50 protein-coding genes and 1 riboswitch (1 of these 51 only partly in view) are annotated in these 57,139 nt (G+C 72.9%); of the genes, 14 read left to right on the top strand and 36 right to left on the bottom strand.

Annotated elements, in window-relative coordinates:
- Nucleotides 1-164 carry the 5' end (the start) of a TIGR00730 family Rossman fold protein gene (locus tag ACFZA0_RS21660; RefSeq protein WP_391019323.1) on the bottom strand. Its footprint begins 376 nt before the window's first position, so the window shows 164 of its 540 coding nt (coding positions 1-164); it begins with the start codon at nt 162-164; its stop codon lies beyond the left edge, outside the window.
- Between the two features lie 52 nt (nt 165-216).
- On the opposite strand from ACFZA0_RS21660, the gene ACFZA0_RS21665 reads away from it, so the two are divergent.
- Nucleotides 217-540: a DUF427 domain-containing protein gene (locus ACFZA0_RS21665; RefSeq protein ID WP_391019326.1), complete on the top strand. Its 324-nt coding sequence runs from the start codon at nt 217-219 to the stop codon at nt 538-540.
- A 44-nt stretch (nt 541-584) separates the two neighbouring features.
- Here the strand turns inward: ACFZA0_RS21665 and mnmA are convergent, their stop codons facing one another.
- Nucleotides 585-1,709: a tRNA 2-thiouridine(34) synthase MnmA gene (mnmA, locus tag ACFZA0_RS21670; protein WP_391019486.1), complete on the bottom strand. Its 1,125-nt coding sequence runs from the start codon at nt 1,707-1,709 to the stop codon at nt 585-587.
- An 86-nt stretch (nt 1,710-1,795) separates the two neighbouring features.
- Here mnmA and ACFZA0_RS21675 point away from each other — a divergent pair, with 86 nt between their 5' ends.
- On the top strand, nt 1,796-2,581 hold the full coding sequence (locus ACFZA0_RS21675; RefSeq protein ID WP_391019328.1) for an N-acetylmuramoyl-L-alanine amidase: 786 nt from the start codon (nt 1,796-1,798) through the stop codon (nt 2,579-2,581).
- Nucleotides 2,582-2,614: 33 nt separating this feature from the next.
- Here ACFZA0_RS21675 and ACFZA0_RS21680 read toward each other — a convergent pair whose 3' ends face one another.
- The 3 genes from ACFZA0_RS21680 to ACFZA0_RS21690 all read right to left on the bottom strand — a co-directional run bounded on the left by ACFZA0_RS21680 (nt 2,615) and on the right by ACFZA0_RS21690 (nt 4,383).
- Nucleotides 2,615-3,778, bottom strand: a complete 1,164-nt coding sequence (locus tag ACFZA0_RS21680; protein ID WP_391019331.1) for an aminotransferase class V-fold PLP-dependent enzyme — start codon at nt 3,776-3,778, stop codon at nt 2,615-2,617.
- A gap of 93 nt (nt 3,779-3,871) precedes the next feature.
- Nucleotides 3,872-4,138 (bottom strand): DUF4190 domain-containing protein, encoded by a 267-nt coding sequence (locus tag ACFZA0_RS21685; RefSeq protein ID WP_391019333.1) that lies wholly within the window; start codon nt 4,136-4,138, stop codon nt 3,872-3,874.
- A gap of 77 nt (nt 4,139-4,215) precedes the next feature.
- A complete protein-coding gene (locus ACFZA0_RS21690) occupies nt 4,216-4,383 on the bottom strand; it encodes a hypothetical protein (protein WP_391019336.1) in 168 nt (55 codons plus the stop codon).
- 104 nt (nt 4,384-4,487) lie between these two features.
- Between ACFZA0_RS21690 and ACFZA0_RS21695 the strand changes: the two genes are divergently transcribed.
- The gene (locus ACFZA0_RS21695; RefSeq protein ID WP_391019339.1) at nt 4,488-5,135 is read left to right on the top strand and encodes a TetR family transcriptional regulator; all 648 of its coding nucleotides are present in this window, start codon (nt 4,488-4,490) and stop codon (nt 5,133-5,135) included.
- Nucleotides 5,136-5,230: 95 nt separating this feature from the next.
- On the opposite strand, the gene ACFZA0_RS21700 is transcribed toward ACFZA0_RS21695, so the two are convergent.
- The 12 genes from ACFZA0_RS21700 to ACFZA0_RS21755 all read right to left on the bottom strand — a co-directional run bounded on the left by ACFZA0_RS21700 (nt 5,231) and on the right by ACFZA0_RS21755 (nt 18,642).
- Nucleotides 5,231-5,563, bottom strand: coding sequence for a hypothetical protein (locus tag ACFZA0_RS21700; RefSeq protein WP_391019342.1), 333 nt, complete (start codon nt 5,561-5,563; stop codon nt 5,231-5,233).
- A gap of 148 nt (nt 5,564-5,711) precedes the next feature.
- Complete coding sequence (locus ACFZA0_RS21705; RefSeq protein WP_391019344.1) at nt 5,712-6,581, bottom strand: acyl-CoA thioesterase domain-containing protein; 870 nt, start codon at nt 6,579-6,581, stop codon at nt 5,712-5,714.
- 120 nt (nt 6,582-6,701) lie between these two features.
- Nucleotides 6,702-7,358, bottom strand: a complete 657-nt coding sequence (locus ACFZA0_RS21710; protein ID WP_391019347.1) for a TRIC cation channel family protein — start codon at nt 7,356-7,358, stop codon at nt 6,702-6,704.
- Between the two features lie 82 nt (nt 7,359-7,440).
- The gene (locus tag ACFZA0_RS21715) at nt 7,441-8,841 is read right to left on the bottom strand and encodes a M1 family aminopeptidase (protein ID WP_391019350.1); all 1,401 of its coding nucleotides are present in this window, start codon (nt 8,839-8,841) and stop codon (nt 7,441-7,443) included.
- A 310-nt stretch (nt 8,842-9,151) separates the two neighbouring features.
- Nucleotides 9,152-10,405, bottom strand: coding sequence for a dipeptide ABC transporter ATP-binding protein (locus tag ACFZA0_RS21720; RefSeq protein ID WP_391019489.1), 1,254 nt, complete (start codon nt 10,403-10,405; stop codon nt 9,152-9,154).
- Nucleotides 10,406-10,440: 35 nt separating this feature from the next.
- A complete protein-coding gene (locus ACFZA0_RS21725) occupies nt 10,441-11,538 on the bottom strand; it encodes an oligopeptide/dipeptide ABC transporter ATP-binding protein (protein WP_391019352.1) in 1,098 nt (365 codons plus the stop codon).
- The gene (locus ACFZA0_RS21730) at nt 11,535-12,542 is read right to left on the bottom strand and encodes an ABC transporter permease subunit (protein WP_391019354.1); all 1,008 of its coding nucleotides are present in this window, start codon (nt 12,540-12,542) and stop codon (nt 11,535-11,537) included. The genes ACFZA0_RS21725 and ACFZA0_RS21730 overlap by 4 nt, the downstream gene beginning before the upstream one ends.
- A gap of 71 nt (nt 12,543-12,613) precedes the next feature.
- Nucleotides 12,614-14,386, bottom strand: coding sequence for an ABC transporter substrate-binding protein (locus tag ACFZA0_RS21735; RefSeq protein WP_391019357.1), 1,773 nt, complete (start codon nt 14,384-14,386; stop codon nt 12,614-12,616).
- Nucleotides 14,387-14,424: 38 nt separating this feature from the next.
- On the bottom strand, nt 14,425-15,423 hold the full coding sequence (locus ACFZA0_RS21740) for an ABC transporter permease subunit (RefSeq protein ID WP_391019360.1): 999 nt from the start codon (nt 15,421-15,423) through the stop codon (nt 14,425-14,427).
- 527 nt (nt 15,424-15,950) lie between these two features.
- The gene (locus tag ACFZA0_RS21745; RefSeq protein WP_391019362.1) at nt 15,951-16,739 is read right to left on the bottom strand and encodes an enhanced serine sensitivity protein SseB C-terminal domain-containing protein; all 789 of its coding nucleotides are present in this window, start codon (nt 16,737-16,739) and stop codon (nt 15,951-15,953) included.
- 319 nt (nt 16,740-17,058) lie between these two features.
- Complete coding sequence (locus ACFZA0_RS21750; protein ID WP_391019365.1) at nt 17,059-17,853, bottom strand: enhanced serine sensitivity protein SseB C-terminal domain-containing protein; 795 nt, start codon at nt 17,851-17,853, stop codon at nt 17,059-17,061.
- Nucleotides 17,854-18,018: 165 nt separating this feature from the next.
- Entirely contained in the window at nt 18,019-18,642 is a 624-nt protein-coding gene (locus ACFZA0_RS21755) for an AAA family ATPase (protein WP_391019491.1), read from the bottom strand.
- Between the two features lie 394 nt (nt 18,643-19,036).
- A riboswitch (glycine riboswitch) is annotated at nt 19,037-19,138 on the top strand.
- A 192-nt stretch (nt 19,139-19,330) separates the two neighbouring features.
- Between ACFZA0_RS21755 and gcvT the strand changes: the two genes are divergently transcribed.
- The 6 genes from gcvT to ACFZA0_RS21785 all read left to right on the top strand — a co-directional run bounded on the left by gcvT (nt 19,331) and on the right by ACFZA0_RS21785 (nt 26,075).
- Entirely contained in the window at nt 19,331-20,449 is a 1,119-nt protein-coding gene (gcvT, locus tag ACFZA0_RS21760) for a glycine cleavage system aminomethyltransferase GcvT (protein ID WP_391019368.1), read from the top strand.
- Nucleotides 20,450-20,592: 143 nt separating this feature from the next.
- The gene (gcvH, locus tag ACFZA0_RS21765; protein ID WP_391019370.1) at nt 20,593-20,970 is read left to right on the top strand and encodes a glycine cleavage system protein GcvH; all 378 of its coding nucleotides are present in this window, start codon (nt 20,593-20,595) and stop codon (nt 20,968-20,970) included.
- Nucleotides 20,971-20,979: 9 nt separating this feature from the next.
- Nucleotides 20,980-22,254, top strand: coding sequence for a serine hydroxymethyltransferase (gene glyA / locus ACFZA0_RS21770; protein WP_391019372.1), 1,275 nt, complete (start codon nt 20,980-20,982; stop codon nt 22,252-22,254).
- Between the two features lie 208 nt (nt 22,255-22,462).
- Entirely contained in the window at nt 22,463-23,830 is a 1,368-nt protein-coding gene (locus tag ACFZA0_RS21775) for an L-serine ammonia-lyase (RefSeq protein ID WP_391019374.1), read from the top strand.
- 295 nt (nt 23,831-24,125) lie between these two features.
- Nucleotides 24,126-25,214: a Ca2+-dependent phosphoinositide-specific phospholipase C gene (locus ACFZA0_RS21780; RefSeq protein ID WP_391019377.1), complete on the top strand. Its 1,089-nt coding sequence runs from the start codon at nt 24,126-24,128 to the stop codon at nt 25,212-25,214.
- A gap of 162 nt (nt 25,215-25,376) precedes the next feature.
- Entirely contained in the window at nt 25,377-26,075 is a 699-nt protein-coding gene (locus ACFZA0_RS21785; protein WP_391019379.1) for a helix-turn-helix domain-containing protein, read from the top strand.
- A 39-nt stretch (nt 26,076-26,114) separates the two neighbouring features.
- Here ACFZA0_RS21785 and ACFZA0_RS21790 read toward each other — a convergent pair whose 3' ends face one another.
- The 6 genes from ACFZA0_RS21790 to ACFZA0_RS21815 form a co-directional block, all read right to left on the bottom strand.
- A complete protein-coding gene (locus ACFZA0_RS21790; RefSeq protein WP_391019381.1) occupies nt 26,115-27,785 on the bottom strand; it encodes a lipopolysaccharide kinase InaA family protein in 1,671 nt (556 codons plus the stop codon).
- Nucleotides 27,782-28,705, bottom strand: a complete 924-nt coding sequence (locus ACFZA0_RS21795) for a protein phosphatase 2C domain-containing protein (protein ID WP_391019385.1) — start codon at nt 28,703-28,705, stop codon at nt 27,782-27,784. Before ACFZA0_RS21795 ends, ACFZA0_RS21790 begins: the two co-directional genes overlap by 4 nt.
- 277 nt (nt 28,706-28,982) lie before the next feature.
- Nucleotides 28,983-29,663, bottom strand: a complete 681-nt coding sequence (locus ACFZA0_RS21800) for a hypothetical protein (RefSeq protein WP_391019387.1) — start codon at nt 29,661-29,663, stop codon at nt 28,983-28,985.
- A 136-nt stretch (nt 29,664-29,799) separates the two neighbouring features.
- A complete protein-coding gene (locus ACFZA0_RS21805) occupies nt 29,800-31,662 on the bottom strand; it encodes a hypothetical protein (protein WP_391019390.1) in 1,863 nt (620 codons plus the stop codon).
- Nucleotides 31,659-34,004 (bottom strand): hypothetical protein, encoded by a 2,346-nt coding sequence (locus ACFZA0_RS21810; protein WP_391019392.1) that lies wholly within the window; start codon nt 34,002-34,004, stop codon nt 31,659-31,661. Before ACFZA0_RS21810 ends, ACFZA0_RS21805 begins: the two co-directional genes overlap by 4 nt.
- On the bottom strand, nt 34,001-34,939 hold the full coding sequence (locus ACFZA0_RS21815) for a hypothetical protein (protein WP_391019395.1): 939 nt from the start codon (nt 34,937-34,939) through the stop codon (nt 34,001-34,003). The genes ACFZA0_RS21810 and ACFZA0_RS21815 overlap by 4 nt, the downstream gene beginning before the upstream one ends.
- A 265-nt stretch (nt 34,940-35,204) precedes the next feature.
- Here ACFZA0_RS21815 and ACFZA0_RS21820 point away from each other — a divergent pair, with 265 nt between their 5' ends.
- Nucleotides 35,205-37,178 carry a beta-N-acetylglucosaminidase domain-containing protein gene (locus ACFZA0_RS21820; protein WP_391019494.1) on the top strand — a complete coding sequence of 658 codons (1,974 nt, stop codon included), beginning with the start codon at nt 35,205-35,207 and terminating at the stop codon, nt 37,176-37,178.
- 55 nt (nt 37,179-37,233) lie between these two features.
- Here ACFZA0_RS21820 and ACFZA0_RS21825 read toward each other — a convergent pair whose 3' ends face one another.
- The 3 genes from ACFZA0_RS21825 to ACFZA0_RS21835 all read right to left on the bottom strand — a co-directional run bounded on the left by ACFZA0_RS21825 (nt 37,234) and on the right by ACFZA0_RS21835 (nt 39,364).
- A complete protein-coding gene (locus ACFZA0_RS21825; protein ID WP_391019398.1) occupies nt 37,234-38,055 on the bottom strand; it encodes an NAD(P)-binding domain-containing protein in 822 nt (273 codons plus the stop codon).
- 115 nt (nt 38,056-38,170) lie between these two features.
- Complete coding sequence (locus tag ACFZA0_RS21830; RefSeq protein ID WP_391019401.1) at nt 38,171-38,383, bottom strand: EF-hand domain-containing protein; 213 nt, start codon at nt 38,381-38,383, stop codon at nt 38,171-38,173.
- Between the two features lie 60 nt (nt 38,384-38,443).
- Nucleotides 38,444-39,364, bottom strand: coding sequence for a MerR family transcriptional regulator (locus ACFZA0_RS21835; protein WP_391019404.1), 921 nt, complete (start codon nt 39,362-39,364; stop codon nt 38,444-38,446).
- Nucleotides 39,365-39,447: 83 nt separating this feature from the next.
- Here ACFZA0_RS21835 and ACFZA0_RS21840 point away from each other — a divergent pair, with 83 nt between their 5' ends.
- Nucleotides 39,448-40,101, top strand: coding sequence for a GNAT family N-acetyltransferase (locus tag ACFZA0_RS21840; protein WP_391019407.1), 654 nt, complete (start codon nt 39,448-39,450; stop codon nt 40,099-40,101).
- Between the two features lie 3 nt (nt 40,102-40,104).
- Here the strand turns inward: ACFZA0_RS21840 and ACFZA0_RS21845 are convergent, their stop codons facing one another.
- The 6 genes from ACFZA0_RS21845 to ACFZA0_RS21870 form a co-directional block, all read right to left on the bottom strand.
- Nucleotides 40,105-41,289: a hypothetical protein gene (locus ACFZA0_RS21845; RefSeq protein ID WP_391019410.1), complete on the bottom strand. Its 1,185-nt coding sequence runs from the start codon at nt 41,287-41,289 to the stop codon at nt 40,105-40,107.
- A complete protein-coding gene (locus ACFZA0_RS21850; RefSeq protein WP_391019412.1) occupies nt 41,289-42,083 on the bottom strand; it encodes a polysaccharide deacetylase family protein in 795 nt (264 codons plus the stop codon). The genes ACFZA0_RS21845 and ACFZA0_RS21850 overlap by 1 nt, the downstream gene beginning before the upstream one ends.
- A gap of 109 nt (nt 42,084-42,192) precedes the next feature.
- Nucleotides 42,193-42,699 carry an ATP-binding protein gene (locus ACFZA0_RS21855; protein WP_391019415.1) on the bottom strand — a complete coding sequence of 169 codons (507 nt, stop codon included), beginning with the start codon at nt 42,697-42,699 and terminating at the stop codon, nt 42,193-42,195.
- Nucleotides 42,700-43,031: 332 nt separating this feature from the next.
- Complete coding sequence (locus ACFZA0_RS21860; protein ID WP_391019417.1) at nt 43,032-43,799, bottom strand: enoyl-CoA hydratase-related protein; 768 nt, start codon at nt 43,797-43,799, stop codon at nt 43,032-43,034.
- Between the two features lie 104 nt (nt 43,800-43,903).
- Entirely contained in the window at nt 43,904-45,151 is a 1,248-nt protein-coding gene (locus ACFZA0_RS21865) for an Ig-like domain-containing protein (RefSeq protein WP_391019419.1), read from the bottom strand.
- A 261-nt stretch (nt 45,152-45,412) separates the two neighbouring features.
- Nucleotides 45,413-46,639: an Ig-like domain-containing protein gene (locus tag ACFZA0_RS21870; protein ID WP_391019422.1), complete on the bottom strand. Its 1,227-nt coding sequence runs from the start codon at nt 46,637-46,639 to the stop codon at nt 45,413-45,415.
- Between the two features lie 152 nt (nt 46,640-46,791).
- Between ACFZA0_RS21870 and glgX the strand changes: the two genes are divergently transcribed.
- On the top strand, nt 46,792-49,047 hold the full coding sequence (glgX, locus tag ACFZA0_RS21875) for a glycogen debranching protein GlgX (protein WP_391019424.1): 2,256 nt from the start codon (nt 46,792-46,794) through the stop codon (nt 49,045-49,047).
- A gap of 36 nt (nt 49,048-49,083) precedes the next feature.
- Here the strand turns inward: glgX and ACFZA0_RS21880 are convergent, their stop codons facing one another.
- From ACFZA0_RS21880 to ACFZA0_RS21895, 4 genes are read right to left on the bottom strand one after another with little or no spacing between them, the layout of a single operon-like run.
- Entirely contained in the window at nt 49,084-49,737 is a 654-nt protein-coding gene (locus ACFZA0_RS21880; protein WP_391019426.1) for a response regulator, read from the bottom strand.
- On the bottom strand, nt 49,727-50,989 hold the full coding sequence (locus ACFZA0_RS21885) for an ATP-binding protein (RefSeq protein ID WP_391019428.1): 1,263 nt from the start codon (nt 50,987-50,989) through the stop codon (nt 49,727-49,729). The genes ACFZA0_RS21880 and ACFZA0_RS21885 overlap by 11 nt, the downstream gene beginning before the upstream one ends.
- A 38-nt stretch (nt 50,990-51,027) precedes the next feature.
- The gene (locus ACFZA0_RS21890) at nt 51,028-51,837 is read right to left on the bottom strand and encodes an ABC transporter permease (protein WP_391019431.1); all 810 of its coding nucleotides are present in this window, start codon (nt 51,835-51,837) and stop codon (nt 51,028-51,030) included.
- The gene (locus ACFZA0_RS21895; RefSeq protein ID WP_391019434.1) at nt 51,834-52,745 is read right to left on the bottom strand and encodes an ATP-binding cassette domain-containing protein; all 912 of its coding nucleotides are present in this window, start codon (nt 52,743-52,745) and stop codon (nt 51,834-51,836) included. The genes ACFZA0_RS21890 and ACFZA0_RS21895 overlap by 4 nt, the downstream gene beginning before the upstream one ends.
- Nucleotides 52,746-52,997: 252 nt before the next feature.
- Here ACFZA0_RS21895 and ACFZA0_RS21900 point away from each other — a divergent pair, with 252 nt between their 5' ends.
- Complete coding sequence (locus ACFZA0_RS21900; protein ID WP_391019437.1) at nt 52,998-54,794, top strand: ABC transporter transmembrane domain-containing protein; 1,797 nt, start codon at nt 52,998-53,000, stop codon at nt 54,792-54,794.
- Entirely contained in the window at nt 54,791-56,728 is a 1,938-nt protein-coding gene (locus ACFZA0_RS21905; RefSeq protein ID WP_391019439.1) for an ABC transporter transmembrane domain-containing protein, read from the top strand. Before ACFZA0_RS21900 ends, ACFZA0_RS21905 begins: the two co-directional genes overlap by 4 nt.
- The last annotated feature ends 411 nt before the right edge of the window (nt 56,729-57,139 follow it).

The raw sequence follows: 57,139 nt of genomic DNA on the forward strand, positions 1-57,139 counted from the left end.
CCGGTGCTCTGCGTCCCGTCCGCGACGACCTTCATGAGACCCGTGTCCGAGCCGCCCCAGACGAGCGTGTGCCCGGCCCTGCCGAGCAGCGCGCCGAACTCGTGCGCGGGGCGGGTGTAGCGGTCGTCGAGGTCGGCGGCGGAGAGGAAGACGCAGATGTTCATGGCGCCCACGGTACGCGGGAAGAACCGGCGCCCCGCGCGCGCTGTTCCCCGTATGACCCAAGGACACACGATCACGATCGAGCACGGCAGCCGGCCCGTACGCGTCGTCCACGGCGGCCAGGTCCTCGCGGAGAGCGACCGCCCCCTGGTCCTGCGCGAGACGGGCTGCCCGCCGCGCTACTACCTGCCCGCCGAGGACGTCCGCCTGGACCTGCTGACGCCCTCCGACACGCACACGCACTGCCCGTTCAAGGGCGACGCGTCCTACTGGTCCCTGCCGGAGGCCCCGGACCTGGTGTGGTCCTACCCCGAGCCGCTGCCCGGGGTCGCCGAGATCAAGGACCACCTGTGCTTCTACGAGGTGGAGGAGGTCTGACGCGCGCCGCCCCGCGCGCGTGCGGCGCGCGGGGCGGGCGTCGTTCAGACGGTCGCGGTCCTCGCGCGCGTGGTGGACGCGATCGTCGCGGAGCCGACCACGCGCGTGCCGTCGTACAGCACGATCGCCTGGCCGGGCGCGACGCCCCGCACCGGCTCGTCGAACGTGACGTGCAGGGTGCCGTCGACGTTCTCCGCCCGTACCTCGGTCTCGCCGCCGTGCGCGCGGAGCTGGGCGGTGTACGTGCCCGGTCCCGCGGGGGCGGTGCCGCACCAGCGGGGCTTGACGGCGGTCAGCGCCGTGACGTCGAGGGCGGCGGCCGGGCCGACGGTGACGGTGTTGGTGACCGGCGAGATGTCCAGGACGTAGCGCGGCTTGCCGTCGGGCGCCGGGGTGCCGATGCGCAGGCCCTTGCGCTGTCCGACCGTGTAGCCGAACGCGCCCTCGTGCGTGCCGACCTTCGCGCCGGACTCGTCGACGATGTCGCCCTCGGAGCGGCCCAGGCGCGAGGCGAGGAAGCCCTGGGTGTCGCCGTCGGCGATGAAGCAGATGTCGTGCGAGTCGGGCTTCTTCGCGACGGCGAGACCGCGCCGCTCGGCCTCCGCGCGGATCTCGTCCTTGGTGGTCAGCGTGTCCCCGAGCGGGAACATGGCGTGCGCGAGCTGCCGCTCGTCGAGCACCCCGAGCACGTACGACTGGTCCTTCGCCATGTCCGAGGCGCGGTGCAGTTCGCGGGTGCCGTCGGTGTTCAGCACGACGGTCGCGTAGTGGCCGGTGCAGACCGCGTCGAAGCCGAGCGCGAGTGCCTTGTCGAGCAGCGCGGCGAACTTGATCTTCTCGTTGCAGCGCAGACAGGGGTTCGGGGTGCGCCCGGCCTCGTACTCCGCGACGAAGTCCTCGACGACGTCCTCGCGGAAGCGCTCGGCGAGGTCCCACACGTAGAACGGGATGCCGATGACGTCGGCGGCACGGCGCGCGTCGCGGGAGTCCTCGATCGTGCAACAGCCCCGCGCTCCGGTGCGGAACGACTGCGGGTTGGCGGAGAGCGCGAGGTGGACGCCGGTCACGTCGTGGCCCGCCTCGGCCGCGCGGGCGGCCGCGACGGCGGAGTCGACGCCGCCCGACATGGCGGCGAGGACACGGAGGGGGCGCTGCGGGGTCTCAGTCATAGCGGTCATAGCTCTTCAAGAGTAAGGGGCCGGTGGGAACCGGGGCCCCCGAGTATCCGTTCTCGATCTACATGGGGGAGACGGACATGAGCGCAGAGACCGAGCGGGAGAACGGGAAGCAGCCGCGGGACGGGACGGAGCCGGCGGACGCGAAGCCCGCGGACGCGGGGTCCGGGCGGGCGGACGGACCGGGGCCGGTCCCTGACGGGGACGGCGACGCCCGGCGGCGGATCGGGCGCCGCGCGCTGATCGCGGGCGGCGCGGCGGTGGCGGCCGGCGGCCTGTTCGCGGTGACCCGCCAGGAGCTGGGGCGGCTGTGGTGGCAGCTGCCGGGGGTGGAGAAGCCGCGCGAGGCCGGCGCGGTGGACTTCCGCGGCGCGCGCTGGGTGGCCGCCTCCCCCGCCAACTACCGTGTCGCGGACCGCCCTTCGGACTACCGGGTGGACCGGATAGTCGTGCACGTCACACAGGGCAGCTTCGCGAGCGCGGTGAAGGTCTTCCAGGACCCGGACCACCGGGCGGCGGCGCACTACATCGTCGCGAAGGACGGCGGGATCACGCAGATGGTCCGCGAACTGGACGTGGCCTTCCACGCGGGCAACCGCTCGTACAACGAGCGCAGCGTCGGCATCGAGCACGCCGGCTTCGTCGACGACCCGGACGCCTTCACGGACGCGATGTACGCGGCGTCCGCGCGCCTGTCGGCCCGGGTGTGCGAGCGGTACGGCATCGACGTCGACCGGGAGCACATCGTCGGCCACGTGGAGGTGCCGGGCACCGACCACACCGACCCCGGCCGGTACTGGGACTGGGACAGGTACCTGGTCCTGGTCCGCCGGGAACGCGCGGCGCTGCGGTCCGCGGCCGGCTGAGCGGCGGCGCGGGCACCGCCCGCGCCGGGGGTGTCAGACGAGACCGGCCGCGCGGGCCCGTTCGACGGCCGGGCCGATGGCCTTGGCCACCGCCTCGACGTCGTCGCGCGTGGAGGTGTGCCCCAGCGAGAACCGCAGGGTGCCGCGCGCCAGGTCCGGGTCGGTCCCGGTGGCGAGCAGGACGTGGCTGGGCTGGGCGACCCCGGCGGTGCAGGCGGAGCCGGTGGAGCACTCGATGCCCTGGGCGTCCAGGAGCAGCAGCAGGGAGTCGCCCTCGCAGCCGGGGAAGGTGAAGTGGGCGTTGGCGGGCAGCCGTTCGACCGGGTCGCCGCCGAGGATCGCGTCGGGCACGGCGGCCCGGACGGCGGCGATCAGCTCGTCGCGCAGCCCCCCGACCTCCCGGGCGAACCGCTCGCGCCGTTCGGCGGCCAGCCGTCCCGCCACCGCGAACGACGCGATGGCCGGCACGTCCAGCGTCCCGGAGCGCACGTGCCGCTCCTGGCCGCCGCCGTGCAGCACCGGCACGGGGGTGTACTCGCGGCCCAGCAGCAGTGCGCCGATGCCGTACGGGCCGCCGACCTTGTGGCCGGAGAGCGCCGCGGACGCGAGGCCCGAAGCGCCGAAGTCGACCGGTACCTGGCCGAACGCCTGGACCGCGTCGGAGTGCAGCGGGACACCGAACTCGGCTGCCGCGTCCGCGAGTTCACGGACCGGCGAGACGGTGCCGATCTCGTTGTTGGCCCACATGACGGTGGCGAGGGCCACGTCGTCGGGGTTGCGGGCGATCGCGTCGCGCAGGGTGCCGGGGTGGACCCGGCCGTGCGCGTCGACGGGCAGGTACTCGACGGTGGCGCCCTCGTGCTCGGCGAGCCAGTGCACGGCGTCGAGGACGGCGTGGTGCTCGACGGGGCTGCACAGGACGCGGGTGCGGGCCGGGTCGGCGTCGCGGCGGGCCCAGTACAGGCCCTTCACGGCGAGGTTGTCGGCCTCGGTGCCGCCGGAGGTGAAGACGACCTCGCTGGGCCGCGCGCCGAGCGCCTCGGCGAGGGTCTCGCGGGCCTCCTCGACCGTGCGGCGGGCCCTGCGGCCGGACGCGTGCAGGGAGGAGGCGTTGCCGGTGACGCCGATCCGGGCGGTCAGCGCCTCTGCCGCCTCCGGAAGCATCGGGGTGGTCGCGGCGTGGTCGAGGTATGCCATGGTGGCGACGATTCTACGGGGCCCCGGCGGCACGTCCTCGGTCGGCGGTGCCCCCGCGGCCCGCGCCGGGCCGGACGGCCCGCCGGGCCCCGGTCAGAAGCTCCAGGAGACGGTGCTGTCGGCGTGCATGAACGCGATCAGCACCAGCAGGTCGGCGACGCCGAGCGCGAGCCCGAGGTACGCCCTGCCGCGGCGGGCGGTGGAGCGCCACAGCGCGGTGGCCGCCAGCGCGACGGCGATCGGGCCGAGGAAGACGTTGAGGACGAGAAGTCCCACGAGTCCGAGGACGAAGGACGCGACGGCCATGCCGTCGGCGTCACGGGCACCGGTGCGGCTGCTCGCCGGAGCGGTGAGATGCATGGTGATCGACTCCCGAGGTCTCGGGGCGGACGAACGGACGGTCGTGCGGGCGTACGGACCGGGCGCGGGCCCGGCGGTCAGCCCGCCGCGGTGTGCCGACGGCGGCCGTGGCGCTCGCGGAGCGCGAACACACCGAGCCAGACGGCGATGACGACGGCCGCGGTGGCGCTGAACGCGAGCGGCGCGTGGGCGACGGCGCCCATGACGACGCCCATCAGGAGCAGTGCGGCAACGAGGAACAGCACGGGCGGGATCCCCCTCCGATTCCGAGAACAACTGTTCACTGACTGACGAGTCTAGCGCGCACGAGCACTTCCCCCGCCCGGAGAACAGTTGTTAACTGCATGGCATGAGTCACACTCTCGGCGTCCGGCAGGCACAGAAGCAGAAGACGCGGCAGGCACTGCTGAGCGCGGCGCTCGGACTGCTGGAGGAGCAGAGCCTGAGCAGCCTGGGCCTGCGCGAGGTCACCCGCGCGGTCGGCGTCGCGCCGACCGCCTTCTACCGGCACTTCCGCTCCATCGCGGACCTCGGCGTGGCCCTCGTCGACGAGGCGCTCGGCAGCCTGCACCCGATGATCAGGACGACGGTGTCCACGGCGGCCGACAGTGCCGACCAGGCCGCACGGGCGGACCAACGCATCGAGCGGGCCGTCGAGTTGATCGCCCGTCACGTGGACGCGCACCCGGCCCACGTCCGCTTCCTCGCCCGGGAGCGGCACGGCGGGGTGCAGCCGGTGCGCGAGGCGATCCGCGGCCAACTGGCCCGGTTCGCCGGGGAGGTGAAGACCGAGCTGGCCAAGGACCCCGAGTCGGCCGGCTGGAGCGACGCGGACCTGGAGGCCCTCGCCGCCCTCTACGTGGACCAGATGCTGATCACGGCGTCCCTTTTCCTGGAGGCGCAGGACGCCCCGCACGAAGAACGCGAACGCGTCGCCGAGGTGGCGGCGAGCCGGCTGCGCCTGATCAGCATCGGCCGCCGCCACTGGCTGGACTGAGGAGGCGGGCGCCCACCCCGGAACCCGCCGCGCCGGGCGGCCCGCGCGGTCAGCCCCGCCGGGCCGCGCCCCGCCGCCCTGCCCCGACCGCGCGGTCAGCCCTGCTGCCCCGGGCCCCCGCAGCCGCCGCCCTGTCCGCCGCCCCCGCCGAGACCGCCGGACGGCATGCCCGAGGGGCCGCCGGACGGCATCCCGGACGGCCGGTTCGAGGGGTTGCCCGAGGGCATCCCGGACGGCATGCCGGTGGGCATCCCGCTCGGACGGCCCGCCGCCCCGGACGGCATGCCGGACGGGGCCCGACAGCCCTGCTGCTGACCGGAGTTGCCGCTGCCGGAGGAGGACGACGAGTCGTCCGAGCCGCACGCGGCGAGCGCGAGGAGCGCCGGCGCCAGCAGGGCAACGACGGGGACGAGACGGGCACGCTTCATGAGTGAACAACTCCCGGGAGTGCTGCCTGAGACGGACGTGAGGTCCGCGGGCGGCACTCAACCAAGCCCGTATAGGGCCTGGTTGGGGTCGCACTGTGCCCGGTCTGTGGATCCGGCAAAGCCGTGCCCAAGCGAAGGGGGCGCGGAATCAGCCCAGTCGGACGCGGGCGAGCTGCCGGGACTGGGCGACGAGCCGGTCCGCGCTGTCCCAGACCTCGGCGTCCTCCTCCAGGAATCCCCCGGCGAGGTTGCGCGTGGTGATCGACACCCGCAGCGGGCCGGCGGCGGGCCGGGCCCTTACGTGCACGGTGAGTTCGACGGTCGGCACCCATCCGGAGAGGCCGAGGTCGAACGCGGTGGGCGGCAGCGCGTCCACCGCCAGCAGCAGGGAGAGCGGGTCGGCGTCGCGGCCGTCGGACAGCCCGAACCAGGAGCGCACCTCGCCCCTGCCGGAGGGCTCCCCGGTGGCCCAGCCGAGGGTGGCGGGGTCGAGCCGGAGCCACAGCCGTCCGGCGATGCCGGGGCCGTCGGAACCGCCGGGGACCGCGGCCGGGCCGTCCTCGGGACCGAAGCAGCGGTCGGGCGGCGGTATCACGGGCGGCTTCGCGGAGGTGCGGACGTCGTCCGGCAGGGCGTCCAGGTCGCCGTAGGAGGCGAGCACCCGGATGCGTTCGACCTCGCGGCCCTCGTCGTCGTACTGGAAGAGCGATGCCTGTCCGGTGGAGAGGGTGCGGCCGGAGCGGACGGTCTCGGTGCGCACCACGGCCGGGCCGGGGCGGGACGCGGTCAGGTAGTGCGCGGAGACCGTGAAGGGGTCGGGGTGCGGCAGCGCGTCCGCGAGGGCGCGGGCCACCACGGCCAGCAGGTAACCGCCGTTGACGGCGCCGAGGATCGTCCAGCCGGCGGAGAGGTCGATGCCGTAGACACCGGGCTCGCGCCGGACGACCGCGGTGTCGCGGTCGAACTCGCTGTCGCCGATCGCGGCGGGGGCTGTGGACACGGGGGCTGCTTCTGCCATGGACGAACGGTACAACAGCAGCTTACTAAGCGGTAGCTTTCCTCGCTCGCCCCCTCCGCCCCTCCGCCCCCGCACCCTCCGCCCTCTCCGGCCCTGCGGTCCCTCCCCCGCCCTGCCCGGCTACTCCTCGGCCACCGCCGACCGCCGGTTCCAGGCCCGGGGCGCGCGCCAGTGGTAGCGCATCGCGAGCAGCCGCAGGACGAAGGCGATGGTCACGGCGATACCGCTGGTCAGCGGCGTCAGGGCGTCGTAGCGGATGCAGAACGCGACCATGGTGGCGCCGACGATCGCGGGCACGGCGTACAGGTCGCGGTCCCAGCGCAGCAGCGACGGCACCTCGTTGGCGAGCACGTCGCGCAGCACTCCCCCGCCCACGGCCGTGGCGAGGCCCAGCGCCGCCGAGGCGGTGAGGCCGAGTCCGTAGTCGTACGCCTTCGTGGTGCCGGAGACGCAGAACAGGCCGAGGCCCGCCGCGTCGAAGACGTTCACGCCGACCTGGATGCGTTCCACGTGCGGGTGCAGGAAGAAGACCAGGAGGGCCGCGAGCAGGGGCGTGCTGAAGTACCCCAGGTCCGTGAAGGCGGCCGGCGGCACGGCGCCGATGATCAGGTCACGGAACAGCCCCCCGCCCAGCGCGGTGACCTCGGCGAGGACGGCGATGCCGAAGACGTCGAAGTTCTTGCGGACGGCGAGCAGGGCGCCGGAGATGGCGAAGACGAAGATGCCGATCAGGTCGAGCCAGTGCTGGACGGAAGGGGTGAAGAGATGCTCGAACACCGGGACATTCTTACCTGTCCGTGATCGCGGGCCCGACAGGCGCCGAGCCCGCGACCGTGGGCGGGCGCCTTCCCGCGCGGCCCTACGCGGTGGGCAGCGCGGGCTTCCCCGCCGTGAACAGCCAGGTGTCGAACAGGTCGTCGAGCTGCTGCCCGGACACCTTCTCCGCGAGCCGCACGAAGTCGGCGGTGTCGGCGTTGCCGTAGCGGTGCAGCTTCGTCCAGGCGGGCAGCAGGCGGAAGAACGCGTCGTCGCCGATCCGCTCGCGCAGCACCTGGAGGGTCATCGCGCCGCGCTGGTAGACGGCCGAGGCGAACATGGTGTCGCGCTGCGGGTCGCCCGGCAGGGTCTGCCAGAAGGTGCTGTCGGCGGGCCGGGAGTCGTACCCGGCGAGGAAGGAGTCGTGGGCGGAACGGGTGCCGCGGTGCTCGGCCCAGAGCCACTGGGCGTACGTGGCGAAGCCCTCGTTGAGCCAGATGTCCTTCCACTGCTCGACCGAGACGGAGTCGCCGAACCACTGGTGCGCCAGTTCGTGCACGATCGTCGACTCGCTGCGCACCGCGGAGTACGCGGGCTTCGACTGGACCTCCAGGGAGAACCCGGCCTCCGGCATGTCGTCGACTATCGCGCCGGTCTCCTCGAACGGGTACGGGCCGAAGAGGCTCGCCCAGTAGTCGGTCGCCTCGGCGGTGACGGCGTACACGTCGACGGCGTTCTGGTCCTGGAGCACCGGGTCGATCGCGACGTAGACGGGGATGCCGGAGGGGGTGCGGCCGGTGCGGACGTCGAACTTCCCGATGGTGGCGGTGGCGAGGTAGGTCGCCATCGGCTTCGACTCGCGCCAGTGCGTGTACGTGGAACCGCCCCGGGTGGTGGTCGAGACGAGCCGCCCGTTGGAGACGCCGGTGAGTCCCGTCGGCGCCTTGATCCGGATGTCGTACGTGGCCTTGTCGGAGGGGTGGTCGCTGGACGGGAACCAGGTGGAGGCGGCGTTGGGCTCGCAGGCCACGAAGACGCCGTCGTCGGTCTTCATCCAGCCGTACTCGGAGCCGAACACGATGGGCCCGCTGAGGGGTTCGGGCACGCCGCCGTAGGTGACGGAGACGGTGAAGTCGCGCCCCTTGGAGAGCGGGCCGCGCGGGGTGACGCGCAGTTCGTCCTCGTCGCGGGTGAACTCGGCGCGGCGGCCGTTCACCTGGACCCCGGTGACCGTGAGCTGCTGGAGGTCGAGGTCGAAGGACGACAGGGCGCGGGTGGCACGCGCGGTGACGGTGGTGGTGCCGTCGAGGCGGTCGGTGGCCGGGTCGTAGGCGATGCCCAGGTCGTAGTGGAGGGCGTCGTAGCCGCCGTTGCCGAGCTGCGGGAAGTACGGGTCGCCGATGCCGGGTGCGCCGGGTGCGGGGGCCGGGGAGGCGGCGATCAGGCAGAAGGAGGCCGCCGCGGTGGCGAGGGCCGCCAGTCGTGCCGGACGGGAGAGTGCCATGAAGTCGTCCCTTCGAGCGTGCGCCGGTCGGTGGACCGGAACGGTCGCGCCCGACTCTGCCGCCCCTTTAACGCCCATGTACATGACACTTCACGCCGACTGTCGTCCGGCGCCGGACAATTCCACGCGGACGAAGCCCGGTTCGGCACGGGCGGGCCCGGATCCGGGCGGCCGGAGCCGAGTTCGGCACGGGCGGGCCCGAATCCGGGCGCGCGGAGCCGAGTTCGGCAGGGCGGTCCGGCAACGCGTCGGGCCCCGCGGTCCGTTGCCGGTCCGCGGGGCCCGCAGTGCGTCAAGTACCGCTCCGCGCCTACTCCTTGGGAGCACCCGGCTCCGTGGCCGAGCCGGCGCCCGCATCCGGCTCGGGCGCCGTCTCCGGCTCCGTCTCCGGCTCCGGCTCCGGCTCCGGGGTGGCGGTGGACGTGGCCGGCTCGGCGGCCGGAACGGTGGACTTGGCCGCCTCCGGCACCAGTTCCACCGCCTCCCGCGCGTCCGCGATCAGCACCGTGTCCTGGGGTGCCTGGTCCGCGAAGTTCTCCGGGTGGTGGCACGCGACCTGCTGGCCCGGCAGCAGTTCGAGCAGCGGGGGCTCCTGGGTCCGGCAGATCTCCGTCGCCTTCCAGCACCGGGTGTGGAACCGGCAGCCGCTCGGCGGCGAGATCGGCGAGGGGACGTCGCCCTTGAGCAGGATGCGCTCGCTCTTGGCGCCCCGGCGCTTCGGGTCGGGGATCGGCACCGCCGACATCAGCGCCTTGGTGTACGGATGCATCGGCGCCCGGTACAGCGCCTCGCGGTCCGCCAGTTCGACGATCTTGCCGAGGTACATGACCGCGATGCGGTCGGAGACGTGCCGGACCACCGACAGGTCGTGGGCGATGATCACGTAGGTGAGGCCCAGCTCCTGCTGGAGGTCGTCCAGCAGGTTCACCACCTGCGCCTGGATCGACACGTCGAGCGCGGAGACCGGCTCGTCCGCCACGACGAGCTTCGGCTTGAGCGCGAGCGCACGGGCGATGCCGATGCGCTGGCGCTGGCCGCCGGAGAACTCGTGCGGGTAGCGGTTGAAGTGCTCGGGGCTGAGGCCCACCAGTTCGAGGAGCCGCTGCACCTCCTTCTTCACGCCGCCCTCGGGCTCGACGCCCTGGAGCCGGAAGGGGGCGCCGACGATGCCGCCGACGGTGTGCCGCGGGTTCAGCGAGCCGTACGGGTCCTGGAAGATCATCTGGATGTCCCGCCGCAGCGGGCGCATCCCCCCGGTGCTCAGCTTCGTGATGTCCTGGCCCTCGAAGTGGATCGAGCCGCCCGTCGGGTCCTGGAGTCGGGTGACGACCCGGCCCATCGTCGACTTGCCGCAGCCCGACTCCCCGACGACGCCCAGGGTTTCACCCCTGCGCACCTCGAAGCTGACCCCGTCGACGGCCTTCACCGCGGCGACCTGGCGCTGGAGGATGCCCTTCTTCACGGGGAAGTGCTTGACCAGGCCCTCGACCTTCAGCAGCACGTCGCCCTGCGCCGGACCGCCCGCGGCCGTGTCCTCACGGGGCGCCGACTGCTGCGGCGGGATCACGGCGCCGGCGGCGTCCGTCTCGTTCGTATCGGTCACAGCTTCGGCGCAATCTCTTCGGTCCAGATCCGCGTACGGTCCTCGGGCGCGAGGTGACAGGCGGACCAGTGGCCGCCGTCCGCCTGACGCAGTTCGGGGCGCACCGTGCGGGTCAGGTTGTCCTTGGGCACGTCCGCGTACGGGCAGCGGGGGTGGAAGGCACAGCCCGACGGCACGTTGATGAGGCTCGGCGGCTGGCCCGTGACCGGCACCAGCCGGTCGGAGGTCTCCCGGTCGATACGCGGCATCGAGCCCAGCAGGCCCCAGGTGTAGGGGTGTTGGGGCTTTTCGAAGACCTGCTCCGCCGGGCCGCGCTCCACGCAGCGACCGCCGTACATCACCAGCACGTCGTCCGCGATCTCGGCGACCACGCCGAGGTCGTGCGTGATGAGGATGACCGCGGAGCCGAACTCCTTCTGCAGGTCCCGGATGAGGTCCAGGATCTGCGCCTGGACGGTGACGTCCAGGGCGGTCGTGGGCTCGTCGGCGATGAGCAGTTCGGGGTTGTTGACCAGCGCCATCGCGATCATCGCGCGCTGGCGCATACCGCCGGAGAACTCGTGCGGGTAGCCGTCGGCGCGCTTGTCGGGCTCCGGGATGCCGACGCGGTCGAGCATCTCGACGGCACGCTTGCGGGCGACCTTGCGGCTGACGTCGTGGTGCACCCGGTACGCCTCGACGATCTGGTCGCCGATCTTGTAGTAGGGGTGCATGGCCGACAGCGGATCCTGGAAGATCATCGCCATCTCCCGGCCGCGGAGCTTGCGCACCTCGTCCGGTGAGGCGGAGATCAGTTCCTTGCCGTCGAGCCAGATCTCGCCCGACATGCGGACGTTCTTGCCGGCGGCGCCGAGCCGGTGCAGGCCCATCAGGGCGAGAGAGGTGACCGACTTACCGGAGCCGGACTCGCCGACGATGCTGAGGGTGCGCCCGCGCTCCAGCTGGAAGCTGAGCCCGTCGACGCTCTTGACCACGCCGTCGTCGGTGGGGAAGTGCACCTTCAGGTCGCGGACGTCGAGGAACGCGCCGGGCGCCTTCGACGGGGAACCGGTGGGCTCGCCCAGGGCGGCGCCCGTGCTGGACTGTTCGGTCACGAGAGCCTCACCCGCGGGTCGGCGGCGGCGTACAACAGGTCCACCACCAGGTTTGCGATCACGACGAAGAAGGCGGCGAGCAGGGTCACGCCGAGAATGGGGGGCAGGTCGTTGCTCTCGATGGCCTGCACCGCGTACTGCCCGATGCCGTGCAGGGAGAACACCGACTCGGTGATGAGGGCGCCGCCCAGAAGCAGGCCCAGGTCCATGCCGAACACCGTGATGATCGGCGTGAGGGCGGCCCGCAGACCGTGCTTGACGACGACGTTGCGTTCCCGCAGGCCCTTGGCGCGGGCGGTGCGGATGAAGTCCTCGTTCATCGTCTCCAGCATCCCCGAGCGGGTCAGCCGCGCGTAGATGGCGGAGTACAGCAGCGCGAGTGAACACCAGGCGGGGAACAGGGTGTTGGCCCACTGCGCGGGATTCTGGGTGAGCGGTACGTACGTGCGGCCGAAGATCGGCCACTGGTACGTGAAGAGCAGGATGGCCAGGTTGCCCGTGAAGAACATGGGCAGCGAGACACCGGCGAGCGCGACGCCCATGAAGGTGCGGTCGAAGACCGACCGCGGCTTGAGCGCGGAGACCACGCCGACCGCCACGCCCGACACGAGCCAGAGCACGGCCGCGCCGGCCGCCAGGGACAGGGTGACCGGAAGGCGGGAGGTGAGCGCGGGCCAGACCTCGACGTGGTCCTTGAAGGAGTAGCCGAAGCAGGGCGCGCCGCAGTGCACGGTGGTGGGGCCGAGGTTGTACGTGGCACCCGCCACGACACCCTTGATGAAGTGCCAGTACTGGAGGTAGACCGGCTGGTCCAGACCGAGGTTGTGCTTGACGGCGGCGATGTCGGCCGGCGTCGGGCTCTTCCCGATGTACTGCTGGGCGAGCTGGTCGGCGGTCTGGCCCGCCAGCCGTGGCAGCAGGAAGAAGATGCCGAAGGTGACCGCGGAGACGACCAGCAGCAGGATCACTGCCGCCACCGTCCGGCGGAGGATGTACGAGATCACGGTTATCGGCGCTGGTGCCCGCGGGCCGCGAGACCCGCGGGCACCAAGCCTTCACCTGCCTTCCGGGGCTGCTACTTCTTCGTGGTGCCGATGTTGAGGTAGTCGTACTGACCGCTGAACGCCGCCGTGGAGACCAGGTTGGTGGCGTACTTCGGACGGGCCAGCAGAACCTTGAAGTAGGTCAGCGGAACGAGGACCGCGTCGTCCATGGCCTGCTTGTCGATCTGGGTGTAGATCGTGTTGCGCTCGGTGGTGTCCTCGGTACCGATCGCCTTCGCCAGCAGGTCGTTCACGGTCTTGCTGTCGTACTGCGACAGGTTGGTGTTGCCCGAGTCGCCGATCGCCGCACCGTTCAGGATCTGCTGCAGGAAGCCGTAGCCGGAGGGCCAGTCGGCACCCCACTGCATCATGATCAGGCCGACGTTCTGCTTCTCCGTGAACTTCGGGACGCCCGCGTAGTCCGTGAAGTACTTGCCCGAGGGGTACTGCTTGAGGGTCGCGTTGATGCCGACCTTCTTCAGCGAGGCGATGATCGCCGTCGCGGCGTCGATCTCCTGCGGACGGTCGCTGCGGGCCGTGATGTTGGTGTTGATCGCGGTCTTGCCGCAGGCCTTGAGCTGGTCCTTCGACTTCGCCGCGTCGCCCTTGTTGCCGGCGGTCGCGTAGACGTCCGACTTGGCGTAGCCCGGGATGTCCGGAGGCAGCACGGTGGAGGCGATGTCACCGCGGATCGGGCCGCCCTCGGCGGTCTGCACCGAGACCTTGTCGATCGCGTACTGCACTGCCTTGCGGCAGGCGATGTTGTCGAACGGCTTCACCTTGGTGTTGATCGCCATGTAGACGAGACGGCCACCGTAGGTGTTGTCCGTGTTGGCCTTCTTGGCCGTGTCGGTGAGCACCTGGGCCTGCGTGGAGGCCTGGACACCCGTACCGCCGAGGTCGATCGCGTCGCCCGCGATGACGTCCTTGTCGATCGTCTCCGGGTTGACCTTCAGGTTGACCACGATCTTGTCCGGGTACTGCTTGCGCAGCGGGTCGGTCTTCGGGTCCCAGTTCTTGTTGCGGACGAGGACGGCCTGCTTGCCGTCCTCGTAGCTCTGGAACTGGTAGGAGCCGGAGGACACGATGGACTTGACGTAGTCGACGCCGGTGTCCTTCGCCTGCGGCACCGGAGCCGTCTGCGGCGCCGCGACCAGGTAGTCGAACTCCTGGAAGGCCGTGTTCAGGTGGAAGACGACGGTGGTGTCGTCGGGGGTCTCGATCGACTTCAGACCCTCGGCGCTCTTGTCCTTGTACGGGCCCTTGTACTTGTCGCCGCCGTCCAGGAACTGCTGGAAGTAGTTCGGGCCGAGGGACAGCACGTCACGCGCGAAGTTGGAACGCTCCACGGCGTACTTCACGTCCTTGGACGTGATGGCCGTGCCGTCCTGGTACTTCAGGCCCGAACGCAGCTTGTACGTCCAGGTCTTGCCGCCGTCGCTGGAGACACCCTTGCTCGCGGCGAGGTCCGGGACCAGGGTGTTGCCCTTGGAACCGGCGGCCGGGGTGAACGTCATCAGCGGACGCGCGTACAGGCGGCTGAAGTTGTACATGTACGCGTAGTACGTGTTGCCCGGGTCGAAGGAGTCCGGAACGTCCGACAGGTCGTACGTGACGGTGCCCCCCTTCGTCGTGGAGGCGTTGACGACGTCCTTGGTCGCGGCGTTGGCGCCTGCCGACTTGGTGTCGTCGCTGTTCTTGTTGTCATCGGCCTTGCTGCAGCCTGCAAGGAGCAGACTCACACTGCCGATGGCCGCAACGGCGGCCAGCGCTGACCTTCGCATGATGGGCGGGTTCTCCTCCATTGTCGGAAACTTGGGGTGCTCGCGGGGTGCGGGCTGCCTCAGCGGCTGCGCGGGTCGAGAGCGTCACGCAGACCGTCGCCGAGCAGGTTGAACGCCAGCACGGTCACGAAGATGGCGAGGCCGGGCACGATCATGAACTCGGGGTCGACCTGGTAGTAGTCGACCGCCTGCTTCAACATGCCGCCCCAGGAAGCCTGCGGGGGCTGGATGCCGACGCCCAGGAAGCTGAGCGACGCCTCGAAGATGATGTTGGTCGGGATGAGCAGCGTCGAGTAGACGATGATCGGGCCGACCAGGTTGGGCAGCAGTTCCCGGAACAGGATGTACGGGCCGCGCGCGCCCATTCCCCGGGAGGCGTCTACGAACTCGCGCTCACGCAGCGCGAGGGTCTGGCCCCGCACGATGCGCCCGAGATAGGGCCAGTTGAAGAAGCCGATGACGAAGACGAGCACGCTCAGGTGCAGCGGCAGGCCGGTCAGCCCGAAGGCGCCGCCCTGGAGGGTGGCGGAGATGGCGATGGCGAACAGCAGCAGCGGGAAGGCCAGGAAGGTGTCCATCAGGCGGCTGATGACGGTGTCGACCCGGCCGCCGTAGTAGCCGGCCACGACACCGAGCACCGCGCCGATCACGTTCGACAGGACGGTCGCCCCGAAGGCCACGACGAGCGACACCCACGAGCCTTCGAGGATGCGGGTGGCGATGTCCCGACCGAACTTCGGGTCCACGCCCAGCGGGTGGTCCCAGCTCATGCCGCCCCAAGCGCCCTTGGGGAGGGAGGTGTTGGGGTCGATCAGATCCTGGTGGAAGGCGTTCGGATCGAGTCCGAAGGCGGCCTGGATCGGCCGCGCGAGCACCGCGAGGAGCACGAGCAGGACGACGACGACACCGCCGGCGACGGCCACCCGGTCCTTCTTGAAGCGGGACCATGCGATCTGTCCGAGAGAACGGCCCTCGATCTGCCCCTTGCCGACGCCTGCGAGCACAGCCTCCGGCTGTGCCTCGGCTGTCGCTGCGGTGGTCTCGATCGGTGCGGTCACGGTGGCCCGACCCCTCTCGCCGGTGGTGACCGGCCTAACCCTGCCGCTGTGGGCGGCGTACTTGCTGACGAACAGGTCCGGACGGCGACGATGGTGCGGTGCGGACGCGTGGGGGCTTTCTCGACTTCTCGACTCGGCGCTGAGCAGAGGCCGGGGCTCCGAGCGGTGCCCTGGCTGTGAGTGGCGAGTCTTCAGCGAATCGGCGATCACATGCCAGATCTCCCGGCGAAAGTATGCGCAACCGTGATACGCCTCGGCGCATTCCGTTATCCGAACGCCGGGTAACTCACTTCGGACGTGCACCAGTTGGGGCAGATGGGGCGAGGAGGGGATCAACTGCCCGCGGTTACGCGCGAAGACAGGGCCCGGGAGACCGTCCCGGCGGGAGCGCGCAGGCATCGGGGAAGGGCGCGGGAACGCTCACCGCGCCGTCGTGTCCGTCCGCTTCACCCCGGTGTGCGCCGACACCCGCGGCCCCGTACCGAAAGGTCAACTCCCCTTCGTCGGGCACCGGTTGAACCGCGCCGTCAGTACCGCCCCGGCCCCGGGTACCCGTACCCCGACGCCTGGGCCGGGGCCGCGTGGGCGTCCCGGTCGTAGAAGGGGCGGGAGTTGGCCCGCATCCAGAGGGTGACCGGGTCGTAGTCGTCGGACATGGCGACGGTCGACACCGGCAGGCCCTCCGGGACCGCGCCGACGGACTGCTGCATCATCGCGCGCACGGCGTCCACCGCGGGCGGCGACGTGTCGTAGAGGTCGAGGCCGATCGCGAGGTAGGGGGCGCCGAGCGACGGCTGCACCCAGGCGCGGCGCAACGAGCGCACGGCGGGGGTGCGGTGGGCGTTCTGCGTGAGCAGGGCGTAGAACTGCGGTACCTCGATGCCCGGTTCGGACAGCCGCAGGGGCCCGGCGGGACGCCGGTCGAGGCCCGTCGCGATGCGGCGCAGGTCGAGCCAGGGGATGCCGACGCCGCCGCCGGGGGCGTGCGGGTTGAGCCAGAGGCCGAAGTGGTCGGGGTAGAGGGTGCGGGCCACGTCGAGGCCGTCGACCACCTCGTACGAGCGGTTCCAGCCGCTGGCGGACAGCTCCTGGGCGGAGGTGACGCAGGGCGCGTAGCCGTAGCCCTCGACCTCCATGTTCCCGTACTGGGCGTCCGGGGAGCCGGACTGGCCGTGCCACAGCAGCATCCAGACCTGGCCGGAGGAGGGGGCCGCGAGCGCTCCCAGCAGCGCCTCGTAGGCGTCGTAACGCCCCGGCGTCACCTGGCGCAGCATCTGCTCGACCTGACCGGCCGCGGCCGTGCCCGACGCGCTCACCTTCTACCGCCCCTTCGCGAAACAACTCACGACCAACTCACGAGCACCAACGACAACGTCTGCAACACCGGCGGAGCGGACACCTTCACCTTGTGCCCGGCCCGGCCGGAACGATCCCGCGCGATCCGCCCGCCGCGGCCCGTCACCGCCTCGACCGAGCCATGAAACCAGCTTAAGCGTCGATGCAGACAGCGACTTGACGCAGCGCCCGCCGGGGGTGTCCGCCGCGCCGCACCGGGGACACCGTCCGGAACGCGCGGGCCGCGCGGCGGCGGTGCGCCGGTGTCCGCGCGGACGGCACCGCCCTCCGGGCGCGGTCTCAGCCGGCCCGCTGGTAGAACGGCCGGACGCGGGCGCGCATCCAGTCGCCGACCGGGTCCTGGGTCACGTCGAGCAGCACCAGGTTGACCGGCCACGGCGCCGCGACGCGGCCAAGTGCCCGTCCCAGGGCGTCCATCGGCAGGCCGAGCGCGAGCTCCTCCCACTGCGACAGCTCGACCCCGACGAACAGCACCGGGTCCGCCGTCTCGATGGCGGCGAGGCAGCGGCGGGCGGTGAGCACCACGCCGGTCGCCTCGAACTCGGCGGAGGCGGCGGCCAGGAAGTCCACCGGGTCGTCCTGCCAGTCGGGCTCGAAGAGCTGCACGCGGCCGCCGCCCGCCGGTCCGTCGAGCGCGGTGCGCGTGCCGCCCCTGCACAACTCGGCCACCGCGGCCGGCGGGAGCGGAACGCCCACCACGCCCTGCGGGTTGACGGCGATGCCCACCTGCGGGGGCAGGCCGCGCGCGAACTCGACGGCGGGCGCGACGGTGAACGCCATGTGGCTGCCGCAGACCAGGCGGAACTGCTCCTCGGAGCTGAACACCGGTACGTAGCCCTGGCCCTCGATCTCCATGCCGGGCAGGTCGAGGGGGCCGCTGTGCGGGCCGCCGCCGGACGGCAGCGGGACCCAGAGGAAGCTGCGGCCGAGGACCTCGACGATCCTGCCGCCCGCGCCGGGGACGCCGAGCGAGGCCGAGAGCACCTCCTCCAGCTCGTTGCCGGGCCACCCGCCGTGCGGATGGTGGTGCGCCTGCCCTGGCAGGTCTGCGGAGAACTCCGCCGGGATGTCCATGTCGTCTACCGCCTGTGGGAACCGCTGTTGTGGCTGAAAGGCTGCTGAAAGGCTAATGGTCCCGCACGGGTGCCCGCGTCCGGCGGGCGGCCGGGCCCCGCGGGCGTCCGGACCGCGCGGGCGTCCGGGCCGTCCGCGCACTGTGGCGGCGCCGCGGCGCGGTTCTCACTCCGCGAACCCGATCCGCCGCAGGGTGTCCGCCGCCGCCCGGTCCAGCAGGACCGCCGAGCCGCAGCCGGCGGGGAGTTCGCCGCGGCCGACGGCGCGCAGCAGCCGCGCCGCCGACCTGCGGTGACGCCGGAAGGCGTAGCGGGAGACGCCCCGGCCGCGCCTGCGCTGGCCGTCGAGCGCGGTGCCGGGGCCGACGTCGAGCAGCAGCAGGTGCAGGGTGCCGCCGCGGCGCCGGGCGGCGCGGGCCAGCCAGCCGCGCACCCAGGGCTGGGTGCCGCAGTCGTGCACGACGACGCCCTCGCGGCGGCCGAGCGCGCGGCGCAGCGCGGCGTAGTGGGCGAGTCTGACCAGTGGCCGGTACACGGCGTACGGCAGCAGCCGGGGCGCGCGGGCGTCCCAACGGTCCCTGGTGTCCTGGGAGTCGACGCGGATTCCGCGCACCGCGCGCCGGATGAGAGTCGACTTGCCGCTGCCGGGCAGCCCGGTGACCACGACGACGTCGCGGGGTCCGAAGCGCAGGCCGTGCGGGCTGTGCCCGGCGCGTCCGCGCAGGTCGCGCACCACGCCCGGCGTCCGCTCCGCGCGCCCCCGCGGCACCGCGTCCGCCCGTCCCGGCAGGGCGACGGCCTGCCCCGGCAGGGCGAGCGCGCGGGCCGCCGTGTGCGGCACCGCCGCGCGCTCCCCCGCCGTACGTCCCGCCCTCCTACGTCCCGTCTTCCCGTCCACCCGACTGTCCACCCGACTGTCCGTCCGACTGTCCGCCCGACCGTCCACCCGCGTCCTCCCCGTACCGGCCACCGGTTGCCCTCCCGCCGATCGTAAAGAGAAGGTAATGCGACGTCTTCCCCGTTTCGGTGATTCCGCGCAACAGGGCTGTCACAAGGGGGCGCGGCGGTGGGCGCGCGCGGCGGCGCCGACCGGGCCGGATGTGACGTGTCCCCCTGCCGCACCGCCTGCCGGACCCGGGCGGGAGCGTGCGATGATGTGCGCGCCTAACTGCATACCGGCCGCTTGAATCCGCGCGGGAGAGTTCCGGTCGCCCCTCGGGTGCCCGGACGCCGAAGGAGCAAGTACCTCCCTTGAATCTCTCAGGCCCCGTTACCGCGCGGGCGAGGCACATCTGAAAAGCGGACCGCCCTCGTAGCGGTCCCACCCACGGTGCAAGTCACTGTCCGGCGACGTCGTGTCGTGCGGTCAGGGCGAACCTCTCAGGTTCCGATGACAGATGGGGAGGAACGACCTCTGCTCCCTCACGCCCGGCTTCGTTCGCGCGGGAGGGGCCCCCGTCGCCCTGGGAGACCGACCGATGAGCAGTAACGCCCCCCGTCACACCGCGCTCGACGCGCTGCACCGTTCGCTCGGCGCCACGATGACCGACTTCGCCGGCTGGGACATGCCGCTGCGGTACGGCTCGGAGCGCGACGAGCACCTGGCCGTGCGCACCCGGGCCGGTCTGTTCGACCTGTCGCACATGGGCGAGATCGCGGTCACCGGCCCGCAGGCCGCGGCCCTGCTGAACTTCGCGCTCGTCGGCAACATCGCCTCCGTGGGCGTCGGCCGCGCCCGCTACACGATGATCTGCCGCGCCGACGGCGGCATCCTGGACGACCTGATCGTCTACCGGCTCGCCGAGACCGAGTACATGGTGGTCGCCAACGCCTCGAACGCCCAGGTGGTCCTCGACGCGCTGACCGAGCGGGCCGCCGGCTTCGACGCCGAGGTGCGCGACGACCGCGACGCCTACGCGCTGATCGCCGTGCAGGGCCCCGAGTCCCCCGGCATCCTGGCCGCCGTCACCGACGCCGACCTCGACGGGCTCAAGTACTACGCGGGGCTGCCCGGCACGGTCGCCGGCGTCCCGGCGCTGATCGCGCGCACCGGCTACACCGGCGAGGACGGCTTCGAACTGTTCGTGGCGCCCGGCGACGCGGAGAAGGTCTGGCAGGCGCTGACCGAGGCGGGCGCGCCGGCCGGGCTGGTGCCGTGCGGGCTGTCCTGCCGCGACACGCTGCGCCTGGAGGCCGGCATGCCGCTGTACGGACACGAGCTGTCGACGTCGCTCACCCCGTTCGACGCCGGCCTCGGCCGGGTCGTGAAGTTCGAGAAGGACGGCGACTTCGTGGGCCGCGAGGCCCTGCGCGCCGCGGCCGACCGCGCCGCCGAGCAGCCGCCGCGGGTCCTGGTCGGCCTGGTCGCCGAGGGCCGCCGGGTGCCGCGGGCGGGCTACCCCGTGGTCGCGGACGGACGGGTGATCGGCGAGGTCACCTCGGGCGCCCCCTCCCCCACGCTGGGCAGGCCGGTCGCGATGGCGTACGTCGACGCCGCGCACGCCGCGCCGGGCAGCACGGGTGTCGGCGTGGACATCCGGGGCAGCCACGAACCGTACGAGGTCGTGGCGCTGCCGTTCTACAAGCGCCAGAAGTAGCCAGACTGGACCCGGGCGGCACCGGGACGACGGCACCGGGCGGCACCGCCGCGCCCGTTCCGTACCGTTCCGCCCGTCCCATCCCCTCCCCCCTCTGCCTCTCCCCCTTCCTCACCTTCACCGCGTACAGGAGAACCCAGCCCATGAGCAACCCCCAGACGCTGCGCTACAGCAAGGAGCACGAGTGGCTGTCGGGCGCCGAGGACGGCGTCGCGACGGTCGGCATCACGGAGTACGCCGCGAGCGCGCTCGGTGACGTGGTCTACGCGCAGCTCCCCGAGGTCGGTTCGACCGTGACCGCGGGCGAGACCTGCGGCGAGCTGGAGTCGACCAAGTCCGTCAGCGACCTGTACTCCCCGGTCACCGGCGAGGTCACCGAGGCCAACGAGGACGTCGTCAACGACCCGTCGCTGGTCAACTCGGAACCCTTCGAGGGCGGCTGGCTGTTCAAGGTGCGCGTCGCCGAGGAGCCGGCCGACCTGCTGTCCGCCGACGAGTACGACGCGTTCTCCGCCGGCTGAGGAGCCCCCATGTCCGTTCTGAACACTCCCCTGCACGAGCTCGACCCGGACGTCGCCGCCGCGGTCGACGCCGAGCTGCACCGCCAGCAGTCCACGCTGGAGATGATCGCCTCCGAGAACTTCGCCCCCGTGGCGGTCATGGAGGCGCAGGGCTCGGTCCTCACCAACAAGTACGCCGAGGGCTACCCGGGCCGCCGCTACTACGGCGGCTGCGAGCACGTCGACGTGATCGAGCAGATCGCGATCGACCGGGTCAAGGAACTCTTCGGCGCCGAGCACGCCAACGTGCAGCCGCACTCCGGCGCGCAGGCCAACGCCGCCGCGATGTTCGCGCTGCTCCAGCCGGGCGACACGATCATGGGGCTGAACCTCGCGCACGGCGGGCACCTGACCCACGGCATGAAGATCAACTTCTCCGGCAAGCTCTACGACGTCGTCGCCTACCACGTGGGCGACGACGGCGAGGTCGACATGGCGGAGGTGGAGCGGCTCGCGAAGGAGTCCCGCCCGAAGCTGATCGTGGCCGGCTGGTCCGCCTACCCGCGGCAGCTCGACTTCGCGGCGTTCCGCCGGATCGCCGACGAGGTCGGCGCCTACCTCATGGTCGACATGGCCCACTTCGCGGGCCTGGTCGCGGCCGGGCTGCACCCCAACCCGGTGCCGCACGCCCACGTCGTCACCACGACCACGCACAAGACCCTGGGCGGTCCGCGCGGCGGCGTGATCCTCTCCACCGCCGAACTGGCGAAGAAGATCAACTCCGCGGTGTTCCCCGGCCAGCAGGGCGGTCCGCTGGAGCACGTGGTCGCGGCGAAGGCCGTCGCCTTCAAGGTCGCCGCCGGTGACGAGTTCAAGGAGCGCCAGCGGCGCACCCTGGACGGGGCGAAGATCCTCGCGGACCGGCTGGTGCGCCCGGACGTGGCCGAGCACGGCGTCTCGGTGCTGTCCGGCGGCACGGACGTCCACCTCGTCCTCGTCGACCTGCGGAACTCGGAGCTGGACGGCCGGCAGGCCGAGGACCGGCTCCACGAGATCGGCATCACGGTCAACCGCAACGCCGTCCCGAACGACCCGCGCCCGCCGATGGTCACCTCCGGACTGCGCATCGGCACGCCCGCGCTGGCCACCCGCGGCTTCTCGGCGGAGGACTTCGCCGAGGTCGCGGACGTCATCGCGGAGGCGCTGAAGGCACCGGCGCCCTTCGAGGCGGCCGACGCCGAGGCGCTGAAGGCACGGGTGACCGCCCTCGCGGACCGGCACCCGCTGTACCCGGGCCTGCGGTAGCGGGAGCCGGGCCGAGCGATTTCGCAAGGATGAACTAGTTTCGTACGCTTTCCAGGTACGGACGTTCCGGGGGCACCGCGCACACGGCAGCATCGAGCGCGGTGCCCCCGCCCGTGCGCCCCGCGCACCAGCCACCCCACACCCAGACACCCCACACGCACCGCATCCGGCGGACAACGGCGTCCGCCGAAACCCTAGGAGTCCCCCCGTGGCCATCTCGGTCTTCGACCTGTTCTCGATCGGCATCGGCCCGTCCAGTTCCCACACCGTCGGCCCGATGCGCGCCGCCCGCATGTTCGCCCGGCGCCTGCGCAACGAGGGCGTACTGGACTCCGTGGCGTCCGTGCGGGCCGAGCTGTACGGCTCCCTCGGCGCCACCGGCCACGGGCACGGCACGCCCAAGGCGGTGCTGCTGGGGCTCGAGGGCTCCTCGCCCCGCACGGTGGACGTGGAGGGCGCGGACGCGCGCGTGCAGGAGATAAGGGACGCCGGGCGGCTGCGGCTGCTCGGCGACCACGAGATCGCGTTCTCCTTCGACGACGACCTGCTGCTGCACCGCCGCAAGACCCTGCCCTACCACGCGAACGGCATGACGCTGTGGGCGCACGACGCCGCGGGCGCCGAGGTGCTGACCAAGACGTACTACTCGGTGGGCGGCGGCTTCGTCGTCGACGAGGACGCGGTGGGCGAGGACCGCATCAAGCTCGACGACACGGTCCTCAAGTACCCGTTCCGCACCGGCGACGAGCTGCTGCGGCTGGCCCGCGAGACCGGGCTGTCCATCTCGTCGCTGATGCTGGAGAACGAGCGCGCGTGGCGCACCGAGGAGGAGATCCGCGCCGGGCTGCTGGAGATCTGGCACGTCATGCGGGCGTGCGTGGCGCGCGGCATGACCCGCGAGGGCATCCTGCCCGGCGGCCTGAAGGTGCGCAGGCGGGCCGCGATGACCGCCCGCCAGCTCCGCGCCGAGGGCGATCCGGCGGCCCTCGCGATGGAGTGGATCACCTTGTTCGCGATGGCGGTGAACGAGGAGAACGCGGCCGGCGGCCGGGTCGTGACCGCGCCGACGAACGGCGCCGCCGGCATCATCCCGGCCGTCCTGCACTACTGCGTGGACTTCGTGCCCGGCGTCGACGACGACAGCATCGTGCGGTTCCTGCTGGCGGCCGGCGCGATCGGCATGCTGTTCAAGGAGAACGCGTCGATCTCCGGTGCCGAGGTCGGCTGCCAGGGCGAGGTCGGCTCGGCCTGCTCGATGGCGGCGGGCGCGCTCGCCGAGGTACTGGGCGGCAGTCCCGAGCAGGTGGAGAACGCGGCCGAGATCGGCATGGAGCACAACCTGGGTCTGACCTGCGACCCGGTGGGCGGTCTCGTCCAGATCCCGTGCATCGAGCGCAACGGCATGGCCGCGGTGAAGGCGGTCACGGCGGCCCGCATGGCGATGCGCGGCGACGGCTCGCACATGGTGTCCCTCGACAAGGTCATCAAGACGATGAAGGAGACGGGCGCGGACATGTCCGTCAAGTACAAGGAGACGGCCCGGGGCGGGCTCGCGGTGAACATCATCGAGTGCTGAGCGGCCCGGCCGCGGGGCGGTGAGCGCGGGCGGGGCGGGTGACGGGAGCCGGGCGTCCCGTCCACCGCTCCGTCCACAGAATCCACGCGGTTATCCACAGAACTTCCGGTCAAATCGCCCCCGCCTGTGGACAGTTGGCCGCACCGCGGGTCCGAGACAGGGCCCGCGAACCGGAACCGGCACCGCCGCCCACACCCTCCGCACAGGTTCCGTTCGTCCCGGGGCTGCCGCCCGGCCACCGGGCACTCCTACGCTTCCGCTGACCAATTGGCTTGCGGGACAAGGGAGTTGACCGGTGCGCACGATTCGTTCTGTTCATGCGGTTCCTACGGTTCACGCGACACGTACGGCGAGACGGCTCCGGGCCCTGCTGCGGGCGGCCCTGCTGGGCGCCGCCCTGCTGCTCGTCCTGCCCGGCAGCGCGCAGGCCGCGACGGCGAAGCTCTCCGGGACCACGTCGATCGGCACGCACAACGCGTACGACAAGGCCAAGTACACCTATCTGGCACAGGCGTTGGACTCCGGCGCCTCGCTCCTGGAACTCGACGTCTACACCGACAGCCTCACCAGGCGGTGGCGGGTCAGCCACAGCAACCCGTTCGGCAACGACAACAACTGCGAGGCCGCCGACGCCCCCGGCGAGCTGTACGGACAGGTGCGCAACCAGGACCTCGGCGGCTGCCTGGACAACATCGCCGCCTGGCACCAACTGCACCCCGACAGCCGCCCGATCGTCTTCAAGGTGGAGATGAAGAACGGCTTCAACAACAACGCGGGCCTCGGACCGGACGAGTTCGACGCCCTCGTCGCGTCCAAGCTGGGCGACATCGTCTACAAGCCGTCCGACCTGCTCGGCTCCGGCTACTCCACGCTGGACGCGGCGGCCCGCGCGGACGCCTGGCCCACCCGGGACGCCCTGCGCGGCAAGGTGCTCTTCGAGCTGATCCCCGGCACGGTCGAGCAGGCCAACCCCTTCGACACGTACTGGACGGACGAGGAGTACGGCGACCACCTGCGCGACAGCTACGCCGCCGGCACCATCGCCGCCGCCCAGGCCTTCCCCGCGGTGCTCGGGGCGAGCGCGGGCGACCCGCGCACCGGCCGCTACGACGCCTCGATCCGGCCCTGGTTCGTCGCCTTCGACGGCGACGCGGCGACGTACGTCGACAACGGCTACGCCACGTCGTTCTACTCGACGAACCACTACCTGCTGATCATGACGGACGCGGCCGACGTGTCCCCGGCGATCTCCTCGACCGCGCCGACGGACGCCGAGGTGGCCGCCCGGCTTTCGCTGCTGGCCGCGGACCACGCGAGTATCGTCACCTCGGACTGGTCGACCAAGTCGGCGGCCGTACTCGGCTCGGTGACCGCCCGGGGCTGACGCAGACAGGCCCGGGGGCCGGGCGGACGGCGTGACGACGGTTTCTCCGTTTTCACCCCTCGCATCCCCATCGCCACCGCAATACTGGTCGCGGAGCACGTTTATCACGTCCGCCCCGGGCCACACCCACGCCGTCCCGGTGCGGAAGCAACGGGGGCAGACATGACAGACACACGTCGAGCCGTGGCCGGACACCCCTCCTCCTTCTGGGAGGCGGTCGATCCGGCGGACCGTGCGGTTCTGACCGAAGCGTCGACCCGGGTACCGATCCCGGCCGACCGCCAGTTCGTGACCCAGGGCGACGACTCGGACCATCTGGTCGTGCTGCTGCGCGGCTGGGTCAAGGTCGTCTGCGAGTCCCCGGCCGGGTACCGCGCGGTTCTCGGGCTGCGCGGTCCCGGTGAACTCCTCGGCGACCAGGCGGCGGTGGAGCGCCGGCGGCGTTCGGCGTCGCTCCTCACCGCCACCAGCGCCGAGTTGCTGGAGATACCCGCCGCACGGTTCCATGCCCTGGCACGCAGCCATCCCGGTATCGCCGCGGCACTGGAGCAGACGCTCTCGCAGCGCCTGCGCGAGGCCGACCTCCAGCGGACGGGTCTCACGGAGCCGGTCCCGGTCCGGCTCGCGGCCCTCCTGCTCGAACTCGTCGAACGCTGCGGAGTGCCCGAGCCGGACGGCACGGGCCGCCGCATCGCGATACCCCTCTCCCAGGACGACCTCGCCGGGCTCCTGCTCACCTCCCGACGCACGGTGAGCCGTGCGGTCGTCCAGTGGCGGGAGCAGGGCTGGCTGGTCACCGGCCGCCAGTCCCTCGTGATCCGTTCCCTGGACAGACTGAAGGCGGAGGCGTTCGGGCGGTGAGCCCGGCCGCCGCACGGCCGGGACGACTGCAGGCACCGCTCAGCAGGTCGCGTAACTCACTCCCTCCCGGGGCGCCTTGAAGATGCGGTAGCCGTCCGTGTGCGTCAGCTGGTACGTCACCGTCCACGTGTCGCAGGTGTCGTTCGGGCTGTCGGCGGGACCGTACCCCTGGGCCTGGTTGCTGGTGAAGTTCAGCGTGGCGAGGGTGAACCGGCCCGACTCGGAGATCTCCGAAAGGACGAAGTCCGAGTCCGTGGTGGTCGACATGACCTCGGCCCACCCCTCGCGGCTCGACTGGGAACCGAGGTTGACGACCTTGGTTGCCGGGTCGTAGTGCGTGAGGGCCGAGTCCCAGTCCCGGTTGTTGACCGCGCCGAAGAACTCGGCGAACGTCCCCGCGATCTCCGCCGCTTCGGGGTTGTCGACGACCGGCAGGTAGTCAACGGTCGTGCCGTCGGCCGCCGTTGCCGAATTGTCGGACGCCGGCTCGTCCTCGGGGGCGCTGCTCTCCGGGGAGTCGAAGGGAACCGTGCCGCCGTCGGTGCCGGTCGACGTCTGCGTGGTGTCTCCCGCGGACGAGCCGGAGGGCAGGTGCTGGAAGACGAAACCGCCCACGACCACGATGGCCAGCAGAGTGAGCAGAACGCCGATCACCCGGGCGCCGGACGAGGAACCCGACGGGCCCGGCGTCGGCGTCCAGACCGGGATCGGCGCCTGCGGCTGTCCCTGCGGCTGCCACGGGGCCCGGGGTTGCTGCCACTGCTGCTGCGTCGGGGCGTACGCCGGGGACGACGGCTGGGCGGGCCTCGGCCGGCTCTTCATGTGCCCGACGGCGTGTTCCAGCGCGGGCAGCCACTCGGCCATCTTCGGGCGCCGGTCCGGGTCGGGGTCCGCGCAGCGTTCCGCGAGGTCCGCAAGACCGGGCGACAGGGCGCGCAACTCCGCCGTGTCCTCCTGCTGTTGGTCCCTGTTGACGACCCGGACCGCGATGAGGCCGAACTTCCAGGCGTCGGAGGCCCAGGTCGCCTTCGCCGTCTCCGGCACCTCCCAGCCGGTGGTCTCCACCTGGTCCAGCACGTCCCGGCCCCGGTAGCGCATCGAGTCGCAGTCGATGAACAGGCAGCGCGGTGCCGCGCCCGTCGTGAACAGGATGTTCTTGGGTGAGAGATCACCGACGCACACCTGCTCCTGGTGCAGCCGGGTGAGAGTGGACGCCAGGTCCGCGAGCAGCCGCAACCGCTGCCGGTCGTCGACGTCCAGTCCCAGACTGCGGGTGTAGCCGTCGGGGTTGAGCAGGAATTCGAGACCCTGCGCCTTCGCGCCGCCGAGCCGGGTGCTGCGCAGTTCGAACTCCGCCCCCGCGCGGGGCATCAGGAATCCGGCCACGCGGGTGCCGGGATTGCGCGAAGCGGGCTGTGCGGTCGGGGCCTGCCCCGTGTAGATCAGCGCCCTCGGCCAGGTCAGCCGCTCCTCCAGGAAGGCGCGGTCGGCGCTGCCGAGCCGTTCGGTGAACAGGCACATGTCGTGCAGGACGTCGTCGTCGTGCCGGACACCCTGCTTGTACTCCTTGTAGGCCATGCGCATGCCGTGGAACCTGCCCGGCGGACTGGGCACCCCGAAGACGACGCCCTGGCCGCCGTCGCCGAGCAACTCCGTTCGGTAGGACCCCAGTTGCTCGGGACGCGCCCACGACACCGGTATGACGTTCACAGCGGTCCTCCGCCCGCCCGGTCGCGCGGCCAGAGAGCCAGCAGCGTGCGGTCGTCGTCGAAGGTCTCCCGCGAGAAGTCCAGCAGGTGCGCGAACCCCAGGGGCGGGACCACATCGCGCAGCCGGTTCAGGAAGAGCCCGGCGACGGCACCCGTGCCGTCACCGAGCGCGTCGCCGAAACCGTCCGTGCCGACGAGCAGGACGGTGCCGGGCTCCAGGCGGAAGCAGAACGGGCGCATCCCCGCGGGCACGTACGGCAGCGGCTCGACCGCGGACGAGACCAGGCCGTCCGCGCCGGCCGACTTGCCGCCCAGCAGGCTGTAGAACCGGTCGTGCTTGATCTGCCAGGCACCCGAGTCCCCCACGCAGACGAGGTGGACGAGCACTCCCTCCTGAGTGGGGGTCGCGGTGCCGGCGACCAGCGTGGTGGCCAGCAGGCCGGCGGTCTCCCGCGCTCCCGCGTCGGGGTCGTGCAGAATGCGGCGGGCCTGCTCCACGAGCTGCCAGTGGACGGTGGAGAGCAGTTTCTCCCAGTCCGCCACGAACCCGTCGCCGCCGCGCACCTGCGCGAGCATCTCGTCGACGGCGCTGCGGCACGCCAACTGCGCCCCGATGTGCGGCTGTTGCGCGTCGGACACCCCGTCGGCGACGGCGAAGACGACGGTGCCGGTGCCGTGCTCCCAGGCCGCCGCGGCGTCGTCCTCGCGCGGCCGGCCGTCGTAGCGGTGCTGGTATCCGCGCACCGAGGCGAGACGCAGGTCGAGCGCCGACGTCGACCAGCCGTCGCAGACGGTGTCGGGGCGGTAGGACAGTCCCGAGGGCGGGCGCGGCTCGAAGCGCGGCAGCGGGGTTCCGACCACGAGGGGGCGCCAGAACACGGCCGCGCCCTCGTCCCGGGTGCCCTCCTCCGGCGCGGGCACCGCCCCGGCCCCGGGCGCCGGCGCAGCACCGTGTACCGGGTCGGCACCGGCGCCCGGCCCACCCGCACGACCGGCGCCGGCGACCGGCGGGGACACGACGGAGCCCTCACCCGCCGGGTGGGCGGGGTACGGCTGCGCGTTCCACTGCGAGGGCTCCCGCGGAGAATCGTCCGGGGCCGGCGGCGCGTACGGTGCCGGGCCGGCGGTGGCGGGCGGTTCCACGTGGCGCGGTTCCGCGCGGCGTCGGCCCGGCTGTCGCGGGCGGAAGACGGACATCTCAGATCACGTCGATCGCGACGGTGAAGCCCTCGGGCTTGTCGACGACCAACTGCGGGGAGGCCGACCCCAGGGACCGCCCCGAGGAGATGACGCTCTTGGTCAGCGCGGTGCAGAACTTCGCGATGGCCGCCCCCGCGTCCACGCCCTTGTTGACGATGAAGCCGAACTCGGCCCGGGTGGCGACCTCGTCGATGATCTGGGCGTCGGCGTCGACGATTCCGCAGGCGATGATGTTCGGCGCCCCCAGGGTGGTGTTCCGGTCGGTGAGCCGGCGGTGCGCCGCACGCCAGTCCTCGCCGTGGTTGGGCAGGCCGTCGCTGAAGAAGAAGACGGCGGGCCGGTGCACCTGGTACCCCTCGGCCTTGAGACTGCTCACGTCCGCGGGGATCCGTGCGATCAGGTCCTCGAAGGCGGCGAGGTAGCTGGTCATGCCGCGTGTGCGCAGCCGCGGGAACTCGTTGGCGCTGCGCAGGTCGACCATGAGGACCCGCTCGGCCACGTCGTCCGCGAAGCCCAGCACCGAGAAACGCACCTTCGCCGCGGCCATCGGTTCGCCGAGCAGCGCCTGGTGCAACGAGCGCAGCCCGTCGTTGAGTTCGTCGATGTGGTGGGCCATGGAGCCGGACTCGTCGGCGAGGACGTAGATGGGGAGCAGGTGCCCCCGGTTGCTTTCCATCATCGTCTTCCGTTCATGTCGCTCTGGATGTGGCGGTGTTCGTGCCGCGTCGCGGCTGTCGCGGGCCCGGACGGCCCTGTCGGTGCCGGCCGTGACGGTCTTCGCGAGTACGGTCCCGGCCGCCTCGCCGGTCCGGTCCTCACAGCGCGTCCTGGGCGGGCAGGAAGCCGTCCGGGGCGCTGAGCGAGAACTGCGGGCGGGGGTCGCCGGAAGCCAGCCGCTGCCCGTAGCCGACGACGCTGTCGCGCAGGAAGGCGGCACAGTTGTGCGCTGCGGACGCGGCGTCCTGATGCGGGGCGGCGACGAATCCGAACTCCGGGCGAGTGGCGACCGCCCGGACGCCGTGCGCGCCGTCGGCACCGAGGCCCAGGGCGATCACGTGGGGCGCGACGGGGTTGCCGGCCGGGTCGGTCAGGTCCCGGTGGGCGCTCGCCCACGAGGCGCCGTCGTCGGGCCCTCCCCCGGTGACGAAGTAGACCAGCGGGCGCAGCACCTGGACGCCCTCGGCCTTCACCACGACGATGTCCTGGCCGATCAGCGACCCCACGGTCCGGAAGGCGTGCGTGTACGACAGGCCGGGGCGTCCGGTGAGGATGGGGCTGCGGGTGCCGGGCCCCACCGTGTCGAGATCGAGCCTGGACTCCGTGGTGGCGGCCATGCCGAGGACGCAGACGCGCAGGGTCGCGGACACCTCCGGGGCTCCGCTCAGCGCGGAGTGCAGCGAGGAGAGCCCGCGGTTGAGCTCGTCCAGCGTGCCCCGGTCGAGGGACTCGTCGAGGACGAGGTAGACCGGCGCGGCCCGGTCCACCGGTGCGGGCGACGCCGTCCTGCCTGCGTCACCGCCGTCGGCGCCGGCGGGCGGACGCGGCCAGGACTGCTGCCGCTCGGGCGGATACGGGTCCGCGTAGGGCTGCGGGGAGCCCGGCGCCGCCCCGTACGGCGGCGCGTAGGCCGGGGACGGGTCGGGCGGCGCGGCTGCCGGCGCCCCGGCCGCGAGGTGGGGCGGTGCGGAGTCCCAGGGCCGGGCGCTCGTGAGCTGGGCCGGCCCCGCGAACTGCTGGGACGCGTGACCGCCGGTGGCCCGGCCCACGGTTCCCGTCAGCTGGCTGCGCATCTGCTCCAGGTCCCCGGCCTGGACGAGGCCCTTCTCCGCCATCACCTGGAACAGGCCCAGGGCCCGCTGGTTCTGGAGTTCCGCGGTGGAGGCGCGCGCCTCCTCCAGCTGCCGGAACATGGCGAAGGCGCCGGCCGCGTCGTCGGGGTGCGTGATCAGGTAGTGCCTGATCAGCCCCTCGCCGTCCGCCAGGGTGTGGGCGAGGGCGTCGGCCTGCCGGGCGGCGGCGTCGATCTCGAACTTCTGCCGCAGGGCGTCGAGTTCGGCCTGCCGGACGACCGCGCCCCGGTCGGGGCTGTGGGCGGCGGCGCCCTGCTCCTCGCGCCGGCCGGAGTCGATCAGGGACCCGAGATGGGCGAGCGACTTCGCGTCGGGCCGCACCGAGACCCTGCACCCGTGCACGGTCAGCCCCTCGGGCAGCGTCACCGCGGAGGCGCACAACTGGTTGAGATGGCGTTCGAGACCGGAGGCGTCCTCGACGGCGAACTGCCGCCCCGCGCCGTGGAAACGGGCGACCAGGTAGCCGTGGACGACGGGCAGCGCGTCCCGCACGCCGGAGCGCACCCAGTTCTCGGCGCCCTGCCAGCCCTCGATCCGGAATCCGAAGGACACCTGCACCTCGAAGGTGTGCACGCCGTCCCGGCTCACGAGGGGGTCCCTGCCGAGCAGGGCCGTTCCCCGGTGGCCCCGCATGTCGACCTCGTAGCGGGTCCGGTACCGGGAGAACACCTGCTGTCCCGGACGCAGCGGGCGGCCCTCGAAGCAGACGACCTCACCGGTGGCCGTGGCGTACACGACCGCGAGATGGGGCTGGGTGGCCCGGGTCGGGCCCACCGACATCCTGGGCACCGGGGACTGACTGGCGGTCAACAGTACCGGCTCGCTCACCAGGCACCTCCTTGCGGGACGGACGGTTCGGAGTAGTGCGGCGCGCCGGACGAACCCGTCGCGCCCGTACGGAAGTCGGGGCTCCGCGCTCCGGCCGGGCCGGAGGGCCCGGCCAGCAGGGCCGCGCCGAGAACCCTGGCGACGCGCGGCAGGCGGCGGAAGCGGGCCCGGTCGGTCCACTGGTCCGCGTACCGCTGAAGCAGCCGGCCGACGCGGGGTCCGCGGGCGGCGACGTCGTCCACCAGGACGCGGACCAACTGGTCGAGCAGCAGCGGGTCCGCCTCGGCCTGCGCGGACCAGCCTTCGAGGACGCGGGCGGCCTGATCGCCGAAGAGTTCCCCGCCGATCACCTCGGCCCACAGATAGCCCAGGACCCGCCGGATCTCGCTGCCGGCCGGGTTCTCCGCCGCGAGCAGCAGCAGGGTGGGGCGGCTGCGCGCGGGGAGGCCGTCGCCGGCCGGTGTGTCCGCGACCAGGGCGTCGGCGAGGATCAGGAAGACGAGGTGGCCGCACGCGCGGGAGGCGGGATCGTGCACCATCTCGGCGACGGCACGCAGCACCATGGGGGCGTGGGCGGCCAGGTTCTCTTCCATCAGGTCCGCGAAGGCGTCGCCGATGGCGATGGCGACCCGCATGTGGTCGACCGTGCCGAGCCGGGTCAGCGCCCGCACCGCCTCCTCGGGGCCGACCCCGCCCAGGCACAGGCCGTAGGCCCGAGCCGCCGCGGCCTGGGCATGCCAGTCGCCGTTCAGGTACCAGCCCTCGACGAGCGCGCGGACCCCGGGCCGCAGCGCCGGGACCCTGACGCACACCCGCAGGGCGTAGGCGACGGCCTCGCGGCGCAGCGCACCACGGTCCTCGTTCCGGATCCACCGGGGAAAGACCTGGGTGGCGATGTGGTCGAACGACTCGGTGGCGATCAGCCCGAGCGCGGTACCGGCGAAGCTGCGCACCTGCTGCGACGGGGAGTCCACCAACTCGGCTATCCAGTCGATGAGTTCGGCCTGCACGAAGTACTCGGACCAGACGTGCCGGATGATCCGCGGCGGGTACTGGGCGTCGCGGTACTCGGCGACGGTGCACGGCAGCGTCCCGAACGCGCCGCGGGTGACGGTGGAGACCGTGCGGGCGCGCAGCCGCTCGGCGAGCAGCCGCCGCGACCGGCTGAAGGGGTCGTGCCGCAGGGGGACGGGTCCGTCCTCGACGCTGGCGGCGAGGACGCCGCGGTCGCTGCGGAACCGGTCGAGCAGCGTGCTGGCCGCGAGGGCCACGTCCTCCTGCGGCAGTCCGCCGAGCACGGCGAGGGCCGTGGCCTGGGTGCGCAGCACCGTGTCGCCGAGACCCTCGAACCATTCCTCCGGACTCTCGCCGGCGGTCTGGTCCATCCGGCTCCTGACCCGGTCCAGGTCCACGGTGCCGAGGCTGGACTCGTGCGCGAGGACCTCGGCGAGCCTGGCGGCGTCGCGGCAGGAGGCGGCGGCGTCCAGGAGGGCGGCCGCGAGGTCGGCGACGCCTTCCGACGCCAGGACGTGACCGGCCTCCGACTCGCCGAGACGGTGGCCGAGATGGGCGGCGAGGACCGCGTCGAGGCTGTCGGGCCGGGCGACGCGCTGGACGTACTCGCCGACGCCGTGCCCCAGTTCGGCCTCCGGGGCGGCGATCACCACCAGCCGGGCGTCGGCCTTCTCCAACAGGTCTTCCAGGGCGGCGAGTTGACCTCCGCGCAGGTCGCCCAGATCGCGTGGCCGGTCCAGCAGGAGACCGGCTCCCTCGCCCAGCCCGTCCAATTCCGTCAGCCGGGCCAGGTCTGCCACGGAGTCCAGCAGGAACCAGGACTTCGCGCCCCCGGAGAGCAGCAGCCGGACCGCGGCTCCCGTCTTGCCGGCACCGCGCGGCCCGCGCAGCACGACGGAACGGCGCTGCCAGGCGTCGGCGAGGATGTCGTCCCAGCGGGGCGGCTCGCGGAAGGCGTGCCGGACGGTCTCCACGGTGGTGGCGGTCAGGGTGCGCAGAACCACGCCGCGGTCGTCCGTGGTGGTGATGACGATCTTGTCGCCCTCGACCTGGTCGCCGCCCACGTGCGTCCACGCGGCCCGCAGCATTCCGGCGCGCAGGCTGCCCTGTCCGGTGCGGGCGGTGGCCTCGCTGGCGCCGTGGCCGGCGCCCACTCCGACGCTGTCGCCCGCGGCGCCGGACTCGGCGGCGGGCCGGCCGCCGTCCGCGCCCGGCGTGCCGGCGGGGGCGCCCGCCGGTGCACCGGAATCGCCGGAGGCGGGGGCGCCGCCCGCCTGCGGCGCCGGGCCCGGGGAGGCCGCCGCGGCGGCTCCCGACGGGGTGCTCACGCGTCGTCCCCGGTCTCGTCGGGTCCGGCGTCCGGCGCGTTGTGGTGGTGCACGGTCTTGCCGCCGAGCACGTAGTCGCCGCACACGTAGTCGCCGCGCACGATGGTGCCGCGCGAGTGGGGCCCCTGGGCGTAGAGCTCGCGCACGTGGCTGCCGCCCACCGCCATGGCGCTCGTGCCCGCGGCGATCTGGCTGCGCGTGACGTCGCCCGTGCGAACGGCGGGCGACGGAACCGGGCTCCCCCTTCCGGTCCCGTCGCCCGCTTCTCCCGCGGCACCGTCGGCACCCGGGGACCTCTGCCCCCGTGGCGTGTTCGACGGTTCCCCCGCGACCGCGGGAAGTCCGGGCGGCGCCGGGTAGCCGGGCACGGTGACCCAGCCCCGGCGCCGTTCGTCGTGCTTGGTGACGAAGTCGGCCGGCAGGTAGGCGGCCGGGTCGATGCCCGGGTAGTGGCCCAGCACCACCGACCGGTGGACGTCGTCGGAGACGACCAGCACCAGGTGGGCGCGGACCGCCTCCACCAGCACCCCCTTGACCGGGGCTGCGTCCACGAGCCGGGAGAGGTCGTTGACCGCGTTGCCGGCCCACCGGTCGCCCCGCCTGATGACGAGTCCCTGGTGCAGCCCGACGCGCAGCCGCATCCGGTGCTCCTCGTTGTACTTGCCGTGGTGCTCCGTCAGGGCGTCGTGGAGACCGCGCGGGAACTCCCGCAGAAGCCGGGTGGGACTCGTGGAGGCAGGTATGAGAATCAGCATTCCGTCCCCCCGGTCCGCGATCGAGCAGCACTGGGGATCCAGTCCGGCGCGCTCCAGTGCGAAAGGCACCACCTGGTAGAGCTCCTCGCTCAACGTTGCCTGCGAAGTCTCCGGGCGCAGACTGAAATCCTCGATGTCGACGAGGACGATCCAATGACTGACGGGGTCCGGCGCCACCATGCGCGACCTCCTGTGCTCGGGCCTGGCCGGGGACGGACTCACCCCGCGCCTATTTCAATAAGCCGTGCGGAGAGAAGTGTCTACGCCAACTGGCGCACAGCACGGCCGCTTTGACGCCTTTCCACGTATTGGCGACAGGCGTGCACCATGCCTCATAAAATGCCCGGTGGGCCATGTCCTCCGAAAGGAACCGGGCACCGCGCCCTTCTGTTTCCGAGCAACCCGAGAGATCCGGGCAACCCCAGAGATGAGCCCCGTGCACGACATGTCGGACGGCGGAAACGACCACGGTCGGCCACGGCAGTCCCGTTCCGCGACGCGGTGGTCGGCCGGACTCGTCACGGCGCTGGTCGTCGTCCTCCTCGCCCGCGCATGCACGGGCGGGGGCGGTCCTGCCGCGACCGGGCGTCCTTCGGACAAGAACCCGGACGGCGGTCAGACCTCGGCCCACCGCGACGCCGTTCCCCCCGGTGCGCCCGTCCTCTGGCCGGCCCCGCGCAGCGTGCGGCGGGGCGCGGGGGCCGTGCCGGTCGGCACGACCGTGGTCCTGCGCGCCGGCGCGGGCACCGACCGGTCCACGCTGGCCGCCGTGACCGCCGCCCTGCGGGCGGGCGGGGCGACGCGGGTGCGGACCGGCACCGGCGCCGCGCACGGCCAACTCCTCGTCGCCATCGGCTCGGACGGCTCGACCCCCGGTCCCGGCGCCCTCGGCACGCCCTCCCCGGCCGCCCTTCCGGCCGGCGGCTACACCCTCGCCGTCGGCACCGACCACGGCGAACCGCGGGTCGTCCTCGCGGGCAGGGACGCGGACGGCGCGTTCCACGCGGCGCAGACCCTGGCCCAACTGGTGCGCCCCGTGGGCTCGTCGAGGGCCCGCACGGCTCTGCCCGCCCTGCGCGTCCGCGACTGGCCGGCCACCGCGACGCGCGGCATCGTCGAGGGGTTCTACGGCACCCCGTGGACGCAGGCCGACCGGCTGCGCCAACTCGACCTGGCCGCCCGCTACAAGCTCGGCACCTACCTCTACAGCCCGAAGGCCGACCCGTACCTGCGCGGCCGCTGGCGCGACCCGTACCCCGCCACGCGCCTGGCCGACCTGCGGGCGCTGGCCGCGCGCGCCGCCGCCGACCACGTCTCGTTCGTCTACGCCCTCTCCCCCGGCCCGTCGGTCTGCTACTCCTCGGCGGCCGACACGGCGGCGCTGACGGCCAAGTTCCGGCAGTTGTGGGACGTCGGGGTGCGGGCGTTCGCGGTGCCGCTCGACGACATCGACATCACGCGCTGGAACTGCGCACGCGACGCCGCCGTCTACGGCACCGGCCGGGCCGCCGTCGCCCGGGCCCAGGCGGACCTGCTGAACAGGGTGCAGCGCGGCTTCCTCGACGCCCGCGCGGGCGCGGCCGCGCTGGTCACCGTGCCCACCGAGTACGACGGCGGCCGGGCCAGCGCCTACAAGAGCGCGCTCGCCGCCCGCCTCGACCGCCGGGTCCGCGTGATGTGGACGGGCCCGCTGGTCGTCGCCCCCACCGTGAGCGCCCGGGACGCCCGCACCGCCGCGCGGCTCTACGGGCACCCGGTGCTGCTGTGGGACAACTACCCCGTCAACGACTACACGGCGGACCACCTGCTGCTCGGCCCCTACGAGGGCCGCGACGCGGGGCTGCCCGGCGCGGTCTCCGGCATCACGGCGAACCCGATGAACCAGGCGGCGGCCTCGGACCCGGTGCTGTTCTCGGTGGCCGCCTACGCGTGGAACCCGTCCGCGTACCGGCCCGCGGCCGCCCTGGACGCGGGTCTCGCCGCGGTCGCGGACGGCGATCCGCGGGCGCTGGCCGCCCTGCGCGCGTTCGCGGACGTCAACCGCGCCTCGCGGCTCGACGGCACGCAGGCGCCCGGACTCGCGGCACTGATCGCCGCGTACCGGCGGGGCGGGGCGGACGCCGAGGCCGCGCTGCGCGCGCGGCTGACCGTGCTGGCCGGTGCCCCGGACGCGGTGCCGGACGCGTTCGCGAGGTCGGCCGCGCCCTGGCTGGCCGCCGCGAGCGACTGGGCGCGGTCCGCACTGGCCGCGCTCGCGCTGCGCGACGGGACGGGCGGACGGGCGGCGGTGACGGCGTCCCGCACCGCCGCCCGCGCCCACACGGTCGTCGACTGGCAGGGCACCACCCGGACGGTGTCGGTGGGCGAGGGCGTCCTCGACGCCTTCGTCGCGCGGGCCCTGGGCGAACGCCAGGGGTGAGGGACGGGAGGCGCCCGTCCCTCACCCCGTCCGCCGGAGGCCGGTCGGTGGTCCGTCAGCCGCGGAAGTCCGCCGGCCGCTCGGACGGAGCCTTCGCCAGGGCCTCCTCCACGGCGGCCGGGGTGCCCCGGAGTCCGTAGACGGGGGTGCCGGGCTGCTGGCGCCAGGAGTCGTCGATGCCGCCCGCGTCGACGGTGTCGAAGCCGAGTTCGTCGATGAGATCGCGCACCACGCGCTTGGCCGCCGCGTCGTCGCCCGCGACGGGCAGCGCCATCCGCTCGGGGTCGCCGGCGGGCCGGTGGCGGTCCAGGATGTCCTGCGCGTACGTGCCGTTGAACGCCTTGACCACGGGGTGGCCGATCTGCCGCTCGGTCCAGCGGCTCTCGGTCAGGCCGCCGTCCTCGATCTCGTCGATGCGGCCGTCGCGCTGCTGGGGGTAGTAGTTGCCGGTGTCGATGACGACGACACCGTCGGCCGCCTCGTCGAACAGACCGGACGGCAGGGAGGGCACCGCCTTCAGCGGGACCGTGACCACGACGATCTCGGCGTTGCGCGCGGCCTCCGAGGCCACGACCGGAATCGCGCCGGTCTCCGCCGCGAGGTCCTGAAGGGTCTCGGGGGTACGGGAGTTGGCGACGGAGACGTCGTGCCCGAGGGCCGTGAGCCGCCTCGTGAGGTTGCCGCCGATGTTGCCCGCGCCGATGATGCCGATCTTCATGTTCCGACTCGCCCGACCTTCCGGAGGGAGGGTGCGGCAGAGCCCCTGTGCTCCGCCGCTGATCCCGTCAACCCCGGCACACCGCACGGTGTTCCGGCGCGCGGCACGCGGGTGGAGTCCCCCGGGAAGCCGTACGAAGCGGTACGAAGCGGGGCGCACCGCCGCGCGACGGCCTCGGCCGGGACCGCGGGGCGGCGGGAGTCGGGGGCCGCCGCGGGGCCCGCCCCGGTGGGGACGGGCCGCGCGCGGCGGCCCACCGGCCCGTGCGCCGGGCTCACTTGTTGAGGTGCGTCCAGAACTCGTCGAAGGACAGGACCTTGTCCTTGTTCAGGTCGCGGCTGGAGATGATGGCGTCCGCGACGGACTCGGTGACGTTCCAGTCGCCGCCCTGGGCCAGCGCCGTCCTGAACTCGGCCGACGTGATGAACCCGTCGCCGTCCGTGTCGATCCGTTCGAACTGCTTGCGTGCTTCCTCGATGTCCGCCACCGGTCCGCCCCTTCTCGTGCATGAATGCCAGGCCGTGCGGCCCTGCTGACGGTGGTCAGATTAACGGTCCGTGGCGGCCCGCAGTGCGGCGACCACCCACGCGAACTCCGGCCGGTGGGCGGCGGCGGGGCTGCCGCCCTTCACCACGGCCAGCAGGTCGCGGTACCTGGCGACCTCGTCGGTGGTGACGGACTCCACCCTTTCGAGTACGGCCGCGGGGTCGGCGTCGCCCAGCAGTTCGCGCAGGAGCGCCTGCCCCTCGGGCGACCCGGGGGCGAGGCCCCGTTCCCGTCCCGCGGCGCCCGAGCCCACCAGCGCGCGCATGAACGCGAGCGCGCCGCCCGCACGCGGGTCGGAACCCCCGCCCGGTCCGGCGACGTTGTACTCGGCCACCCTGCGCATCCGGGCCCGGAACGCGGGGTTCTCCAGCAGTTCGGCCAACTCGACCCAGGCGTCGACCTGTTCGGGGGTCGGCTCATCGGGCAGGTCGACGGTGATGCCGCGCATGCGCTCGCGGACCACGGGGTCGGCGACGTCCAGGCCGTGGAACATCTCGTCCACGAAGTCGTCGAGGATACGGGTGCGTTCGGCGGCGGACAGCCGGGCCAGCCTGTTCATCAGGGTCATCTCCTCGGCGGTGGAACCGCGTTGTGCCACGGTCGACAGCACCGCCCGGGTCACCCGCAGCGAACGGATCTGCGCGTCGAGGGCCACCACGTGCGCGGCGGCCACCTCCGCCACGGTCGTCTCGCCGGCCAGCACCGCGCGCACGTCCCGCAGCCCCAGGCCCAGTTCGCGCAGCGTGCGGATCAGCTCCAGGCGGGCCGCGGACGCCGCGTCGTAGAGGCGGTAGCCGCCCGCCGACCGCGTGACCGGGGGCAGGGCGCCCGCGTCGGACCAGTAACGGACGGTGCGCACGGACAGGCCGGTGGAGCGGGCCAGTTCGCCGATGGTGAGAAGTCCGGTGCCGTCGTCGGTCATGTCTGGGAGTCTGTGCCTTCCAGCGGGTGGAGACTCAAGGGGCGTCTCAAGGGGCGTCTCAAGGTGACTGGCGGAGGCGGGCGTTGGCGGAGAACCTGCGGGACGTCCTGGACGCCGCGGCGCGCGGCGTCCTCCCTCCACCGGACGGCGGCACGTCCGTCGTCGCCCAGCCGTCGGCGCGCGACGCGGGCGTGGTCGCCTTCACGGCGCACTCGGTGGTCTTCACCGACGAGGACGAGGCCTGGGTGCGCGAGGCGCTGGCCGCCGCGGACTGCGACCCGCTCGCCGCGGCGATGAACCCCCGGTTCCTGGCCGCGCTGATGGCCCGCACGGGACGCACGGCCGAGACCGTCGACGTACTGTCCGCGGCCCCCGCGCTGCCCGGCGCCCCCGGCCTCGCGCTGACGGAGGAGGCGGATCCGGCGCACCCCCGGGCGCTCCGTGCGCGGACCCGGCGGGACGCGGTACGGGTGTGGTCGGCGCCCGGCGGTGTGCTGGTGCTGGGGCGCGGGGTGGCCGGACGGACGGAGGTCTCCGTGGAGGTGGCGGAGGGCGCGCGCCACCGGGGTCTGGGCCGGGCGCTGGCACGGGCCGCCCGGCACCTGTCGGCGGGCGAACCGGTGTGGGCGCAGGTGGCGGCGGGGAACGCCCGCAGCCTGCGGGCGTTCCGGGCGGCGGGCTACCGTCCGCTGGGGGCGGAGATTCTGCTCAACTTGCCTATTCAGAAGGCTGGTTGACGGTCAGCGGAAGATGCCGGTGTGTCCCAGCGAGTACCGCCCCGGCTGCGGGTACAAGGCGAGGCCGTGCGGGCCGCTGCCGACCGGGATGCGGGCGAGCTGCCTGCCGTCGCGGGTGTCGAGGGCGTACACCTCGGAGTTGTACCGGCCGGACAGCCACAGGACCTTGCCGTCGGCGGAGACGCCGCCCATGTCGGGGCTGCCGCCCTGGGGCAGGTGCCACTTCCGCGTGAGCCGGTTCCGGGTGAAGTCGTAGACGGAGACGGTGCCCTCGCCCCGGTTGGAGATGTACATCTCGCGGGAGTCGCGGCCGACGTACAGGCCGTGGCAGCCCTTGCCGGTGTGCAGCAGCTTCGGCTCGGTGAACTTGTCCCCGTCGAGCACCCACATGCCGTCGGCCGCCATGTCGGCGATGTAGAACCTGCTGCCGTCCGGTGCGATCTTGACGTCCTGGGGCATGGCCCCGTGGAACGGCAGCTTCTGCTGTCCCACGACCTTCATGCGCTCGGTGTCGACCTTGAGCAGTTCCCCGCTGAACTCGCAGGACACGATGAAGTAGCGGCCGTCGGGCGAGAAGTCGGCGTGGTTGACGCCGTAGCAGCTCACCGGGACGGACTTGGCGGTCTTCATGGTGTGCGCGTCCCGGAACACCAACTGGCGGTCGAGGGAGGCCATGACGATGGCGTACTTGCCGTTCGGCGTGAAGTACAGGTTGTAGGGGTCGTGCACGTCGACCGGCTTGCCGGCCTTGCCGGTGGCGGGGTCGATCGGGGTGAGGGTGTTGCCGCGGTCGTTGTTGACCCACAGCGTCTTCAGGTCCCAGGACGGCACGACGTGCTGCGGCTGGTCGCCGACCGGGATGGTCTCGACGACCTTGTAGGTCTTCGGGTCGATGACCGAAACCGTGTCCGAGTTGGTGTTGGGCACGTAGACCCGCGAGGGGAAGTTCCGTACTTGCGGCGCCAGTTGGTTCGGGCGGTCGGCGGCGTAGACGTCCTTCGGGTCGAGCGGGGGCGGCATGCCCGGCAGGCCGGCGGGCGGCGCGGCCTTCGCGGTGACGGCGGGCTTCGCGGCACGGGTGGTGGCGGTGTCCTCGTGCGCGCCGTCCGACGCGGAGCCGCAGGCGGCGAGCGCGGTGAGGGCCGCGACGGCGGCCAGGGCGGACGCGAGGCGGGTGGTGGGGTTCATCAGCTGAGCAGCTCCGTGGTCGTGACGGCGCGCAGGCCGCGGCGGTCGAGTTCTTCCAGGAGGCCGGGGAGGGCGGCGACGGTGTCCGCGTAGCCGAAGTGCAGGCTCACCACGGACCCCTCGCGGACCTCGCCGAGGACCTTGGAGGTGACGGCGGCGGCGCCCGGCGAGGTGTAGTCGAGGGAGTCGACGTCGTACGACAGGACGTGCGGGTAGCCGGCGGCGCGGGCCAGGCGGGCGACGAGCGGGGACGCGGTCGTCGCGCGGGAGGGCCGGAACCAGGTGCCGATGGAGCCGGTCAGCCGCCGCAGCCGGTCGGCGCACCCGGTGATCTCGGCGCGCGCGTCCGCCTCCGACAGGGAGTTGACGTCGATGTGCCGCATCGTGTGGTTGCCGAGGTCGTGGCCGCCGTCGACGATCCGCCGGGCCATCTCGGGGTGCGCGTCGAGCCAGGTGCCGACGGCGAGCACCGTGACGCGGGCGTGGTGCCGTTCCGCCCGGTCGAGGACGGCACGGGCGACGGCGGGGTCGCCCTGCCCGTGGAAGGTGAGTGCGACACGGGGGCGGTCGCGGGGGCCGTGCGCGATCTGGGCGGGCTGCCGGGGGAAGGCACGGGGTGCGGGCGCGGGGTGCGGGGAGGCGGCGGGCCGGTCGGCGGTGGTGGGCGCGGTGTGCGCGGCGCGGGGGGCCTCGGTCGCGGCGGGCCCGGCGGGGGAACACCCGGCGCCGAGTGCTCCCGCGGCGACGAGCCCGGCACCGGTGCGCAGCGCCGTGCGGCGGTCGGTCGTGGTCACCGGACCATTTAAGGGGGTTCGGGGCGATTCGCGCCGATTGAGTGCGCGGGCGGGCGGGTCGCACCGCGCGGAACGCCGCGGACGGGACGGGGACGGCGGGGGCCGGGCCCTAGCGGTCGCCGACCCGCATCTCGAACCAGGTGGTCTTGCCGTGCGACAGGAGGTCGGCGCCCCAGCGGTCGGCGAGCTTGTCGACGAGGAAGAGGCCGCGTCCGCCGAGGTCGGTCTCCTGGACCGGCATCAGGCAGGGCAGCGCGCGCGAGGGGTCGCGCACCTCGACGCGGATCCAGCCGCGCCGGCGGCGCAGCCGCAGCCCGAACACGCGGGCCCCGGTGTGCCGCACGGCGTTGCCGACGAGTTCGGACACGAGCAGGACGGCGTCCTCGGTGAGCTTCGGGGAGAGCGCCCAGTGGCGCAGGATCACGACCTGCGCGAGCCGCCGGGCGGTGGCCGCGGACTCCGGGAGGGACGCCAGGACGACCTCGTCCTCCGTCGGATCGCCGAACAACTCGATGACGCCGAGCGCCCGTTCGTCCTCGAAACCGGGCGACCACCGCGGCGCCGCGGTCGTACGACCGGCTCCCCGCGGCTGCCCGATGCCCTCCAGCCCCGCCATGCCCCCATCATGGCCGTCCGGCCGGTCGGACGGGGGCGGTTCTCCGGTAATGCGGGGGCGACAACACCCGTTGGAGCGACGGGCGTTCGGCATGTGCCAGCGGCAATTCGGTGCTGCTCGGGGGCCCGTCGACCTGCAACGGGAGCCCTTCTCGCGGCAGTTGACGGCGGTCCGGGACAAGGCAGACTTAAGGCTGCCTTAAGGTCCCCATAAGCCGCCCGTCGGGCGGCTTCCGGGCGGACCGTCGCCCCAACAGGCGTTCTTCGTACGGCAGTTCGGGACTCGAGTGTCGCATCCCGGACCGCCGGCCGTCGGGGCGGCGGCCCGGGACGTCAGCGGAAGCGGGCCTTGCCGGGGCCGTCCTCGACGAAGCTGCGCATCCCCTCCTCGCGGTCCGCGGTGGCGAACAGCGAGGCGAACCAGCCGCGTTCGACGGCGAGCCCGGTCTCGATGTCCGTCTCCAGACCGGTGTCGACGGACTCCTTCGCGGCGCGCAGGGCGATCGCGGGCCCCTTGGCCAGCCGGGCGGCCCACGCGTGCGCCTCGGCGAGGGTGTCGGCCGCCGGGACGACCCGGTCCACCAGGCCGATGGCCAGCGCCTCGTCCGCCTTGACCTGACGGCCGGTGAAGATGAGGTCCTTGGCCTTCGACGGGCCGATCAGCCGGGCCAGCCGCTGGGTGCCGCCGGCGCCGGGGATCAGACCGAGCAGGATCTCGGGCTGGCCGAGGCGGGCGTTGTCGGCCGCGACGCGGAAGTCCGCGCACAGCGCGAGTTCGCAGCCGCCGCCCAGCGCGTAGCCGGTGACGGCCGCGACCACGGGTTTGGGCACCCTGGCCAGGGCGGTGAAGGACTCCTGGAGGCCGCGGGCGCGCAGGATCATCGCGGTGTGGTCCATGGCGCGCATCTCCTTGATGTCGGCGCCGGCCGCGAACACCTTCTCGCCGCCGTGGACCACCACCGCGCGCACGTCGTCGCGGCGGGTGACCTCCTCGGCGAGTTCCCTGATCCGGTCCTGCGTGGCGACGTCCAGCGCGTTCATCGGCGGACGGTCGAGGCGCAGCGTGCCGACGCCCTCGGCGACTTCGAGATGTACGGTCATGCGGATCAGGTTAACGGCCGCTAACAGCGCGGGACCCGGTGGTGTCGGTCACACACCACCGGGTCCCGTCGCTCACTCCACCGGCCCGCCGCGGCGGGCACGGCTCACTTCGTCCAGTCCGCCCACGACATGTTCCAGCCGTTGAGCCCGTTGGCCGGGTCGACGGTCTTGTCGTCCGAGTGCTTCACCACGACCACGTCGCCGAGCAGCGAGTGGTTGAAGAACCAGGCGGCCGGGGTGGTCTTGGAGTAGCCGCCGCGCACGTCGCTCAGGCCGATGCAGCCGTGGCTCGCGTTGTAGTTGCCGAACGCGGAGCCGCCCCAGTAGTTGCCGTGCGCGAACGTGCCGGAGTCCGTGAGCCGCATGGCGTGCGGGACGTCCTTGATGTCGTACTCGCCGCCGTAGCCGACCGTCTCGCCGTTCATGCGGGTCACCGTGAGCTTCTGGCTGATGACCATCTGCCCGTTCCAGGTGTCGTAACCGGGCTTGCCGGTGGTGACCGGCAGCGTCCGCACGGTCTTGCCGTCCTGGGTGACCTTCATCTTGTGCGTCTTGGCGTCCACGACGGACACCTGGTTGCGGCCGATGGTGAAGGACACCGTCTTGGCCTGCTTGCCGTAGACGCCGGAGCGGCCCTCGACGCCGTCGAGGTCGAGCTTGACGGTGACCTTGGTGCCGGCCGCCCAGTACTTGTCGGGCCGGAAGTCGAGGCGGTCGTTGCCGAACCAGTGGCCCTCGACGTCGACCGGCGGGTCCGTCTTGATGCTGATGGCCTTCTCGACGTCGTCCGGGTGCGTGATGCCCCGCGTGAAGCGCACCGAGAACGGCATGCCCACACCGACCGTCGATCCGTCCTCGGGCGTGAAGTACCCGATGAAGGTGTTCTGCGGCGTCAGCGTCGTGAACGTGGTGTCCTCGGCGGCCTTGCGCCCGTCGGTGTCCTCGGCGACCGCGTGCACGCGGTACGTCGTGGACGCGGCGAGGTGCGAGGTGGGCGCCCAGCCCGTGCCGTCACCGGTGATCTTCCCGTCGACGGCGTGCCCGTCGGCGTCCTCGACGCTGACCGTCGTCAGCCTGCCCTTCGCCGCGCTCACCTTGAGGGCGCCGCTGGTGTCCACCGACTTCGCGCCGTCCTCGGGCGCGACGGTGACCACGGCCTGCGACTGCGCCGAGCGGGACGGATCCGCGCTCGCCCCCTTCGCGTCACCCGTGCTCCGGGCGTGCTCCGGGCTTCCTCCGCCGCCGCAGGCGGTGACCGCCAGCAGCAGGACGCCGAGCACCAGCGCCCAGGGCCCCCTGCCGCCGCGCCCCCGCACGCCATCCCAACTGCCCGGTATCGGCCGCACGTTCAAGTCTGCTCCCCTCGCCGGGCCTGGTCGGGCCCGTACGTTCCCGCGCGCGCAGCGCGCTCGGCGCACAGGAAACCACAGCTCCCGCCACGACGGCGTCCCGTCAATGTCACCGTTCGGTCCCGACTTCGGCCCCCGGGCGCGCGTCACCGGCCGCAGGCGTACAAGGGCGGCTCGCGGGCCGGTGCCGCGGGGCCGGACCGCGGGGCGGCGGGGGGCGGCGCCCGGCGCACGGGGCGGGCGCCAACTCCACGCGAGCAGGGGTTACTTGACCGCTCCGCCCGCCGTCCACTCGCGCCAGCCCATGTTCCAGCCGCCGAGTCCGTTGTCCGCGGGCACGGTCCGGTCCTTGCTGTGCACGACCTCGACCACGTCCCCGACAAGACTCCGGTCGAAGAACCACCCCGCGGGCGTGTCCGAGCTGCCGCCCTTGACGTCCCGCAGGCCGACGCAGCCGTGGCTGACGTTGACGCGGCCGGGGGCGGTCGGCGCCCAGTAGTTGCCGTGCAGGAAGGTGCCGGTGTCGGTGAGCCGCATGGCGTGCGGGACGTCGGGGATGTCGTACTCGCCGCCGAAGCCGACCGTACGGCTGTTCATCCGGGTCACGTCGAGCATCTCCAGGACCACCATCTTCCCGTTGTACGTGGGGTTCTTGGGTGCCCCGGCCGTGATCGGCACCGTCGCGACCAGGTTGCCGTCGCGGCGCACCTCCATGGTGTGCTCGGCCGCGTCGACGAGGGAGACCTGGCTGCGGCCCACGGTGAACGTGTACGTCCGGTACTGGAGTCCGTAGACGCCGCGCGCGCCTTCGACGTCCCGCAGCCGCAGGTCGACGGTGACCTCGGTGCCGGGTTTCCAGTAGGTCTCGGGGCGGAAGTCGAGGCGGCTGCGCCCGAACCAGTGCGGGCGGATCTCGACGCCGGGCCGGGCGGTGACGCGCACGGCGCGTTCGACGGCGGCGCGGTCGGTGATCTCCCGGTTGAAAGCCAGCGAGACGATCATGCCGGTGCCGACGGTGGAGCGGTTCTCCGGAGTGACGTACGCGATGAACCGCTCGTCGGGGACGAAGGTGGTGAACGTGGTGTGCCGGGCCAGGCGCCGCCCGTCGTCGTCGACGGCCACCGCGTCGACCGTGTACGCGGCGCCGAGGCCGAGCCGTTCGTCGTCGGGCAGCCAGGTCCGGCCGTCCCCGGAGACCCGGCCGGACACCGTCGTGTCCTGCGCGTCCTGCGACCGCACGACCTTCACCGACTCCAGGTGCCCCTCGGGGATCTCCACCCGCAGCCGCTGCCCCGGCCGCACCCCCTTCCTCCCGTCGTCGGGCGAGACGTGGACGAAGTCCGCGGGCTCGGGCGGTTTGCCGAGCATCTCGTCGATCGCGCTCGTGCCGTGCCCCGAACAGCCGGACGCGCCGGCCACCAGGCCTGTCCATGTCAGTACCGCCGCCAGCGCGGCCCCCGCGCGCCGCGCGCGTCCAGTTACGTGCCTCACGCGCTGCACAACGACGCGGTGCGCTCCGGGGAAACGTGAGTGCGAGCCAAGCTCTGGGCAGAACAGTGGGGAGGACGGCGCGTCGAGGTGCCGCGGCCCGGGACGCCGCCCACCCCGTGCCCGTCGTTGCACGAGCCGCGGGAGGCTGAACGGTGTCCAGCGCAGCCGAGCAGGAGGAAGTGACCGGGAAGCGCGCCGTCGAGGCGGCGCTTCCCGCCCTGGTGGTGAACGGCGTCGGGCACGCCGAGCCGCCGGGACCGCCGGTGTGGCCCGGTGCCCCGACCCCGCTGGGGGCCCGCCACCGGGTCGGCCCGGACGGGGTGGCCGGCACCAACTTCGCGCTGTGGGCCGGCGGCGCGGAGGCCGTCGAGCTGTGCCTGTTCGACGGGCCCGCGCCCGGCGGCCGGGAGACACGCGTACCCCTGACCGAACTGACGCACGAGATCTGGCACGGCTTCGTACCGGGCGTCGAGCCGGGCCGCCGCTACGGCTACCGGGTGCACGGCCGCTGGGACCCGTGGACCGGCGCCCGCTGGAACCCCGCGAAGCTGCTGCTCGACCCGTACGCGCGTGCCGTGGACGGCGACTTCGCGCTGCCGCCCGAGGTGTACGCGCACGTGCGGGACTGGCCGCAGCAGCACGTCGCGGACACCGTGCGCGACGACCGCGACTCGGCGCCCTTCGTGCCCAAGGGGGTCGTCGTGCGGGACGACGACGACTGGGCGGACGACCACCGGCCCAAGACGCCCTGGGCGGACACCGTCCTGTACGAACTGCACGTCCGCGGCTTCACCATGCGGCACCCGGAGGTGCCCCCCGAGCTGCGCGGCACGTACGCCGGGCTCGCGCACCCGGCGGCGATCGGGCACCTGAAGCGCCTGGGCGTGACGGCGGTGGAGCTGCTGCCGGTGCACCAGTTCGCGCACGAGGACCACCTGCTGCGGCGCGGCCTGCGCAACCACTGGGGCTACAACTCGATCGGCTACTTCGCCCCGCACGCGGCGTACGCGGCGACCGGCACCACCGGGCAGCAGGTCGGCGAGTTCAAGCGGATGGTGCGCGCGCTGCACGCGGCCGGCATCGAGGTGATCCTCGACGTCGTCTACAACCACACCGCGGAGGGCGGCGAACTGGGTCCGTCGCTGTCGTTGAAGGGCATCGACAACCGCGGCTACTACCGGCTCCAGGACGACGCCCGCCGCTACGCCGACTACACGGGCTGCGGCAACACCCTGCACGTCGTGCAGCCGAACGTGCTGCGCCTGATCACGGACTCGCTGCGCTACTGGGTGACGGAGATGGGGGTGGACGGCTTCCGCTTCGACCTGGCGGCGGCCCTCGCCCGTTCCATGCACGACGTGGACATGCTCTCCCCGTTCCTCGCGGTCATCGCGCAGGACCCGGTGCTGCGGCGGGTGAAGCTGATCGCCGAGCCGTGGGACGTCGGTTCGGGCGGCTACCAGGTGGGCGCCTTCCCGCCGCTGTGGACGGAGTGGAACGACCGCTACCGCGACGCCGTCCGCGACTTCTGGCGCGGCGCGCTGCCCGACGTGCGCGACCTCGGCTACCGCCTGTCGGGGTCGAGCGACCTGTACGCGTGGGGCGGGCGGCGCCCCTACGCCTCGGTCAACTTCGTGACGGCGCACGACGGTTTCACCCTGCGCGACCTCGTCTCGTACGGGCGCAAGCACAACGAGGCCAACGGCGAGGGCAACCGCGACGGCACGAACGACAACCGGTCCTGGAACTGCGGGGCCGAGGGCGCCACCGACGACCCGGACGTCACGGAGCTGCGACGGCGGCAGCTGCGGAACCTGCTGACCACGCTGCTGCTCTCGACGGGCGTGCCGATGCTGGTCGCGGGCGACGAGATGGGCCGCACCCAGGGCGGCAACAACAACGCCTACTGCCAGGACAACGAGATCGGCTGGGTCGACTGGGGCCTCCTGGAGGAGCCGGGCTGGCGGGCGCTGACCGACCTGACCGCCCGGCTGATCGCGCTGCGGCACCGCCACCCGGTGCTGCGGCGCCGGGCGTTCTTCTCCGGGCGGGCCCACTCGGCCGACGGGCTGCGGGACCTGGCGTGGTTCACCGCGCGGGGCACCGAGATGACCGAGCACGACTGGTACGCGCCGGCCGCCACCCTCGGGATGTACCTGTCGGGGCGGGACATCCCGGGCCGCGACGAGCGCGGCGAGCCGTTCCTCGACGACAGCTTCCTCGCCGTGCTGCACGCCGGGGACCGCCCGGCGAGCTTCGTGCTGCCGGGCACGCCGTGGGCCCGGCGCTACGAGGTGGTCGTCGACACCTCGTGCGAGGACCAGACCGGGGAGCCGGGCACGGAACACCCGGCGGGAGCCTGCGTCACCCTGCCGCCGAGGTCGGTGCTGCTGCTGCGGGTGGGGTGAACGGCAGGGCAGGGAACGGGAGTTGTCGGGCGGTGGTCAGCCGAGGATGCCCCGGTCGTAGGCGACCGCCACCGCCGCCGCGCGGTCCTTGACGCCCAACTTGCCGTAGAGATGGGTGAGATGGGTCTTCACCGTCGCCTCGCTGATGAACAGCGTGCGGGCGATCTCGCGGTTCGGGGTGCCCTTGGCGACCAGGGCCAGCACCTCGCGCTCGCGGGCGGACAGCGGTTCGTTGCCGGGCGCGCGGACCGCCGAGACCAGCCGGGACGCGACGGCGGGCGACAGGACGGTGCGGCCCTCGGCGGCGGCGCGCACCCCCGCGAACAGGTCGTCGCGCGGGGCGTCCTTGAGCAGGTAGCCGGTGGCGCCCGCCTCGATCGCGGGCAGCGTGTCGGAGTCGGTGTCGTACGTCGTCAGCACGAGGACCTTGGCGCGGCTGCCGCGCCGGGTCAGTTCGGCGATCGCGTCGACGCCGCCGCCGCCCGGCATGCGCAGGTCCATCAGCACGACGTCCGGGTCGAGTTCGGCGGCGCGGGCCACCGCCTCGACGCCGTCGCCGGCCTCGCCGAGCACGCGGAAACCGGGGGCGGACTCGAACATGCCGCGCAGGCCGTCGCGCACGACGGGGTGGTCGTCGACGATGAGGAGCGTGATCGTGGTGCCGGCGTCGGTGCGCGTGTCATCGGTCATGGCGGAGCAACGGTACGCGAGCCGAGACCGCCGTGCCCTGCCCCGGCTCCGACTCGACGGTGAGGGAACCGGCCACGCGTTCGGCGCGGGCGCGCATGCCGGGGAGGCCGAAGCCCCCGGTGCTGTCGCGGGCGGGCAGCGCGAGCGGGTCGAAGCCGTGCCCGTCGTCGCGGACGTCGAGGCTGACCTCGCCGCCCATGAAGGACAGGGTCACCCCGGTACGGGTCGGGTGCGCGTGCCGTGCCGCGTTGGACAGTGCCTCCTCCGCGATGCGCAGCAGGGTCGCGGCGACCTCGTCGTGCAGCGGTCCGGTGGTGCCGGTGACGGTGAACTCGGCCCGTACGCCGGTGCGTTCGCCCCAGTCGGCGACCGTCTTGCGCAGGGCCTCGGACAGCTCGTCCTCGGCGAGGGCCGCCGGTACCAGGTTGTGCACGGAACGCCGGGCCTCGCCGAGGCTGTGCCGTGCGAGGTCCAGCGCGCGGCCGGTGTGCAGGCGGCCGGTGGCCGGGTCGGGCGTGTTCTGGACCACCTGGAGCTGGGCGATGATCCCGGTGAGGCCCTGCGCGAGGGTGTCGTGGATCTCGGCGGCGAGCCGGCGGCGTTCGTCGGCGACACCCGCCTCCCTCGCCTGCACGAGGAGCTGGGCGTGCAGGGCGGCGTTCTCGTCGAGGGCCTGGTGCAGGGCCGTGTTGGCGCGTTCCAGTTCGGCGATGGTCGCGGCGCGCTCGGCCGTCCGCCGCGTCTCCTGCTCGGTGACGTGCGCGACCGCCATCTGGACACCGGAGTTGGCGATCAGGAGCGCGGTGAACAGGATCCACTGCACCGGGCTTTCGAAGGGCAGCCCGCCGGACTGCGCGCTCGCCACGGTCACCGCGCTCGCGAACAGTCCGAGCCGCTGCCACCTGCCCGGCAGGGTCTCGTCGGCGTCCATGTAGCCGGCGGCGGCGTAGAACGCGAAGAACGGGTTGAGCCAGGTCAGGGCGAGGGCCAGGGCCCAGCGGACGGAGTAGTACACCGCCCCCGCCCGGGACGGGACGCGGCGGCCGCCCTCGCGGTGGCCGGTGCCGTGCCACCACAGCTGGAGCACGAGCGCGGCGAGCGTCAGGGCCCCGGCGGCGTACCACTTGGCGGCCGGCGCGTCCGGGTCGGCGGAGGCGACCGTCAGGACGGCGCCGACGCCGAGCAGCGTGTACGGCCCCCAGGTGTGGAGCTGCTCCCAGCGCCGCTCGATGCGTCGGTCCTGCGTCGTCATCTCCCCAGTCTGCACGGCCGGTTCCCCGCCTCCGGCGCCTACTCCCACCGGAACCAGCGCGTCGCGGCCGCCGACAGCAGCACCGCCCAGGCGGCGACCACGCCGAGGTGGGACCAGCTCGGCCAGTCGCCCGCCGCCGCCTGGTTCAGCGCCTGGGCCGCCGCGCCGAAGGGGGTCAGGCCGACGATGCTCGCGAGGGTGTCGGGCATCGCCTGCACGGGGAGCCACACGCCGGCGCAGAACATCATCGGGAAGAACACCGCCGAGCCGACCGCCCCCGCGACCTTCGTGGTCGGCGACAGGGCGGAGACCACCGCGCCGAGCGCGAGGGCGACCAGGACCGCGAGCAGCAGCGCCAGCAGGTAACCGCCGGGCTGCTTCGGCAGGGCGACGTCGTACACGAGGCGGCCCACCGCGAGGGCGAGCAGGGCCGACACCAGGGCCGCCCCGCCGAACACCACCATCTGCGCGGACAGCAGCGCCGCCGGACGCACCGGGGTGGTCGACATCCGGCGCAGGATGCCGCGTTCGCGGTAGCCGGTGAGGGCCTGGGGCATGGACTGGAGGCCGCCGACGATCAGGCCGAGGAGCACGGCGACCGGCACGTACGCGTCGATCGGGCGCAGCCCGCCGTAGGACGCGTCGGGCCGACGGAACGAGGTGATCGCGCCGAGGATCAGCAGCAGCACCGTCGGGAACAGCACGACCCAGAAGAGGGCGCCGGGCTCGCGGGCGAACAGCCGTGCCTCGGTGCGCAGTACGGAGCTGTCGAAGGGGGCGCCGAGGGTCCGCGCGCGGGGAGCGGCGGCGGTCGGTGCGGGGCGGGTGGCGGTGCCGGGGGTGCTCATGAGGCGTCCTTGGTGAGGTCGAGGAACGCGTCGTCCAACGTGGCGTCCACGACGCGGAGTTGACGTGCGGTGACGTGCCGCCGGGCGAGCAGCGTGATGACGGCGTCGACGGTGTCGTCGGTGCCGGACAGCGTGATCCGGCCGTCCTTGCGCTCGATCGAGGCGAGCGCGGGCAGCGCGTTCAGGTCACCGTCGTCCAGCGGCTCGGACGGGGTGAAGCTGACGACGGTGGCGCCGGCCGAGCGGCGCACCAGTCCGGCCGGGGTGTCGAGGGCGACGACCCGGCCCCTGTCGATGACCGCGATCCGGTCGCACAGCCGCTGCGCCTCCTCCATGAAGTGCGTGACCAGCAGGACGGTGACACCGGACGCGCGGACGTCCTCGACGAGCTGCCAGGTGTCGCGGCGGGCCCGCGGGTCGAGTCCGGTGGTCAGTTCGTCGAGGATCACCACCCGGGGTCCGCCGATCAGGGCGAGCGCGACGAACAGGCGCTGCTTCTGGCCGCCGGACAGCTTGCCGAAGCGGCTGTTCAACAGGGGCTCCAGGCCCAGGCGTTCGACCAGGGGTCCCCAGTCGAGCGGGCGCGGATAGAACGAGGCGTACATCCGCAGGGCCTCGCGGACGGTCAACTTGCCCTGGAGTTCGCTCTGCTGGAGCTGCACGCCGAGGACGGCGGCGACCTCGGCGTGGTCGGCCGCGGGATCGAGACCGGTGACGCGAACGCGTCCGGCGTCGGGGACGCGCAGCCCGGCGACGCACTCGACGGTGGTGGTCTTGCCGGCTCCGTTGGGGCCGAGGACGCCGAAGATCTCGCCCTCCTCGACGGCGAGGGAGACACCGTCGACGACGGGCCGGCCGCCGTAGGACTTGCGCAGTTCGCTGACTTCGATGACGGGGGTCGCTGGCATGCACCCAGCGTGGCCGCGGGGCGGGTTCCGGCGCATCGGCCGACCCGTCGCGATCCGCGTCGGCCGATCGTCGGGCGGGGTCCGCCGATCGGTTGATGCGGGGCGTCGCCCGACCGGCGGGCGGGGAGCGCCGGGTTGGGGCCGCCGTACGGTTTCGGCCGCTGCGTCGCAGGTCGTAGGACCTGCGGCCCACGGCGTTCCCGCCAAAAACCCACTGGGCAGTGTCGGTGCCGGTCCGTAGGCTCCCCCTTGATGTCCACCTCACCTGCCCCCGCCCAACGCTCCTCCGCCCGCGCCCTGCTGCGCCTGTGGCCGTACGTACGGCCCGTGCGCGTACGGCTGTTCACCGCCGCGGCCGTCGCGATAGTCGCCTCCTGCGTGGGGCTCGTGATCCCGCTCGTCCTCAAGTGGATGGTGGACGGCCCGATCGCCGACCGGGACACGCGCGGTGTGTGGCTCGGCGCGCTCTACCTGCTGCTGCTCGGCGTCGCCGAGGCCCTGCTGTTCGGCATGCGGCGCTGGCTGGTGGCGCGTCCGCTGTCGCACGTCGAGGCGGAGATGCGGGCCGGTCTCTACCGGCACCTCCAGCGGCTGCCCGTCGCGTTCCACGACCGCTGGCCCTCGGGCCAGTTGCTGTCGCGGGCCACCACGGACCTGATGCTGCTGCGGCAGTTCCTCGCCTTCCCGCTGACGTTCCTGCTCGTCAACGGCGTGACCATCCTCGTCGGCGTGGTGATCATGCTGATCCAGGACTGGACGCTGGGCCTGGTCGTCCTCGGCCCGGCGGTGCCCGTGGTGATCACCTGCGCGATCTTCGAGAAGCGGTACGCGCACGTGGCGCGCCTCGCGCAGGACCAGGTGGGCGACCTGACGACGGTGGTCGAGGAGAGCGTGCTCGGCATCCGCATCGTCAAGGGCTTCGGCCAGCACCGCAGTCAGGCGCTGGTCTTCCGGGAACTGTCGGGCCGGCTGTGGTCGACGGAGATGCACAAGGCGCGGCTGCTGGCGACCATCTGGGGCGTCATCGTCACCCTGCCGGAGCTGGCCATCGGGGCGGCCCTGGTGCTGGGCGCCGTGCGGGTGGCGGACGGCGACCTGTCGGCGGGCACGCTGGTGGCGATCCTGTCGACCGCGCTGGCGCTGCGCTGGCCGGTGGACGCGATCGGCTTCCTGCTGGCGATGAGCCAGGAGGCGGCGACGGCGACCGAGCGGTACTTCGAGGTCATGGACGCGCCGGAGGAGGACACCGCGCGGGCGGCCGGCACCCCGGCCCCGGACGGGGCGGACGGCGCGGACGGCGCGGACGCGGGCGGCCTGCGCTTCCACGGGGTGCGGTTCCGCTACCCGGACGCCCCCGACGGTTCGGCGCCGGTCCTCGACGACATCGACCTGCACATCCGCCCCGGCGAGTCCCTCGCCCTGGTGGGCGCGACGGGCAGCGGCAAGACGACGCTGACGGCGCTGGTGCCGCGCCTGCACGAGATCACCTCGGGCCGCATCACGCTGGACGGCCGGGACATCCGCGCCATGAGCCGCGACGAGCTGCGCGCCAGGGTCGCGGTCGCGTTCGAGGAGCCCACCCTGTTCTCCGCGAGCGTCGGCGAGAACGTCCTGATGGGCGCGGCGGACGCGGGCGACACCGAACTCGGTCACGCCCTGGCCGTCGCCCAGGCGTCCTTCGTGCACGACCTCCCCTCGGGCACCGCCACCCAGGTCGGCGAGCAGGGGCTGAGCCTGTCCGGCGGTCAGCGGCAACGCCTGGCGCTGGCACGGGCGGTGGTCGGCCGGCCCGCGTTCCTCGTCCTGGACGACCCGCTGTCCGCCCTCGACGTGCACACCGAGGCGGCCGTCGAGGCGGCGCTGCGCGAGGTCCTCGCGGACACCACCGCGCTGATCGTGGCGCACCGCCCGTCCACCGTGCTGCTCGCCGACCGGGTCGCCCTGCTGTCGGAGGGCCGGATCACCGCCGTCGGCACCCACCACGAACTGCTCAGCACCAGCGCCGAGTACGCCCACCTGATGTCCGGACAAGGGGAGGACGAACGATGACGGCGCCCGCGACACCGCCGGAGGCCGAACAGCTCACCGGAGCCGGAGCCGGAGCCGGAGCCGGAGCCCCCGCCGCAGCCGGACCGGACCTCTCGTCCGGCGCCGCCGGGCACGCGCCGGACCTGCCCGGTCCCCGTCCGGCGGACGATCCCTTCGACCGGGACACGCTGCCCGCGCCGCCCGGCGCGACCGGCGCCCTGCTGCGGTCGCTGCTGGCGCCCATGCGGGCGGGCGTGGTGCGCACGACGCTGCTGCTGCTGTTCCAGCAGGCGGCGGTGCAGGCCGGACCGCTGCTGGTGGCGTACGCCATCGACAGCGCGGTGCCCGCGCTGCGCCGCGACGACCACGGCCCGCTGATCGCGGTGGGCGTCGCGTACGGGCTGTGCGCGCTGCTCTCCGGCACGCTCCAGTGGGCGTTCATCGTGGCCGCGGCGCGGGTCAACCAGAACGTGCTGCTCGACCTGCGCGGCCGCATCTTCCGGCACGCGCAGGCGCTCAGCATCGACTTCCACGAGCGCTACACCTCGGGCCGACTGATCTCCCGCTCGACGACGGACGTCGAGTCGCTGCGGGAACTGCTCAGCGAGGGCCTCCAGGAACTGGTCACCGTCATCCTGTCGTTCGTGTACATCGCGGCGATGCTGCTCTGGCTGGACCTCGGGATCGGGGCGGTGGCGGTGGCGTCGTTCGTGCCGCTGTACCTGCTCGTGCGGGTCTACCAGCGGCGGGCGGGCGAGGTCTTCCGGGTGCGCTCCACGGCGATCGCCAGGGTGATCGTGAAGTTCGTGGAGACGATGAACGGCATCCGCCCGGTGCGGGCGTTCCGCCGCGAGGCCGTCAACGACGACGCCTTCCGTGTCCTGAACCGGCGGCACGAACGCACCAACGGCGACTCGCTGCTGGAGATGGCCCGTTACGTGGTCGGTTCGCGGCTGGTGGCCAACACGGCGGTCGCGGGGATGGTGCTGTGGGGTGCCTACCGGGTGGCCGAGGGCAGCCTCGAACTGGGCGTGCTGGCCGCCGCGGTGCTGTACATGCGGCGGCTCTACGACCCGATCGACCGGCTCGGCATGTTCCTCAACTCCTACCAGTCGGCGGCCGCCTCGCTGGAGAAGATCGCGGGGCTGCTCGCCCAGGCCCCGACGGTCCCCGAGCCGGCGTCGCCGCGGGAGCTGCCGCCGGCCGAGGAGGGCCGGCGGGGCCGCGAGGTCGTGTTCGACGCGGTGGGCTTCGGCTACCGCACCGGCGGCGAGGTGCTGCCCCGCTTCGACCTGACCCTGCCGGCCGGGCAGACGGTCGCGGTGGTCGGCTCGACGGGCGCGGGCAAGTCGACGCTGGCGAAGCTGCTGGCCCGGTTCTACGACCCGTCGACGGGCCGGGTGCTGCTGGACGGCGTGGACCTGCGCGACCTGTCGGTGCCCGAACTGCGGCGCGGGGTGGTGATGGTGACGCAGGAGTCGTTCCTGTTCTCCGGCAGTGTCGCGGAGAACATCGCGATCGGGCGCCCGGACGCCACCCGCGAGGACATCGAGCGGGCCGCGAAGGCCATCGGCGCGCACGACTTCATCGAGGCGCTGCCCGACGGGTACGACACGGACGTGCGCAAGCGCGGCGGCCGCATCTCCGCGGGGCAGCGTCAACTGGTCGCCTTCGCACGGGCGTTGCTGGCCGATCCGGCGGTGCTGATCCTGGACGAGGCGACGAGTTCGCTGGACGTGCCGGGCGAGCGGGCGGTGCAGCACGCCATGTCGACGGTGCTGCGCGGCCGTACGGCGGTGGTGATCGCGCACCGGCTGTCCACCGTGGAGATCGCCGACCGGGTGCTGGTGATGGAGCACGGCCGCATCGTGGAGGACGGCGCGCCCGCCGAACTGATCGCGGGGACGGGCAGGTTCGCGAACCTGCACCGCGCGTGGCGCGACAGCCTGGCGTAACCCGCGTGCCGCCGGGCCGTGTTCACGGTTGATTTCCGGACACGGATCCGGCGGCGCGCTCACACCCTTCCGGCGCGGGACGTTACGGCCCGCCGCGGCGTCCGCCGGACGCGCGCCCTACCGACCATTCGGTGCCGGGAGTAGCTTGTGCCGTGGCACGGGCCCGAGTTGACGGTGCAGGCCCGGGGTCCGCCACACCCTTCCCGCGCCGCCCGGCACCCTTGCTTCTTTGCCATTCCCGTACCGTTCACCGGCTTTGGCTTTACGGTCGCCAACTCCGTTCACACGCCTGCAACGTTCACCTCGCGGACGCGATTCGGCCAACGTCCCTTGGGGGTCATGACATGTACGCGTCTTGGATGCCACTCTTCTGCCGCACGCCGCAGCACAGGCTTCTCACCCGTCCCGAAC

The organism is Streptomyces sp. NPDC008150, from assembly GCF_042956945.1.
Classification (GTDB): Bacteria; Actinomycetota; Actinomycetes; order Streptomycetales; family Streptomycetaceae; genus Streptomyces.

Excerpts from the sequence above, each read along its gene's own strand:
- ACFZA0_RS21815 (WP_391019395.1), bottom strand. The coding sequence starts at position 34,939 with ATGGTGGCGCCGGACCCCGTCAGTCATTGGATCGTCCTCGTCGACATC.
- ACFZA0_RS21905 (WP_391019439.1), top strand. The coding sequence starts at position 54,791 with ATGACGGCGCCCGCGACACCGCCGGAGGCCGAACAGCTCACCGGAGCC.
- ACFZA0_RS21890 (WP_391019431.1), bottom strand. The coding sequence starts at position 51,837 with ATGAGCACCCCCGGCACCGCCACCCGCCCCGCACCGACCGCCGCCGCT.
- ACFZA0_RS21845 (WP_391019410.1), bottom strand. The coding sequence starts at position 41,289 with ATGAACCCCACCACCCGCCTCGCGTCCGCCCTGGCCGCCGTCGCGGCC.
- ACFZA0_RS21885 (WP_391019428.1), bottom strand. The coding sequence starts at position 50,989 with ATGACGACGCAGGACCGACGCATCGAGCGGCGCTGGGAGCAGCTCCAC.
- ACFZA0_RS21705 (WP_391019344.1), bottom strand. The coding sequence starts at position 6,581 with ATGGCAGAAGCAGCCCCCGTGTCCACAGCCCCCGCCGCGATCGGCGAC.
- ACFZA0_RS21860 (WP_391019417.1), bottom strand. The coding sequence starts at position 43,799 with ATGACCGTACATCTCGAAGTCGCCGAGGGCGTCGGCACGCTGCGCCTC.
- ACFZA0_RS21735 (WP_391019357.1), bottom strand. The coding sequence starts at position 14,386 with ATGGAGGAGAACCCGCCCATCATGCGAAGGTCAGCGCTGGCCGCCGTT.
- ACFZA0_RS21750 (WP_391019365.1), bottom strand. The coding sequence starts at position 17,853 with ATGGACATCCCGGCGGAGTTCTCCGCAGACCTGCCAGGGCAGGCGCAC.
- gcvH (WP_391019370.1), top strand. The coding sequence starts at position 20,593 with ATGAGCAACCCCCAGACGCTGCGCTACAGCAAGGAGCACGAGTGGCTG.
- ACFZA0_RS21680 (WP_391019331.1), bottom strand. The coding sequence starts at position 3,778 with ATGGCATACCTCGACCACGCCGCGACCACCCCGATGCTTCCGGAGGCG.
- ACFZA0_RS21715 (WP_391019350.1), bottom strand. The coding sequence starts at position 8,841 with ATGGCACTCTCCCGTCCGGCACGACTGGCGGCCCTCGCCACCGCGGCG.
- glyA (WP_391019372.1), top strand. The coding sequence starts at position 20,980 with ATGTCCGTTCTGAACACTCCCCTGCACGAGCTCGACCCGGACGTCGCC.
- ACFZA0_RS21685 (WP_391019333.1), bottom strand. The coding sequence starts at position 4,138 with ATGCATCTCACCGCTCCGGCGAGCAGCCGCACCGGTGCCCGTGACGCC.
- ACFZA0_RS21900 (WP_391019437.1), top strand. The coding sequence starts at position 52,998 with ATGTCCACCTCACCTGCCCCCGCCCAACGCTCCTCCGCCCGCGCCCTG.
- ACFZA0_RS21880 (WP_391019426.1), bottom strand. The coding sequence starts at position 49,737 with ATGACCGATGACACGCGCACCGACGCCGGCACCACGATCACGCTCCTC.
- ACFZA0_RS21895 (WP_391019434.1), bottom strand. The coding sequence starts at position 52,745 with ATGCCAGCGACCCCCGTCATCGAAGTCAGCGAACTGCGCAAGTCCTAC.
- ACFZA0_RS21785 (WP_391019379.1), top strand. The coding sequence starts at position 25,377 with ATGACAGACACACGTCGAGCCGTGGCCGGACACCCCTCCTCCTTCTGG.
- ACFZA0_RS21855 (WP_391019415.1), bottom strand. The coding sequence starts at position 42,699 with ATGGCGGGGCTGGAGGGCATCGGGCAGCCGCGGGGAGCCGGTCGTACG.
- ACFZA0_RS21665 (WP_391019326.1), top strand. The coding sequence starts at position 217 with ATGACCCAAGGACACACGATCACGATCGAGCACGGCAGCCGGCCCGTA.
- ACFZA0_RS21820 (WP_391019494.1), top strand. The coding sequence starts at position 35,205 with ATGTCGGACGGCGGAAACGACCACGGTCGGCCACGGCAGTCCCGTTCC.
- ACFZA0_RS21700 (WP_391019342.1), bottom strand. The coding sequence starts at position 5,563 with ATGAAGCGTGCCCGTCTCGTCCCCGTCGTTGCCCTGCTGGCGCCGGCG.
- ACFZA0_RS21675 (WP_391019328.1), top strand. The coding sequence starts at position 1,796 with ATGAGCGCAGAGACCGAGCGGGAGAACGGGAAGCAGCCGCGGGACGGG.
- gcvT (WP_391019368.1), top strand. The coding sequence starts at position 19,331 with ATGAGCAGTAACGCCCCCCGTCACACCGCGCTCGACGCGCTGCACCGT.
- ACFZA0_RS21800 (WP_391019387.1), bottom strand. The coding sequence starts at position 29,663 with ATGATGGAAAGCAACCGGGGGCACCTGCTCCCCATCTACGTCCTCGCC.
- ACFZA0_RS21835 (WP_391019404.1), bottom strand. The coding sequence starts at position 39,364 with ATGACCGACGACGGCACCGGACTTCTCACCATCGGCGAACTGGCCCGC.
- mnmA (WP_391019486.1), bottom strand. The coding sequence starts at position 1,709 with ATGACTGAGACCCCGCAGCGCCCCCTCCGTGTCCTCGCCGCCATGTCG.
- ACFZA0_RS21695 (WP_391019339.1), top strand. The coding sequence starts at position 4,488 with ATGAGTCACACTCTCGGCGTCCGGCAGGCACAGAAGCAGAAGACGCGG.